The following is a 50,102-nucleotide window of genomic DNA, read 5'->3' as shown; positions in this document are numbered from 1 at the left end:
TCTATCCGTCGCCCTTGCAATTCTATCCGTCGCCCTTGCAATTCTATCCGTCGCCCTTGCAATTCTATCCGTCGCCTCAGCTTCTTTCCGTCGTCCTTGCAGTTCTATCCGTCGCTTTGGCGGTTCTATCCACGATTTTGGCTGTTCTATCCACGTCTTTGCAGTTCTATCCGTCGCTTTGGCCGTTCTATCCACGACCTTGACGAAGCTATCCGTCACTTCGACCGTTCTCTCCGTCGCCCCTGCAGCTCTTTCTGCCGCTTCAACCGCTCTAGCTATCTAAGACACAAAAAACCCCCGGCACATTGTCGTGCCGGGGGCTGGAAAGATTTTTATTACATTTTTTCTGGTGCAGATACGCCGATTATGCGTAGTGCGTTGGCAATTGTTGTACGCACAGCAGTAATAAGGGCTAAACGAGCTTCTGTTAGCTCTTTATTTGAAGCATCTAACACTTTTTCAGCGTTATAGAAGCTGTGGAATGCGGCTGCTGTTTCTTGAATATAGTTGGCGATACGGTGTGGTGTACGGTGCTTCGCAGCATCTGCTACCATTTTCGGGAAGTCGCCCACTTTTTTCAGTAAATCAATTTCTTTTTCAGCAACTAACAAGCTTAAATTGTCTGTTGTTGCAGCAAAGCCTTGCTCATTTGCTGAACGTAAAATAGATGAAATACGTGCATGTGCATATTGTGCATAATACACTGGGTTTTCATTTGATTGAGATACGGCAAGGTCAAGGTCAAAGTCCATATGAGAATCGCCTGCAGTTTTCACGAAGAAATAACGTACTGCGTCTAAGCCAACCTCTTCTACAAGCTCACGCATTGTAACAGCGTTCCCTGTACGTTTAGACATTTTGAATTTTTCACCGTTTTTATAAAGCTGAACCATTTGGATAATCTCTACTTCAAGCGTATCACGGTCATAGCCAAGCGCCTGAATAGCAGCTTTCATACGTGGAATATAGCCGTGGTGGTCAGCGCCCCAAATATTAATTAATTTATCGAAGCCACGTACAATTTTATCCTCATGGTATGCGATATCCGGAGTTAAATATGTGAAAGAGCCATCATTTTTAATTAACACGCGGTCTTTATCGTCACCAAATGTTGTCGAACGGAACCAAGTAGCACCGTCTTCTTCAAATACATGACCATTCGCTTTTAGTTTATCTAATGCAACTTCAATTTTGCCGTTTTCATATAGTGAAGTTTCAGAATACCATACATTAAAGTTTACGCGGAAGTTAGCAAGGTCTGTTTTTAACTTGTCTAATTCTAACGCTAAACCATGCTGACGGAAGAATGCAAAACGTTCTTCATCAGTTTTAGATAAAATTGCATCGCCATGCTCGCTAGCTAGTTTTCCAGCGATTTCAATAATATCTGGACCGTGGTAGCCATCCTCTGGCATTTCAGCTTCTAATCCTAAAGCTTGCTTATAACGCGCTTCTAGTGAATAAGCTAAGTTATTAATTTGGTTACCCGCATCGTTAATATAGTACTCACGAGATACATTGTAGCCTGCCATATCTAACACATTACATAAAGAATCCCCTACAGAAGCTCCACGTGCATGACCTAAATGTAGATCGCCAGTTGGATTTGCAGATACGAATTCAACTTGAACTTTTTCTCCTGCACCAGCATTAGAACGACCATAATCAGCACCTTGCTCAAGTACTGCTTTTACTACGTCTGTTAAGAAATCTTTACGTACAGTAATATTCATAAAGCCAGGACCAGCAATATCGATTTTCTCAATAACTGTACCTGCTGTTTCAAGATTTTCTAAAATGGCTTCAGCAATGGCACGAGGTGGTTTTTTTGCTAATTTCGTTAATTGCATAGCGATATTTGTCGCATAGTCTCCATTTGCTTTATCCTTCGGTGTTTCAAGGTGAATATTTAACTCTGTGCCAGCCTCTACTAAGCCAGCTTTTTCAACAGCCTGCGCAATTGCATCTTTAATGGCTTGTTGTACTTGTTCTACTGCGTTCATCATTGTACCTCCGTAAATGTAATGTCTAATGTATAGTTGCCAACGGATTGCCCACCCATTAGTAAATCATACTGTACATGGAAATCTCCGCTTATTGCCTGTTTTGTAAACGTCATTTTTTTCGTGTCTATGACAAGTGGCATTGAACCAAACTCACTTTCATAATGACCCATTTGTTGTTCAATTATGTTAAGTGGTAGTCGCATTTTTACTGCTCCATTACGCATAATTAATGCCTGTTCATTGCCTAGCTTCATAGTTGTGCGGATGGTTTTATCCTCCTGCACCTCTTCATATTTCAAATACATGCTTCCTGCTTTTTCAAGTAGCTGCCCTGTCAGCAACATTTCATAACTTTCGGACTCCCCATCGATCGGACGAATCGTAGAAATGAGCTTAATGTTCACCTGCGATCTTGCTTCGTTGGCCATTATGGACGCTCCCTTTTATTGTTTTTACTATAACCTTTTTATTATATATTAGGAATGACGCAAAATACAACATGCATGTGTTAGGAAGTCCGTTAAATCAGCGTTTGAGATATTATTTTCTGTTGTCTATTCCGCGCAAGTCAATGCATTAACAAGTATGTTTTTGGGGCTAAATGTACAGGAATGTATGAGTACGTTATGTTTCAATCTTTTTTGTTTAAATATATATAACGACAACTAAATATTGAAATGAAAAGTCTGTATCTTTAATTACCAAGTAATTGTCGATACAGGCTCTGTTTTATTGGCTCAGTTCGCAAAGATTGTTGTTAACAGAACCTTTCTTTTATACAAATATGAACATTAGCACTTTGTAGGGATTAATAAAGAAAATATAAAACAAGTTACTCTAATATGTTATTGCTTCTTTTTGTTTAGTTCTTTAATTCCATTCTTATCTTTTTCAACGCTAATTCAGCTGCCATTTTCCCGTTATATTGCCCGTGTTCTTTAACCCAATCTAATTTTTCCCTAGCAGGCACGTATCTATGGAAACCTAGAATTTCAGCAGCTCTCTCTTGTATCCACATATCCGAGTCTTCCAATAAGGGAATTATTTCATGCAATTGCGTGTAAGGAGTTAAAGACATAATTGAAAACAAATATTGAGTTCTTTTTTCATCATCTAATTCAGGGTTTTTAAGAAGGTTCGTCAATTCTTTAATGGCTTGTACATCTTGCTTTAGTTGCAGTTCATCAGTATGCTCTTTGGACCGAGGGTAATATTTTGGAAGTTCATACCAATCACTTTCAGGATTTTCTAATAGGATTTTTATTAACGTTTGTACATTAGGATATACTGGAGACAAGTCTATTTCCTCATGGTTTATAAAGCAAACTCTGCCTGTTAGTGACCCGAACATGTAAACACCCACATAATTGGAATTATCATCTGTCCATAATGGAAAAACCTCTGAAATATTAACTTCTTCATTTAGGTATGAATACACTTCTGTTGCTTCTTCAAAAGATAATAAACGTATTAAAAAATCATTCTTGTGCTTCAAATAGATTGAATTGTCGAAAGCATTCATTATTTCTTGAGGTAATGATATGTTTAAAAAAGTTGAAATTTGATTAAATAAATTGTCCATTATGTATCCTCCATTCATCGTATTTACAACTAACTCGAAATTTGAGCCTCTTCATATAATCTGTTTGAATCAACAGAGGCTTTAATGGTATGACTCCAAAACAAATCATTTTATCTTCATAAATAACAACGAATGTTTCTTTAAATTCTTTTTCGTCATCAATAATTCCATATACCATTTTGAAATAATCTGCAGGTCTATAAAGTGGATTATAATTATTAGTGTTACTGGCAGTTGCTAGATTGTTAGAAGCCTCTACCACTTCTTAAAACACTCCCTAATACACATATAATAAGTATAATATACAAATATTAACTTTTGAAGTTTCGATTAAATGAACCTACGTCAAATGGATGAAAATTCAGGAACGCTTAGCCACCTCAACCACTTTGAATTTCTGCTTCATAAGCAGTTGCAACAAGTTTGCAAGGCTATCTCCTTAAGAATTAGTCCCAATTTCAACCCCAACTACATTTAAGCTTTGACTCAAAACTATCAACCATTCTTGCTCCATCTCGACAATAAACCGTGTGGACCATCTGAGGCGTTTTACCCCGTCTTTCAGCAAATATTTTTTCAAGGTTGAAGTAAGTATTCTATAGTGTTGCGGCCATAATCCAGTCATTTTATTCATTGACACAAATTGCCTGTAAATCTACAGTTATATTATAACGCCAGAATTTTCAATTATTTTACTAAAGTGAGGGTTGCTGTATGTTAACACTTGAACAAATCTTTACTGCTAAACAAAGAATTTCTTCTTATGTATATGAAACACCTATTATTCGGTTAAATGGTCTCGATGAACTTTTAGGATGTCATGTCTACATAAAAGCCGAGAATATGCAAAAAACAAACTCTTTCAAACTGCGTGGGGCTCTTAATAAAATGCTATCCATGCCTTTAGAACAATTGCGAAAAGGCGTAGTTACCGCTTCCTCGGGTAATCATGGCAAAGGCGTTGCCTACGCGGCCAAGCTCTTAAATGTTAAGGCAACCATTGTCCTACCGGATTCAGCTCCTACAGTTAAGGTAGAAGGAATACGTACTTTGGGAGCGGAGGTTGTACAATGTAAGCTTGCAGAACGACATGTTGTAACAGAAAAGCTCAGTCGTGACCATGGTTATTGCATTATACATCCTTATGATGATTACGATATCATGGCAGGACAAGGAACAGCAGGTTTAGAAATATTTGCACAGCTTCCTGATGTTAATACCATAGTTGTTCCTATTGGTGGCGGTGGATTAATTAGTGGAATTGCTACTGCTGTAAAATCTCTGGCCCCTCCTATCAAAATAATTGGCGTGGAGCCTGCCGTTGTTTCGCGTTATGCCAAAAGCTTAGAAGCTGCCGAAAGATTGCTTTTAGAGGAACAAAAATCTTTGGCAGATGCCCTATTAACTTTACAGCCGGGAGAACGAAACTTTCCAATTGTTCAGCAGCTTGTCGATGAGGTTGTAAGTGTGGATGAAGCATCGATCCAACGTGGAATGAAAACCTTACTCACCGAGGGTAAATTTATCGCAGAACCTTCCTCCTCAATCGGTATTGGAGCTGCCCTTCAAGGACTTTTACCTATTCATCAAAATGAAAAAGTATGTTTCCTCATTTCAGGAGGTAATGTTGGATTAGAGGCTTTGACTTAAGGAAACTAGCAAAAAAAGCATCGACTCAAATAAATGAGTAGATGCTTTTTTTGACATGTCGTGTTTAAACGTAACTTTCAGTATTCCCTAATTTTGTAACATCATTCTTAGGAAATAAAGCTCTCCAGAAATAAATTGCGAGACCAATTAACACTAGACCATGAAAGATATAAAGAGAAGTAGCAAGAACTGTTGGCTCACTTTGATCAGTCAAGAAAGCAATAAAATCGTGCGAAGCGTGCCAGACAATCGGGAAAATAATACTTTTTGTCTTTAGAACAATTTCTGCACAAACTAACCCAAAGAGGCATGCAAAAGCTACTTGTAGTAATGTCAATAAAAAATCATGACCGGCAAGTAAATTTTCAAGATGTCCAATTCCAAACAAAATAGAGGAGCCGATAATAGCCGTTTTAAGCCCTTTCTCTGATAAATATTTAAAAATTAGGCCACGGAAAATAAACTCTTCATAAAGACCAACTGCAATAACAAATAAAAACAAAATAAATACATACTGCGCAGAAAAACCCTCTTTATATGTAATACCATTAAAGAAAGCAATCAGCTCAGAAATAACGATCACAGCCATCCACGCCTCGGCTTTAAACCTTCTAAATCCAAAATCCTGTAAAGAGAATTTACTTTTTTTCATGATCCAAAGAGTAAATATTACTCCAACTGCAAAGGCAATAAATTGAATCAAAGTTATAGAGCTTAAGCTACTTATATTTTTGACAGCTATAATTGCACCAGCTATGAAAGGAAAAACAAGTGCAAACAAAGTAAATAGTATCGATAAAAGAATAGGTGAATTTTTCATTTTCATTTATTTCCTCCATCCAATAATTTTAGTTTAACGCCTTCAAAAACATCTTTTAAAATACCCTCAATTTCCGAGCTGTCTAAATCGCAAGTATTCGTCGCACACATTGTCGCAATACCGTGCGTAGTTAACCATATATCGATAAATAGAGATTTAGCAGAGGTTTGAGTTAATCCTGTGTTTTTTGAAATAAGTGCTATAATACCTTGATTCTCTATATCATTTATTAATTCCGAAAAACTTGAAATCTTATATTTATTGGATAGAAATAATAGCTCAAAAAACTTTTTTTCTTCTCGAGCAAAGTTAATATAAGCTAACCCCATTCCTAAAAAAGAACTTTCTTGCAAGCCCTGAAACATTCTTTCATTATAAAGATTGCTAGCCCGTTCATATATTGCGTACTTTAAATCGTCCATACTCGTGAATAATCGAAATATAGGTTTTGTCGAACAACCTAACTCTTTTGCTAAATCTCGTGCATTGACACTATCAATCCCACTCTTTCTAGCCATTTCAAAAGCACAATCCAATAAAATTTCCTCTGTAAACTGCTCTTTCGGTGCCAAATAATTTTCCTCCTTCCGATAGGTAACATCCGTTACCTATAATGTAGCAATATTTTCCTTGCTATGTCAATAAGTTATTTGATTCTAATCAAAAGATCCCCCAAGAAATGAAAAAAAGCTCACTTTGTAAATGAGCTTTTTTCCCCAAGAAAGTCCGTTAATTCCAAATATCTATTGATGCCTGGAATGATTATGTAAGTCAAATTTCAAAAGCAGGCGGGGCTAAAAGTAATCTCATTATACCTTCCCACTTTTAGCCCCACATTATAAAATAAATTATTTTACCTTGCCCAGTACCATTTCTCTTAGTGTTATCCGAGAAATATCACCAATCCATATTTTTCTTTATTCCAAATTTAGCAAATCAGCAATTATTTCTGCACTTCCTGGTGAAAACATAAATATTGAGAATGAAATACATAATAATCCTACAAACACAATACCAATTTTCTTAATGAACAAAGATTGCTTTTTCATATATAGTCCTTTAAATATCAAAAACAACCCTACAAATAGGATTAAGAAATACCAAACTCCCATTAGTTCACCCCTTTTACAAAGTAGACGTTCAAAGTTAAGGAAAGTTCACCCATCTTAATAAATTTATGTATATGAAAAAGGTTGAATTAATATCGTTAAATAATGTACCCATCTATTAGCTCTTTTAAAGTTGTCTAAAAACATCACTGACAATTTAAATCATCCAATGACCTCGTTATGGCTTTCTTGTTTAATTTGATCGATTCTATTTTTTCCCCATTCGTACATCATCTCAACGATTGGTAATAATGTCATCCCTAGTTCTGTCATTGAATATTCGACTTTCGGAGGAACTTCTGGAAACACTTCTCTATGAACAATTCCATCATCCATCAGTTCACGTAATTGGTTTGTTAATATCTTATGAGATATTTTCGGAAAAAGTCTTTGAAGTTCACTGAAGCGATGTGGTCCTTCTACACCTAAATGCCACAAAATAACAACCTTCCATTTCCCACTAATAATTGATAAGGTAAGTTCTTTTTCGCAATGATAATCATTATTTAATATTCTCTCTTTGATCTCTTCTCTTAATTTATCCGACATAGAGCTAACTCCCTTTCATATACATAAGTAACCTTTTGGTAACCTCCGCACAAAAAAGTGCACTCTTCACAATATAGAAAATCATAGTAGAATGAGGTTAGTCTTAAAGACAAATCTTAATCTTTTTTTTCGTCTAAATAAAACGATCTTATCTAAAGGAGAGAAAAACATGCAAGCAATCGCAGGTAAAGTGGCGTTAATTACAGGAGCAGGACGTGGAATTGGACGCGCAACAGCAGTAGCTTTTGCGCAAGAAGGTATTCACGTAGGTCTTGTTGGACGTACGCTTGAAAATTTACAAAAAGTAGCAGAGGAACTTAAACAGTATGATGTGAAGGTAGCCATCGCTGCGGCAAATGTAGCGGATTTAGACTCTATTACTAAAGCCGTTGAATCTATTCGCGGTGAGCTTGGCGCCATCGATATTTTAGTAAACAATGCTGGCATTTCAAAATTCGGTGGCTTCATGGACTTAACACCTGAAGAATGGACAAATATTATCGATGTCAACGTAAAAGGTGTGTACTACACAACACGCGCTGTATTACCGGAGATGATCGAGCGCAACACAGGAGACATCATTAATATTTCCTCAACAGCTGGTCAAAAAGGTGCACCAATTACAAGTGCATACTCGGCTTCAAAAGCTGCAGTTATCGGACTAAGTGAGTCATTAATGCTTGAAGTACGTAAGAAAAATATTCGCGTTACAACATTAACGCCAAGTACAGTTGCTACAGATATGGCTGTTGAGCTAGACCTAACAGACGGCAATCCAGAAAAAGTGATGCAAGCAGAGGATCTAGCAGATTTAATGGTTGCACAACTAAAACTTCACCCACGTGTTGTCTTAAAACATGCTGGACTTTGGTCAACGAACCCTTAGTAGAACTCTTTGAAATATCAAGGCGCTATCCGATGTATTTGGGATGGCGTCTTCCTTTTTTTTAGAATCAAGCGCTAACGGGGTACTACCAACCCGTCTATCACATGAACAACATCACTCTAAAAGCTTGATAAGACCTTTTATCATCTTCTCTAAGCAAAAAAGTGGGGCTAGCTCATAGCTAAACCCCACTCCAACCGCTTCATATTAACATTTTGAAGTCTCTTACCCAACCCAAAATCATTTCTCTTAGCAATTTAGAAGCTGTGTTTTCGACTGACGTTTCACTTTCGTCGCAGAATGCACTAGTTAATGTTTCTAGCTTTATTTTACCCAGCCTAATATGGGATGGTTGCATACTATATCTAACAAAAACCTATAAGTATTGATATACCAATACACAAATGTATTTCATGAAATTTTAAACTACGCAAGATAAGGCATAAAACAACTTTAATTTGGGGCTAGTTGGGGCTAATGTGGGGCTGAATGGGACTAATAAAATGGTGAGCGTGTGTACAGGAATGTGTGAGTAAAAAAAGATTGGGGCTAACCGCTTCAATCTTTTTTATTTTTAGTTCTTCCATTCGATTTTCTATATAAGCTTTTACGCTATCATTTGCTATCGATCGTGCAGAGTTAGCTCGAGAACCCCTTTCGTTATAACCAGCTTTAATATAAGCTTCAGTAGCATTCCCTAACTCAATGTAATAGTCAGCAAAAGCTTGCTGTTTCGGTGTTAATTTCTTTACTTTCCCAATGGCATCATCTCATTATGCTAGTTGATTTGTAAAATAAAAAAGACTCCCTTTTTAGGAATTCTCATTAATTTCATTATTCACTATTTTACTTAATTCTGGACCATCAATAATTTTTTCTAGTATTAAGTAATCTGTATCAAACCACCAAGTACACTCAACAAACCAGAAAAAGAAATTAGATCGTCTAGTATGATAGTTATACTCATTAGCACATAAATTCAAATACTCTTGATCTAAGTGAAGACCGTGAAAATCTTTTGCTACTTCATTATAATCAGATTTATAGAAAGACTTAAAATGCTGCTCATCACTAAAATCATTTATACTAAATATCTTCACATCATCTTTTACTGTATATAAATAACCTTGATAAACATGAATATATGGTTTATATACTTTTTTTTGAAGCCAATCACTTCCATACTCTTCGTTATAAGATGAAGTCCAAAATCCACCTATCCTGTCGCCACCGAGAACAGGTTCTTCATAATATTTTTTTACTTTACTAAAATCTACAGTGTCACCATCAAGTCTGACATGTAATTGTTTTTGCATTATTTCACCCCCCTATCCATCATAGAATAAAGGCGTATACAAAACTTCAATAATTTTTTGACCTCAAAAGCAAGTACCGACGAATCGAAGGGGGAAACTCTGCTCGATCCTCGCTTTTTATAGCAAAATAAAAACACCCCGAAGGATGTTGAGTCAATTATTGAATTTTTGGGCTATTTCAATTAATACCTGTTTTAATTCTTTTTGGACGTGCATTAATTTTAATACCATAAAATTCACTACATTACCATCAGCAGAAATATCACCTTGTTTAATCACGGATAACCACTTTCTGAGAACGGTAATTAACAACTTGTGTTCATTCTTAATTACAATAGGTGGATTAATTGCTTCGATTGAAACTAAAGCAGTTTCATACCTTTGTAATTTATCGTTAATTGGTTCTTTATTTGTGGGTTCTATACCATAACTTACATCAACTATTAAATCACGAATCGGTTCTAATAGTTTTGCATAATTAGAATATTCATAATTCATTTTCTCACCTCTACATAATAATAATGCAGAAAATGAAATTAAGTAATACATATTTTTATATGCTCTCAAAACCACACCAAGCTCTGCCCTCTCATTACAAAGTGTTTTAGCTGTTTGATACAGTTTCAACCATAATAAAAAGCCTTACCGTGCTAGGTGTAAGGCTCGTCTACTGCGGTGAAATATTTAATTGTCGATAGCTCTTTTTATGATTAAACATAGAGATTAATATTTAGACATATACTTAAGGTATGTGGTAAACTGCTGTTTGTGCATTAATGGGCATGAATCAATTCGGCTGTAGCGTCTGCCAACGCTACGGCTTTTTCTTTTCCTTCGAAACTTCTTTCAATCACCTTGCCAATAATCTTCACCTGATGTTTTCGCACTACCCGGATATGTTCACCCAAAAGCATAATTTGATTCCCAAAGCGGGTAAAGGTACTAACAAAACACACCCCAGCCGCTTCAAATACTGCTAAATCCTTTCCGTTGCTTCGAGGCTGTTCAACTGTTGAAACTAGCACCTCGTCACCCTCTAATAGCCCTAAATAATTATTGTCATTCGATATTTCTAATTTGAATTCGCTCATTACACATACTCCCCCCTTTTTCTAGTGTTTTCTTTCCTAATAAAATTCCTTCTATATCATTGATGGTACCCAACGAGCCATTATCATAGGCAACTTCTTCATAAACTTCTATTAATGCATTGTGTGCTTCCCGATATGCTATCACTTTGCTAATTTCCTCTTCTAACCCATTATTAACTAATACTTCGGTTATAGCGTTATAAGCTGCTGCTTTTTGTTTTATCAACTCAGTAACTTCGATTAAGCCTTTTCTTCTATAGTCTATTTCAAAAAGATTAGCTGCATATTTCACCGTGTATACCAGAACACCGTCCTCTTCAAACATAAAGCGTTTATAGGCCTCTAAAGATATAGTAGCTTCACGTTCACTCTTAACTTTTTCTTTCCATTCATGTAGTACAATATCTCCCGTTTTGTATATAAGTTGCAAAGTTAAAATACCTGCTATGTAATCACTACAAATCAAGTAACTATCACTATAATATTTACTTTTCACGCCTCTCACCCAATCTCTGTATTTGTTTTCAAAGCAACCTTTTCGAAAGCTCAAATTTACTAAAGTTAAAATCTATCTTTTCCACCATTATGACCAAAAAACTAAGAATCTATTACATGAGATTAAAATATATTTCTTATATATGCCTCCCTTTATTTTCATAGATGACTTCTTTTTGAGGTCCGAAATAACAAGCCATTCTTTTCCATCCAATTTTACTTTCTAACGCGCTTTTTATACGCAATCTGTTATTACAGTAATCCGCTGGTCATACAGATAAACCTCAATTGCATTGATAGCCGCTACTAACGCATTCAACTCTGTCAGCAATCACTATCCTTCGTTTCTTTCCATTCAGCTCCAGCTGCATAGAATTGTTCTTTAAGATAATCGAGTGTGTTTTGTAAACGCATATCGCTTCTCCTCTCCTCTTAGTCACTTATTAATTCGGTGTGTGAGCAACTTCATATAGCCTTTTAGCATGGCTCGTGTTATTTTCTGGCTTTCTTGCGTTGTTAGTACCTTCATACATTCACCTACCTTTATGTTGCATGTCGGCTATTTCTAGTCCATTCACCGACTGGCTGTTGATAGCCCTTCAAAACACAAACTAAAAGTTCAACTTCACGAACTTATAATACATATTATCAAACCAACAGTCAACACATTAATGAATTAAAAGTTTATTTTTATGAACTTTTAATATATAATAGTAAATGAATGGAGGTGCTTTCTATGTCATTTGATTACAAACCATTTTTTAAAACACTTATTGACAAAGAAGTGTCAAGGGAACAAATAAAAAAAGATTTACAGCTTTCCCCTGCTACTATGGCTAAACTTGCTAAAGGTGAAAACATATCTATGTCCGTATTAGATAAACTATGCGAATATTTAGATTGCGAAATAGAGGATATTATTTCGCATGTGAAGGTATCTGAATAACAACACAAAAAGCATCTACTTTCCTGAAGTGGATGCTTTTGTATGTATACGGTTATAAGTTATCACTTTATCTCAGAAATCGATGAAAGTTATATTTGATTTATTTTTCTGTTGCAACCGATGCAATATATGGTAAGTTACGATATTTTTCAGCAAAGTCAATACCATAGCCAACGATAAATTCATCTGGAATTTGGAAGCCAACGTATTCAGCTTTTAAGTCAACTTTACGGCGCTCTGGTTTATCAAGTAATGTACAGAGTTTCAGTGCTTTTGGCTTATGCATTAAGAAGTGGTCTTTTAAGAAGTGAAGTGTTAAGCCGGAATCAATAATGTCTTCTACGACAATTACGTTTTTGTCTGTAATATTGACATCGATATCTTTTAATAACTTCACTTTTCCTGTTGTTTCCGTTTGGTTGCCGTAACTAGACGCAGAGATAAAGTCGATTGTTACTTCATTTTTTATGTGACGAATTAAATCAGCAGCAAAAACGAAAGAACCTTTTAATACCGCAATTATTACGATTTCTTCGCTTTCAAAGTCGCGTTCAATTTGTAGTGCTAGTTCTTTTACTTTTGCTTGTAAAGATTCTGCAGAGATTAAAGTTTCTTTTATTATAATGTTCATTATAATCCTCCAATGTTGAAAATTTGTGAACATTTCGACTGTAAAGGGTTAAGAGAGAAAAGTCAAAAAGGATGGCAGTTTACAGTTCTCGCAATCATCTGAATTATCAAACATTTTACAAAGGAAATCACCATTTAAAAGCCGTATTTGTAGGGCTAATAGTAAGACTGATGGGCGTTTAAATAAGAAATCAACTAAATTCATCATCTGTGGAGGACAAAGTACGGTGAGAGCGTCCTGTGCCTTTCTATAACTAGCTTAATGACCGTGATAGTCTTCCGCAATCTATAAATAGTAAACCAGGTAATTTAGTAAATTGACCGGAATGATAATCGCTATGAACTATAGGAGATGTTTAAAGGGGGAGAATCACATTTATATTCATAGCGATTCCCCCTTTACAAATTTTAGTGTTTACTTAATTTGTTTAATTTAAACAATAAATAATTTTAAAAGTAGATATGTAAATAACTCGAGATACAAAATAATAATCCAAAAAATGTGCAGTATAGTATTAGCTTGATTGTTTCAAAAAATCTTAGGAAGGAGGAATCGCTACTTTACTATCTAACAAATTGGCAGATGTCATGAGGCGTCCAACAATATATTGACTCTTTGTTGTATCCGCGAGATGTCCTTTAAAACTATACCAAAACGTATTTTTGCAGTTACTGTTCTTTTTGATGCCCAATTCGGTTCGGTGGGCCTTTTTGCCTCAGTGTATCGAGTTTGTCCTTGATTTCTTTTTCATAAGTTGACTGATTGGCTTTGCTTTCTTCCTGTTTCATGAGCCAAGAGTCTCGTTCTTCTTTTGATTTTCGTCCACGTTTTTTGGTGGTGCAGGCTCTTTTTCCCCGAAGGTTTCGCTGCATCGCGTGATTCGAAATGTGTGGCATCTTTAGCAAGATGTTTATCATCTAACTTGTATCAATGTATTTTGCTCACAACAAGTAGAGCCTATAAAAAGGTACTTATTTGATTCTGAATGAATCAAATAAGTACCTTTTTTTGTAAATCACAATAGATTCGTTTGCATAAATGTTTAGCTTATTTCCCCAGTTTTTCATCCTTAATTGGCCAGTCGTTTTGTAAGATATCTTGAAGGACGATTTTCAGCTGCATATACTGCTGCTCTGTAATATTCGATAACTTCATTACTTGACGTGACACTTCAGGTAGCTTTTGGCGTACTTCAATTCCTGCTTTTGTTAAATAGATTTGCATTTGTCGCTCGTCTTCCTTGGAACGCTCACGACAGACGTAGCCTTTTACCTCTAACTTTTTTAGTACTGGTGTTAATGTACCAGAGTCTAAAAATAAACGTTGCCCCAATCCCTTCACCGTAATTTGCTCATCGTCCTGTAGAGCTAGTATGGCGATATAACCGGTATAAGTTAAATCGTATGGCTTTAATAGCATCGTATATTGTCGAATGATTTCCTTTGAAGTCGCATACAATAAAAAGCAAAGTTGATTATCTAAATGATTCGGCATAGTAATCCCCTCTTTAAGTACTTTTGATACTTTTTATATTAAAAATAAAGTTTCTACTTGTCAAACACAATTAAATTGTGTACAATCAATTTTGCAAAATTAAATTGTATGCAACCTAATTGATTGGTGCCGCAGAAAAGGAGTTTTATCTAATGAAAGAATTATATACAACAACAATGATTAATGACGGTGGCCGTAATGGTAAATCGTATTCAGAGGATCAATCGCTATCATTAAATATTGCACCACCTGGCTCGAAATTAGCGGATGTTACAAACCCAGAACAACTATTTGCGGCAGGTTATAGCGCTTGCTTTAATAGCGCGTTAGATTTGATTAAACGCCAAAAGAAAATCCAAGGGGCATCAACAATTAAAGTAACAGTTAAATTAATGGCGCAAGCTGCATTTGACTACGTGCTTGCTGTTGACATTGAAGGACATATTGAAGGCTTATCAATTGAAGAAGCACAACAATTATTAGAGTTTACACATACCGTTTGTCCATATTCAAAAGCGACAATGGGCAATATCAACGTAACAATTAAAGCAGTTTAATTAATATATAGTAAAAGAGGGAAATAATATGACAACAACTACACCAGTAAAACAAATTATGCACGAGCGTAAATCTGTTCGTAAATACAATGCTAACACAACGATTTCTCGTGAAACGATTATGCAACTGTTACAAGATGCAACTTCATCTCCATCTTCAAGTAATTTGCAACCATGGCGCTTTATCGTCATCGATGATAAAGAAATCCAAAAAAACATTAATATTTTTTCATTTAATCAAGAACAAATCGAAACAGCATCTGCCATTATCGCTGTCATTGGAGATACAGAAATGTATCTAAATGCAGAGGAAATTTATGCAAAAAATGTTGAGCTAGGCTATATGCCTGAAGAAATTGCAAGGAAGCTTGCACAGGACTCTCTAGCAATGTATAGTGCGATTCCAAAAGAGGCACTACTAAATATCGTTCACTTTGACGCAGGTTTAATTTCAATGCAAATTATGCTATTAGCGAAGGAAATGGGCTATGATACAGTCGCAATGGGTGGCTTCGACAAATCAAAATTTGTTGAATATATGGAGTTACCACCGAACGAAGTGCCTATTTTATTACTAGCGATTGGCGAGGCAGCTGGCCCAGCTTATGGCTCTTCACGTCTTCCAATTGAGCGCCTTGTACGCTTCAATAAATAATTCACCGGTTGTACGAGCGGTTTTGGCAATGTCCTAGAATGCATTTGGGGGACATTGCTTTTTTATAATAGAACAGAGCAGTGAGACAAACATCCAGCAAGAAATGGTAACTAAAATATTCAAGCAGACGATTTAGCAGAATTAAAGCAGATAATAGAAGCTCGATAAAAGGAATTTCAAGGTGAATAAACACAAAAAGACTAGGAAATCATTAATTAAGTGAGTCCTGGTCTTTTGCTTTCCACCTAAAAATTGACCAATTCCAGATGCCTCCCCAAATAAAAACAGGTTAAAAATATTTTTGCTTTTTTGAGACTTTCCAAACAAAGCATCGTCTGTTTCATTTAATAAATTCCCCAAGCAGTTAAAACAACCCCAAAAATAATAGAAAAATTTACTAAACCTTACATGTTAAATAATCTCTTTATTCGTCATTTTCATCAAAAATAAAAACTTCTTCTATACGATTGGTTAATAATCGATGCAATTTTATTGGCAAGTAATAAAGAAGGATTAAACTTCCTAAAAACTATCAAATAAAATGAATTATTTTTTATCCACTCGAATACTTCATCTCGTGGATACTTTCCAGCTAAAGTTGTAAGTTTCGGAAAATCCTTTCTTAATACGAGTCTGTTAATTGTTGCTGTTGAAGATTGGAAGATTTTCATTAAATCCTTCTTAGTTAACACTGGCTCGTAATTGTACTTCGTTTGTCCATCTTGTACACCTTTTAGATATGCTTTTTCAATAACTAATTCTAATTTTTGTTGAAATAACTCAAATTCTAAAGAATCAATTCTTTGTATTTGTTCTTTAATATTCATCTTAAATGGCATTCCTTTCCTGATTTCGATTGTAAGCTTTCTGACTTAATTGAATATACACCTGAAATGAATTAACAAAAAGCATCTACTCTCTACGAGCGGATGCTTTTTGTATAAAGCGGTCATTAAATTATTTATACCTCATTCGGAGCCACTAACGACTTCGAAATTTTCGAAGCGGTAAAACATAGCTGTGAGAAAGTTCAGCCGTCTGACTTTTTTCATCCCTATGCGGAATTTGTTTCAGTGGGAAATTGAAATTCATATTTATTTCTACTTCACAAAAAATCCAATAATCACTGCAATAATTAAGATAATTCCACCCAAAAATTGTCCTACTCCTGAAGCTTCTCCCATTAACAGTAAATTGAATACGTTTTTGCTTTTTTGATTTTTTCCAAATAAGCCATCATCTGTTCTCATACGATAAATTCCCCAAACTACTAAACCTACCCCCAAAATTAGTCCTATAATATACATCATTTAAATTCCTCCGTTGTTTATTTTATATGTGCATCTCTATGAAATGTGTTATTTGTCATCCTCATCAAAAATAAAAGTTTCTTCAATTGATAAATTAAAAACTGAAGCTATCTTATATGCAAGTAGTACAGATGGATTATACTTCTGATTCTCAAGTGAAATAATCGTTCTTGAAGATACACTTACACGATCAGCCAATTCTTGTTGAGTTAAATTATGCTGTTTTCTTAAATCTCGTACTCTATTTTCCATATTCATCCTCCTTTAGAATTAAAGGACTCGTTCATAGAAAAACTTAGTTACAGTATTGAGGATGAAAAGAGCGACTAATAATAGTAAAAGAACCACTTTTACAGATAATACAATAAAATTACTCAAAAACATCAAAACTATTATTAATGCAGTTATACCTTGCATAGTTATATTTGAAGTTTGTCCTTCAATAAGAGCATCTCTTTCATCATATTCTTTGGATAAATCATCCTCTTTTTCTGATTTTCTCAAATAGATTGTAATCGATACAATCAAAATAATACTACCAGCAATGAAAAGATAAATTGCTGAAATTTTATCTGTTGGATCCATCAAAAGACTAATAACACCTAATATTATTGCAAGGAACGATATTAATAATCTTTGAAATAAATTTCGTTTCAATACAATACTCCTCTCCAAAACATGAAGTTTATTTCACATGAAGTTTATTTCATATTACATACTTCTTAAAACGTAGTCAAGTTAAATATTTGATAAACAATAAAAATTATTTTAAATACACAAAAAAACTTACTAAATCGGCTGTGCATCATGTTTAACATTTAACGTCATAAGGAGAAGATGATGCTGATCTTTCTGTCGTTTTTGAATGAAAATTAGAGTAAGTACATAAACAAAAAAATACCAAGTACTCAAATAAACCGAGTACCTGGTCATTTGTTTACTTACTACGTTTTCGCTGAATCGTAATATACAACCCAATTAAACCGTCAGTTGTCTCTATTCTGTAAATCCTTCAAATGTGAAGCTTGAATAATACCGTCCTTAACTGCCTGTGCAATAAAGTTTTCTGTTGCATACTTATGAATAACAGTATTCCTGTCAAAGCGATTGCCGAACGATTAGGAAATACTCCTGAAATGATCCATACAGTTTATGCCCACATTCTTCAGGAAATGGAGGCGCAAACGGTAACAGTATTTAGCGAGAGTTTAAAGGCAATTGGGGCTAAAAGTGGGGCTAGCTCATAGCTAAACCCCACTCAAACCGCTTCATATCAACATTTACAAAGCCCTTATTATTTTACCCAGCCCAAAATCATTTCTCTTAACAATTTACTCGCTGTGTTCGCTGTCATTTCTGATGTGTCGTAGATTGGTGCAACTTCAACTAGGTCAAAGCCAACTACATTAACATTACTTGCTGCGATTGCATGGATTGATGCTAGTAATTCTTTTGATGTAATTCCTCCGCAATCTACTGTTCCTGTGCCTGGTGCATGTGCAGGATCGAGTACATCAATATCAATCGTTACGTAAACATTACGTCCCGCTAAAGATGGTAATACCTCTTTTAATGGTTCTAGCACTTCAAATTTTGAAATGTGCATGCCATTTTCCTTCGCCCATTCGAATTCTTCCTTCATACCTGAACGAATACCAAATGAATACACATTTTTTGGTCCGATATGTTCAGCAATTTTACGAATAGGAGTTGAGTGAGAAAGTGGCTCCCCTTCATATTCAACACGTAAGTCTGTATGTGCATCGAAGTGGATAATTGCTAGGTCATCATACTTTGCTGATACAGCCTTCATGACAGGCCAAGATACTAAATGTTCGCCACCCATGCCAACTGGAATCTTGCCATCCGCTAAAAGCTTCTCGATATACTTTTCAATTTCATCTAAAGAACGTTGTGCATTCCCGAATGGTAACGGTATATCTCCTGCATCAAAATATTTCACTTCTTCTAGCTCACGGTCTAAATATGGGCTGTATTCTTCTAGACCAATCGATACTTCACGAATACGTTGCGGACCAAATCGTGAGCCCGGACGATAACTAACTGTCCAATCCATTGGCATACCGTAAATGACTGCCTGAGCATCCTCATATGTTGGATGACTTTTTATAAAAACATTTCCTGAATAAGCTTCATCAAATCTCATTGCTCGACCTCCACTTTTATTAGGAATTAATCCTATTTAATTTCATTATTACCATTACTCTAGTAAGGACTTACAGGATTGTAATGAAACCTCTATCCTTGAATCCTCGTATACATTATTGGAATGTCTAGCAAAATTCGATTAAAATTTACAAAGTGTCTTTCTTTTGTCGAACACTAGCATTTCAAACAGTACAAAAAAAGTATAGATGTTTTTGAATAAAGTGCAATAGTTTTTACCTAGAATTTCGATTAAAGATGAATGTTCAGACACATACTATATGCAAGTGTGAGAAAACGAGGTGAAGTCGGATGAAGAGAAAAAGCTATCAACGTAAGCAAAAACGTACAAAGCGGACACGCAAAGCACTTACCCTTTTTGTCGCCTTTGCATCTGCTATTATAGTAGCGTTTATAGCTCTACGCGTCTATGTTCAAGTGGCTGGTGCCCCGCCTCTAACCGTACCTAAAGCCTCTATTTTCTTAGATGAAAATGAGAACCAGATTGGGGATCACTTTACGAATGAACGACGCTATTGGGTTAGTCTTGATGAGATGTCCCCCTATTTAAAAACAGCAGTGGTCGCTGTTGAGGATAAAGATTTTTATAAGCATAAAGGATTTGATTTTTCACGTATCGCTGGTGCATTATTAGTCGACCTTAAGGCTGGAAGTAAGGTTCAAGGAGCAAGTACTATTACACAACAATATGCTCGAAATCTATATCTTTCACATGAAAAGTCTTGGACACGAAAATTAAATGAAGCACTGTATGCTTATAGAATAGAAGTTTTTTATGATAAGGATGAAATACTGGAAGGCTACTTAAATACTGTTTACTACGGACATGGTATGTACGGTGTAGAAGCAGCTAGTCGATTTTACTTCGGAAAATCTGCCAGTGATTTAACGCTTGCGGAATCAGCAATGTTAACTGGAATTCCAAAAGGACCAAGTATTTACTCCCCTATCGCCAATCTAGATAAGGCAACTGATCGCCAGCACGTTATTTTAAAGCTGATGGCCGATCAAAGTGTCATTACGCAAGATGAAAAAACACGTGCAGAAAGTGAAAAGCTTGTTTTAAAGAATGATAGTTGGGTAGCAACAAAATCTGTCGCACCATACTTCCTGGACGTAGCATGGCAAGAGGCTAGTGACATTTTGAAGTCAAAAAATCTCGACATTAGTGAAGGTGGCTGGACTATCCAAACAACCCTTAATCAAGGACACCAAAAGGCAGCAGAAGAAGCTGTAGCCAAAAATATGCCTGCTAACGATCTCCAAGCCGCGTTTGTTAGTATGGATTCCAAAACAGGTGCCGTTACAGCACTAGTCGGAGGCCGTGACTATGCTACAAGTTCATTTAACAGGGTTACACAGGCAAAACGTCAGCCAGGTTCAACCATTAAACCTATTTTATATGCCGCAGCTTTAGAGAATGGTTATACGCCATTAACTTTTTTAGATGTAGGTGAGACAACTTTCACTTATGATAAAGGACGTTCAACATATTCTCCTAAAAATGTTAACGGTCAATTTGCAACGCATGATATGTCTATGGCACAAGCTATCGCTATTTCTGATAATATTTACGCAGTTAAAACTTTAGAGGAAATTGGATTTAAAGCATTTCACGAGATGGCTGATCGCTTCAATGTGAATATCGGTGATAAGGACAATTTATCGATCGCGCTAGGAACAGCTGAAACTACTTTATATGAAATGACGAATGCCTATAATATTTTAGCATCACAGGGTCAAGAAACCGCTCCTACTACTATTATTTCTATTAAAGATGCTAATGGTGATATCATTTACGAAAGTAAAGAAGCTACTAAAGAAGCTGAGACGGTTCTCTCAAAAGAAGATACGTTTATCTTAACAGAAATGATGACAGGTATTTTCGATCCTGTATTTAGCGATTATTCTCCAGCTACAGGGATTAGCATTCGCAATCGTATGACGCATACGTATGCAGCAAAATCTGGCTCTACAAATAGTGATCAATGGTTAATTGGATTTACACCTAGTTTAACTGCTGGCGTGTGGAACGGCTATGACCAAGGAAAAAATATAGAAGCAAAAGAAGATACTGCAGCGACAAAGAAAATATGGATCGACTATATGGAGGCTATCAATAAAGGAACAAAGAACGAGGATTTCACAAAGCCTAAAGGTGTAAAAGGTGTGGTCGTCGATGTGGAAACAGGTAAGCTCGCAACAGATGCCTGTCCTAAACAACGTCTGGTCTATGTAGACGAAAAGGATGTACCGACTGAAAAATGTTCAAAAAGCTTTGATATTCTCGATCGAGATACGTGGGGAGAAATTTGGAATATGCTCCCATTCTCAATTTTTAAAGATTAATTTATAATGTGGAACCTTTATTAGTTAATCACGTTCTAAATAACGAAGGCTCTCGACAAAGTAATAGACATATAAAAAAAGAAAGAAAAGCTTTCTCTTCCCCGGAGCCGTGTCCGTGGGAACAGAAAGCTTTTCTTATTTATGGTTCGCGAAGTAGATGAGCATCATGGGGCATTTGGCTTGGGTTTGGGTTGTTCAAATGCCACATAGTGCTCATCACATTCGCGAAAACCAAGTGTCCTAGCTTACTAAAATGTAAGCTCTGCCTCAAGTTTACTTTGTTTCAAACCCACTTTCAACCTTATATCGAAAGCGATTGCAAATTGTCACAGATTGTTCAATCATTGCAAGTCTATTCTGCAATTAAGTCTTGACGCAATTGGTCCTCACTACGTGCCCACAGCTCTGGATTGAGCTCCTCTAGAAAAGAAGCTAACACTTTTTTAGATGGTGCATCCATATGCTCTACCATAATATGACGCTTCATAGATTTATCCATTTTATTAACATGATCAGCTAAAATTTTATAGCCTCGACGTTTTTCTCGATTGACTACCATTTCACACGCAGTTACACCTGCATAATAAGGTCCATCCTCTTTATGGTCAATCGTCACCCATACTAACCAATACGATTTTCCACCCTCTGAATCAGCACGATCTGTCGTAAATTTAATACCACGTTCCACATCACTACGAGCATGCATAGCACCGATTTCAACTGATGCCGTCCCCTCTTCTGTATCGATAATAACTGGCGATACGTTTTCAAGTGAAAGCGAACCAATCCCAAATCCCTTATGTCCATCTGTCGGGTCATTTTTAATAATAGTAAAGCCCATTTTTTGTTTTGATTTTTCTTCATTTGCCATACTTTAATTACCTCCATTCTGCTATTATAAAGTAAAGCATAGTTAGCGCATTAGTGCCGTAACGAAAGCGACACTAGCATTGCGCAAATGCCTAAATACGAGTAAGAAGTTTATATACTTTCTTATCAATTTCGCCTTGGCGTAATTGCGTCCAGATTTTGAATTGTGCTCAGGCCTGCACGCTGCAGGTCAGTTAGCCGTTTTCGCAGGATGCGAAGGTTTTAGGCTAACATCCTTTATTCATTCCTTTCAAAATCCGTGACATCCGCCGGAGGCTTTATCTTCATTCAGTAGGTGTTTGGACATTCTTGGAAAAAGAACCACACCTGCATTCATCTTACCACCTTCAGAGGTTGAAGTCTTCTACTGAATGGAGATAAACTTACTATACAACATTATTCAATAAAGGAGACAATATTATGCCATACGTAACAGTGAAAATGCTTGAAGGTCGTACAGACGAACAAAAACGCGCACTAGTAAAAGAAGTAACAGAAGCCGTTTCTCGTACAGTTAACGCACCAGCAGAAAATGTAACAGTTTTCATCGAAGAAATGCCTAAAAACCATTACGGCGTTGCAGGCGTGCTCCACAGCGATAAATAATGAGTTAATGGGTAGAGCAGCATAAAGCTCTACTCTTTTTACGTATGGTGAGTTATTGACGATACATACCGTTTTCCGAAGGCTGGATATGATTGCCGATTTTTTTAGTTTTAGCGGCGGAGTTTGATCTGTTAGCGGCGGTATTCGACTCTTTTGCGGCGATGTTTTTACTTTTACCGGCGGAAATCGAACCTTTACCGGCGATGTTTTCACCTTTACCGGCGGAACTCAACACTTTAGCGGCGATGTTTTCACTTTTACCGGCGGAACTCAAACTGTTACCGGCGATGTTTTCACCTTTACCAGCGATTCGTAATTTCAATACTAGGATGTGATTTATGAAATGAAAAAACTTAAACTAACACTACTCATTTGTATGCTCATCATTGGCCTCTTACTTATTTTTATTAATCCTATTCAAAATGCCATTATCACTCATTTAAGTAAGCAATTAAATACAACTGATTACAGTGCAGAGGATATTGAAAAGAACAATAATGCGGATGCCGATTTTGAATTTGAAGCAGTGCAATCACTATCTATTGCAGAAGTTTTAAAAGCTCAAACAACAGCTAATAAAATGCCTGTCATTGGTAGTATCGCTGTTCCTAGTGTTGATATGCAACTTCCTATCGTCAAAGGAGTTGGTAATGCCTCTCTAGCCGTTGGAGCGGGCACCATGAAGCCTAATCAAAAACTGGGACAAGGAAACTACGCATTAGCGGGTCATTACTTTGAAGAAACAGATGTTTTATTTAGCCCCTTATACAAAGCAAATATAGGAGATACGATTTATGTAACAGACTTAACGAATATTTATGAGTACAAATTAACGACTAAGGAAATCATCGCTGCCACGGATGTTTATGTTATTGATGATATCCCTGATAAAACCGTTTTGACCCTCGTTACATGCGCTGATAAAGGGACGAAAAGACTTGCCATTCAAGCAGATTTTGTTGCGCAATATCCGTTTGACAAAGCACCTGCAAAGCTATCAGAAACTTTTTAGTATACGAAAAACCCCAAGATTTTTATGATCTTGGGGTTTTCTTATTGAAAATTATTTCACTTCTGTTTTGCGACGACGCAATAAGAACAATGCTCCTAGAACGAGAGCTACACCAACTAGTGTAAGAGCTGTTTGATTTGCTCCATTTGTTTGTGGCAGTTTGCCTTCTGCCTTTAATTGAGCTTCCATTTTTTCAGCATCTGCTTTGATTTTGTCAATATCAAGAGATCTTGCTACTTCTGCCTGTTCCTTTTTAGATAAATTATCGTATTTATTAAGGAAATCCTTATACGAATCTAGTGTGTCTTTATTCGCTGTAGAAGGATTGTATGGCGGTAAGTTTTTACCTTGATCAATGACATCTGTTACAGATGGTTTTCCAGGGTTTGATGGATTTTTTGTATCTGTTGCTGAGTTACCTGGATTTTTAGGATCAACTGGCTTCTCTGACTCTGTTGTTGGTTTTTCTGGATCAACTGGCTTCTCTGACTCTGTTGTTGGTTTTTCTGGATCAACTGGCTTCTCCGGATCTGGATTTGGTTTGTTTGGATCAACTGGTTTCTCCGGATCTGGGTTCGGTTTGTTTGGATCAACCGGTTTCCCTGGATCTGGGTTCGGTTTGTTTGGATCAACTGGTTTCCCTGGATCTGGGTTCGGTTTGTTTGGATCAACTGGTTTCCCTGGATCTGGATTTGGCTTGTTTGGATCAACTGGTTTTTCTGGGTCAGGAGTCCAGCCACCGCCGCCTCCACCTGTTGATGAAGGTTTTACGATAGCAGAACATGTATCTTTTACTGTGAATGAGCCGATTAAACGACTTCCTTCATACACATAGTACGTACCTTGCTTAATAGCTTTGTCTGGTAAAACAATTGTTCCCATAACACTTGTTGTTAGAATTTCATTACCATCCGCACCTTTAATTACATTACCTTTTGCATCTTTCACTGTTATTTTAGCATTTGCAAGAGGCGTTCCAAACTCAGTTTGTACAGTTAATGTAAACGCAGGACATGCAGGCGCTACTGATATTTCTGCTTCACATTTAACTGAATATTGAACCGTTATTTGACCAATGTATAGATCACCTTGATATACATCGTACACACCTGAAGGAATGTTTTCAGATGGAATAGTAATCTGACCTAATTCATTTGTTGTTTTGTTTGTAGCAATAATTGCGCCTGTTTTATCTTTGATAGTGATGTTGTCAACATTAGGGCGCACTTTGCCATTTTCATCTTTTACCGTTAGTGTAAATTGTGGACATGCTGGGATTGGTTGAACTGTTGCTTCACAGTCTGTATTTACTGTAAACTTCCCAATTTCATTTGCTCCATCATAAACCACATATTTTCCTGGTTCTAGATTTTTAATTTTTACTTTCCCTTCACTATCAGTTGGGGCGATTGTTTGTTTAATAATTTCATTTGTATCTTCATTTTTGATTGTAACGGTTACACCTTCACGTGGTTTTCCATCAACATCTTTTACAGTTAATGTAAACGAAGGGCAAGAAGGTGCTTGTTGTACTTCAATTTCACAGCCTTTTTTATAACTTATATTCACTTCACTTAGGAATTGTTTTCCTTCGTAAAGATCATACTTACCTGCTGGAGGGTTTGAAGGAACAATCAACTTACCATTCTCATCAGTTTTTGACGAGATAATTACTTTGCCATCCTTATCCTTTAATGTTACTGCAACATGAGGACGTGGATTATTATCTTTGTCTTTTAACGTGATTGTAAATTGCTTACACGCTATAGGCGGCTGCAATTCAGCATGACATTCACCTTTACTGTATTTTACAGTCACAGTTCCAAGTTCTTCAGCACCCTCGAATACTTTATACGATCCTGCTTTAACTGCCTCAGAACCTTCTCGTGGGATGATTACTTTTCCCTCGTTATTTGTTGTACCTGTAAATTTAATGTTGCCCTTATCATCTTGTAATGTAATTTTTTTATTTACAACAAGCTCACCATCAATATCTTTAATTGTTAGTGTGAAGTTAGGACACATAGCTCCAGAAGTAATCTTTTTCACATTTTCCACTTCAGTTACTTTTTCAGGTACTACATTGGAGTCAGTAGTTGCATCTAGTTTTAATAATTGATCATCCATTTTAGCATAATCGTCCGGCGCCTTAACCTCTCTCACATAGTATGTGCCGTAGTTAATGGCGTTAAATTCAAAGTAACCTTTATCACTAGAAGTTGCTTTAGCAATTACATATACATTGCTTCCAATTTTTTTGATTAATTCAAACTCTACGCCAGCAAGTGCCTGTTTGTCACCTGTTGCTGGATTAACGCCAATTTTCTTTAGCTTAAGGTTTCCTTTTGTTAATTGGAAATCCGTATCTGAGCTACTGAAATTAAACTTCCTATCTACTTGTGATCCAGTACCCTGGTTTGCAGCAGAAGAATCATCAAAAGTCATTGTCGCCTTATTGCTAAATTCTTCTTCTGGATTACCTGAACCTGTATTCTGTTTACCTAATCCAAGTGTTTCATATCGCACTTGGTAGCCTTTCTTAGTTAAATCACCAAAGTTTAAAGTAAAGCCACCTGATGCTTTATCGTACTCTACAGTTACGCCGAATTTTGCTGGACTCTCCCATGAACCCTCAGCGGAGATTCCTGTTTCGTTCACCACATATGGTCGTATCTGAATAGAATCTGGTATTAGCATTAAATAACCTGATGGAAAATCTGATACTTTGACATTTTTTAATGTTGAATGCGATTTATTAACGTCTAGTGTCCATATGATTGTTTGTTTACCACTATTTTGTTGAACACTTTTTGATAATAAATTATTCGCTTCATCCACCGTAACTTTCGCTTCTAAAGTATATGTCTTCGTGTCATTTAAAGTTTTAAATGTTGCCGTGTTTGTATATGTGTCACCTTTATCGCTAGCTTTATCTGATTCGATTCCTAAAACATGATTAGAATCTTTTGATTTATACTCGACAAGGTACACTTGATTATTTGTTTTATTATCTAAATCCTTGAACTTTAACGTATAACTTTTATTATCAGGAGCAATCGTTAAGTCATACTTACTAGAGTCTAAAGGATTTCCTTTAATACCTTTATTATCATCGTCTGTTGTAAGCGTATATTGATAAACTGTAAAGGAATCTTCTACGATTTTATGCCCATCACCCAAATTGTCTGTTAATAGTGCTCCATTAATATCTTTTTTATTAATGTTGACTTTAACATTCCATGTAAATTCTTGCGTTAAATGATTAAAGCCCCCTGATTTACTACCATTATTGACAGTCGTAGTTGCTGGTGTATAGTCTGCTGTTTTAGTTACAGTATAGGTTTTACCACTACTCATCCAATTGGCTGTTGCTGTATTACCGTATCCATTATGAATAACAGAACCATCATCTGCAATTTCATAAGACGTTTTATACGTGATAGTTGCTGTTTCACCTTTTTTAACAGTACCACCTGTTATTTTAAAGCCTTTGCTTAAGTCATTTTCATCTATAAGTGATATCGAATGACCTGTCATTTTGTCTACAGTAATACCATCTTTTCCGCCAACAAGCGTATGTTTACCATTCTTACTACTTGTTTCAAAATTATCGACAATTTCTAAGCCAGTTATATCTTTACCATTTGTAGTATTATTGTCAGCTGACACTGTAATTGTCCAAGTAATTTCTTTTGTATCAAAGTTTACTGAACGAGATTTTGTTAAAATATTTTCGCTAATTGTGTGTGAAGCTGGTCTTTTATACGTGCCCGCTTCTACGATATTTGTTAATGTTGTAGTAGAACCTGTGTAGAAATCTTGATCATAGTTTGCATCATAAGTGATCTTATAAGCTTTTGTTACTGGCTTATCGAATGTAAGCTTGAAGCCATCTGTAATTGCTTCAGAATGGAAACCAGAAGTAATTTTATTAGAACTAATTTCGTTTCCGTTTTCATCCACAGTTACTTCAAATACTTGAATTGAATTTGTGTCAATTTTATGTGCACCTGGAAGTGTATCTGTAATAACAGGGTTATCAACCTTCACTTCATTATAGTTGTACTTTATTTCCCATGAAGATTTGTAGTTATCCCCTGAAGTAAATTTCTTCGCTAGAGCATCACCATACTTAATCGGCTGTGTAGCAACATCAGATGTTTCAGTATCACTACCATTTGTTAAAGTAACGGTATTATTGAAATTTTTTAGTCCTTCTGGATTAGCTTCAGTTACTTTCGTTTGATAGTTCACTTTATAAGCATATCTTCCATTAAATGAAATATCACTGAAGTTCCCATCTATTAGGTAGTCAGGGTCTGCTGTCTCATCTTTATAACCATGCAATCCCATTTCATATTTAGTGACTTGGACAGAACCAGGTACAACTTCATGACTTGCACTATTGTTAACAGTCGTAACATCTGTTAGCGTGGCATCTTTTAAGTTCTTCCCAGCTTTATTAACCCATACTTCCCAATCAATAATGCGTTCACCGTTTTTCGAAGTAGCGCCTTTATTTTCTTTTGAAATCTTTGCATTGCTTGTTGATGGCAAGAAGTTCAATGTAATTGTTTCCTGCCCTGCTAAACCCTGTGGAATAACAAGATCTTGTTCCAAACTGTCGCCTTGCAAATTAAACCCTGATTCAAAAGAAGCAATAAGCTTTGCTTCGCTACCCAATAAGTTTGGATCAGTAACCGTTTCATCTAATTTAACTGTAACTGTTTGACCACTAGTTGAATAAGAATAAGCAGGATTATTTAGACCCGCTTTCTTACTTCCATTAAAGTTATTTTCGAAGTCAATAATGGATGCTGGTAAATCGAATGTAAAGAAATCTCCAGCATTATGCGCTTCTTCTAAATTAACTGTAAATGTGAATGTAATATTTGATTTTTGATTTGGTTGGAGTTCCTTATTATAAGAAGATGTAACTTTTTCTCCATTAATCAACATTTCAAAATCTACTGCTGACAAAGGGATTTCTTTTGGATCACGCACAAGCGTTTTTGGATCTTCCGTATTAGGTGGTAACACTTTGTCTTTGTCAGTATCATCTGTTGCTGCTTTATCACCTTCTGTTGATGACTTCTCTCCTTCTGTTGCCCCATCACCATTTTCATTTTTCTCAGTCGAAGTTGAATCATCTGGTTGAACTGGAGTTTGTTCATCCTTTGGAGTTTCTTCTACTGTCCCACCACTATTATCAGTTTCAGTTGGAGGTGTTACAGTATCTTTTACTTCTTCAGTCTTTACTGGTGGTTCAGGTGTTCCAGTATCTGTTGCTGGTTCTTCAGGACTTGTTGTACCAGTGGTTTCAGGCGTTTCAGTTACACCAGTATTAGGAACCACTTCACTCGCAAACACTGAAATCGGTGATAGTACGGTTTGGAATACGAGTAGCAATAAGATCATTGCTATGTTTAATTGTTTAAGTTTTTTCATGTTTCTCTCCTTTTCTAAGTTCAGAGAGATACCTGTTGGTGTTTGCTGACGACGTTGCATCCTTTCGTAACGTTGGAAAGGTATGCCACAAACAATAGGTTGCTCCCTCTTTCCTTCAATTCACTTGTCGCCATAACTGAATACATTCTTATAAGTACTTCACGGCATAGGTAATCATGATGACTTATGAATGTGTGATATACAAATTTATATGTATCCATGCTACTTTTGTGACGCCTTTAATAATCGGCCTCACCCCCTTTAGGGTTTTAGCCTCATTATAATAAAGACCACTGAACAAATTCTAAACAATTCTGGACTTTTTATTTACATAATTCAAAAAGTTTCTATATATTTTCCATTCCATTTATCTTTATACAGCAAAAAAACAGTAAAAGATTACTCTCATTGAGTACTTTTACTGTTTTTTCATTATCAATATGTTGTTATCCTATTAAATTGCTCTCATGCAACATACATGATTTATACATTAAAAACTTTTTAATTTTTTCTCTGTTCTCGTAGTAAAGTTAATATTTGTGCTTTCACAGCGGAATGGGTACTGTTGTCCTCTAAGAAATCAAGCGGGAAATATATTTTATGATCTCGCTTCATGCGGCCAGAAATGGAATCCACAATAATAGATTCACGAGATAGTTCTCGCAGCTCTCCATTTTTCATTTCTAAGAAAATAGGAACGCGTACTTCTTCCTCTCCTGGTCGATAAAAATCATAAGGTAAATCTGCCGTCGTATCATGAACAAGATAATATTCTGGATTTAAATCAGCTTGTTTGAAGAGCTCTTGTAGTTTTTGATATTTAACTAGCTCGACACCTGGATCTAAATCGATGTACTGAAATAGCTTTCGATTAACAAAGCGGCGACTTAAGTCACTTAATATAGCATCTTCCTCTTGCATCCACAGTTGAAAATATGTAAAAAGAATACTTTCATCCAATGCAAGATAGTCCTCAAGCTCTATGGAGTTGCGGAAAAATGCTAAAAAATGTGTAGGCTCGTGCTTAAACTTGTAGCCTGCCATGCTTAATTGCTTAGCGCGTTTTAAAATATTATTTAAAACAACCTCTGCACTGCGAGACACTGGGTGGAAATAAATTTGTAAGTACATTTGATAGCGGCTCATAATGTAATCCTCTACCGCATGCATGCCTGTCGCTTTAATAACGACCTGATTTTTTCGTGGACGCATCACTCTTAAGATCCGTTCCATATCAAAATGACCGTAGCTTACACCAGTGAAATAAGCATCGCGCTGTAGGTAATCCATACGATCAGCATCGATTTGGCTCGATATTAAACTGACGACCTGCTTATTCGGATATGTTTTTTCAATTACCTGCGATACTTTCTCAGGAAAATCAGCTGATACTTTTTTTAATACTGCATTCACTTCTGTATCGCCGAGCAAAATTTGTCTCGTATAATATTCATGATCAAGTTCAAAGACATTTTCAAAAGCATGTGAAAATGGTCCGTGCCCTAAATCGTGTAAAAGGGCTGCACAAAGCACAAGCAGTCGTTCATCTTCATCCCATTCAGGACGCCCTTCAAAAATATCATCTACTATGCGACGTACAATTTCGTAAACGCCAAGTGAGTGACTAAAGCGGCTATGCTCTGCTCCATGGAATACTAAGAACGTTGTACCTAGTTGGCGAATTCGACGTAATCGCTGAAATTCTTTCGTACCAACTAAATCCCAAATTACTTGATCCCGTACATGCACATAACGATGCACTGGGTCCTTGAATACTTTTTCCTCTTGCAATTTAGCTTTTGCATAATGTGTCAATTGTACAGCACCCCCGTTTCCTATTTATACTATTATATGCGATAAATATAGGACTAGCATACATATTTCACTTTAATTATAGAGACTATCAACCTAACTCACTGTATTCTCGTCTTAATTTAGGTTTCTATTGACCTAATTTCCAAGTTCCACCTCAAAATGTGGGGGTTTTCCGTTCCGACTGGGCGCTTATCAGGTGTACGATGAGCCACTTCGCTTGTGCTGCAGGGTCTCATCTGTGACGCTAATCCCCTAGCTTTCACTGAAATCAACTTCCATGGTATACGTTTTAATAAATATCGTTTCTACTTTTGGCGATGAGCAAGGTTCAACATCAAATATCGGAGCGAGGCGCAACGTGAACCTTCCCGCCACTTTGTTGGCTATCCGTCGTTTTGGCTCTTCTTTCCGTCACTCGGCTTCTTTCATCCGTCGTTTCGTTGGCTCTATCCGTCGTTCGGACTCTTCTTTCCGTCGCCTCTTTGGCTATCCGTCGCTCGGTTTCTTTCATCCGTCGTTTCGTTGGCTCTATCCGTCGCTTCGGCTCTTCTTTCCGTCACCTCTTTGGCTATCCGTCGTTTTGGCTCTTCTTTCCGTCGCTCGGCTTCTTTCATCCGTCGTTTCGATGGTTTTATCCGTCGCTTCGGCTCTTCTTTCCGTCACCTCTTTGGCTATCCGTCGTTTTGGCTCTTCTTTCCGTCGCTCGGCTTCTTTCATCCGTCGTTTCGTTGGTTTTATCCGTCGCTTCGGCTCTTCTTTCCGTCACCTCTTTGGCTATCCGTCGTTTTGGCTCTTCTTTCCGTCGCTCGGCTTCTTTCATCCGTCACTTCGATGGGTTTATCCGTCGCTTCGGCTCTTCTTTCCGTCACCTCGATGGTTTTATCCGTCGCTTCGGCTCTTCTTTCCGTCACCTCGATGGCTATCCGTCGTTTTGCCTCTTCTTTCCGTCGCTCGGTTTCTTCTATCCGTCACTTCGATGGGTTTATCCGTCGCTTTGACTCTTCTTTCCGTCACTTCGCAAAATATCCGTCGCTTTGGCCCTTCTTTCCGTCACTTCAATGGTTTTATCCGTCGCTCTGAGTCTTCTATCCATCGCTCCAATGGTTTTTTCCGTCGCTTTGCCTTTTCTATCCATCACTTCAAATCTTCTTTACATCAATATTAAAGATTCATAAGAAAACAAAAACTATCTTCAACTAGTGAAGATAGTGCTTGTTTTACTTGTTTTACTTATTTTACTTATTTTTTTAACTTTGCTAAAACCTTTTCCATTAGTTCTTCTTCCGTTAATGCAGCAACAGGGCGACTATTTACGAAGGTAAATGTTTTTTTACGTCCTGGGCCACAGTAAGAATGACAGCCAATTTCGATGGTTGCATCAGGATCGATTTCCTTTAATTTTGGAATTAACGTTTTTAAGTTAACGGCCTGACATTCATCGCAAACTTTAAATTCGTTTGCCATTTTGTCAACAACCCTTTCTATATAGTATTTTTGTAACTTCTTTTAGCATCCGCTGAAAGAAGTTACAACCTCCGGCGGATGTCACGGAATCAGAATGGAGTTCTTAGGGGATGTTAGCCTAAAATCATCTCATCCATGCGATAACGGCTAACTGACCTGCATCGTGCAGGCCTAAGCACAAAGCCGATTCCGGACGCAATTATGCCGAGGCCATAATTGATTCAAAAAACCGCTTCTATTGAACGTATGAGCTTCACATATTTAAGTATGTAGCATACGTACAAACCTACATCGGGTATTGTATCGCACTTTTCACCTTGTATTCAAGCATAATTCCTTCCACATGGATGAATAAAAGGTTAAAAGATTGGTCATGCTAGTTGTAAATAAAAAGTTCCAAATAAAGGTGGGAGGATTTTAACATGAGTAAAGTAAGACAAGATGCTTGGTTAGATGAAAATGATGAATTATTAGCAGAGGCGGTTATTCGCCATGTAACGGAAGGAAGTACACAGTTAAATGCCTTTGAAGAAGCTGGCGATGCTTTGAATCGTACTGCTGCTGCATGTGGTTTCCGTTGGAATGCTGTTGTTCGTAAGGAGTATGAGGAGCAACTAGCAGAAGCGAAAAAGGAAAGAAAAGAGAGAATGCGAGTGTTGGGTGCTCCAGCAAGACGCCGTGCTTCTAGTATGTTTACAGTCAATAGTAGTGCCGCAGAGGGTAAATCAATTCCTCTATCTGCATTATCTCTTGATATTGTCATAGCCTATTTACTACGTTTACAGCACTCTGGTGAAATAGGTAATGAGTCTTCAAAATGGAGACAGCTAGTGCATGTAACATCTGAGAAAAATAAAAAGCTAGAGAAGACAATTACACAGCTAGAAGAGGAAAACAGAGCTATTCGAAAAGATTACGAGCAATTTGTTCAAATTATGAACCGTGCTAGACGACTAGTAACACTAGATGAAGAGGAAGAACGAATTGCACCTGTTTTTAAAATGGAGAAAAACGGAAATCTTGTTGTAAGTAGCCCTTACCCTCAAGAAAATGGCGATGCGCTTAGTTAGCAGCATCGCTTTTTCTTTTGTCGTTGCCATCTATCACTTTGGTTCGAGCATTTTCTTATTACGTTCTAAAACACGTTGTAAATAGAATGCATATAACGTCAGTTCTTCATCACCAAAAGACTCAAAACGAATTTCTTCGGCCAGATTGTGAAGAAGTTGCTGTAAACGAATAACAACACCTTCCACTGTTAATGATGCATCAATAAGTTCGGATAGTGACGCCATCACATCAGGGACAATGTTAGGGTATGTGAATTTGGTTTCCTCTCCTCTTAGACTTTCTTCATAAAAGTCGCGAATGAGTGCAGCTCGTTCTGAACCGCTTCCTTCAATACATAAATATATTTGCACTGCTACTCCTTGGCGTAAGCGTCTCTGAGAAATACCAGCAAATTTCTTTCCTTCAATACTCAAATCATAGGAGCCCGGACAATAGGAACCTACAATTTCATAGGCTTCAATTTGATCCGCTACTTCAGGGAATAATCCTTTTACTAGGGCTACCATTACATCATAGCCATCATTAATGCTTAGCGTTTCCGTTTGTTCAGATAAAACAACGGAAATATTCAGTACCCCTTCATCAAGGACAACTGCTAATCCGCCTGAATTGCGTACTATAGGATGATAACCACGTGTCTTAAGCAAGTCCATACCGTGCTGCACATATGGTAAACGGTGATCCTGAATACCGAGCACAACAGATGCATCATGTACCCATGTACGAATAGTTGGCGGAGAGGCTAATTGCCCAACTAGCTGACATAAAGTATCGTCTGTTGCAAAGGATTCAAGTGGCGATCTTTGCTTTGCGCTAATGGATTGATCGTAAAAACGCCAAATCGGCTGTTGTAATATACTTTTCATGATTGGTGCTCCTCTATTTACATCTCTTCTCTTTAGAATACATTATCTATGGAAGGTGTCAAATTCGTGAAATGCAATCATGAACTTAGGGATTTTGTACAAACTATGATAAACTAAAATTCGAATAGTATTCACTTATAAAGGAGTGTTTTAAATAATGAATGAAGCAGCAATTACTTTAGATGGTTGGTACGCTTTGCATGATTTCCGCTCAATCGACTGGGCTTCATGGAAACTAGTTTCTGCTGAAGAACGTCAAGCAGCAGTAGAAGAATTCATTGCTTATTTAGAAAAATTAAACGAGGCTGATATCGCTAAAACTGGTGCTCATGCATTTTATGCAATCGTTGGTCAAAAAGCTGACTTTATGATTATGACATTACGTGAAACAATGGATGAGCTACAAGAGCTTGAAGCTGACTTCAATAAATTAGCGATTGCTGATTTTACAATTCCTACATATTCATATGTATCTGTTGTAGAGCTTTCTAACTATTTAGCAGGCGATTCAGACGAAGATCCATACCAAAATCCACATGTGCGTGCTCGTCTATATCCTGAACTTCCACGTGCTAAGCATGTTTGCTTCTATCCAATGGATAAGCGTCGTCAAGGCAATGATAACTGGTATATGCTTTCAATGGATGACCGCAAATCTCTAATGCGTTCTCACGGTATGATTGGTCGTGGCTATGCTGGTAAAGTTAAACAAATTATTACTGGTTCTGTTGGCTTCGACGATCACGAATGGGGCGTAACATTATTTGCTGATGACGTATTACAATTCAAAAAATTAGTATATGAAATGCGTTTCGATGAAGTTTCAGCTCGCTACGGTGAGTTTGGTGCATTCTTCGTTGGTAACCTTCTTGATAATGAAAAACTAGCGAAATTCTTAACTGTCTAATCGAAAACGGTTTTAAATATAAAAAATGCGAGTCCATATTAACGGGCTCGCATTTTTTAAAATTCATTTTCTTCGCTGTTCTCTGATTCCAATATTAAAATAATTGTATGAATAAAAAAACCAGTTAGAATCATAAGAAAAACTAAATACCAATTGTATGGTTGCTGATAGTATTCTGCAATACCAACAGCCATAAATGCACTTATGATAATTGCTACAAACGTACCAAAAATATGCATTGTAACACTCCTTTATGAAAACAAAAAATAATTTTCCACATTAGTATGTCACAATTTAATTTCAATATACTTGTAAAACACAATATTTTAGCTATCCAATCACAAAATTTTAACAAAAAAAAAGCGCCACCCACTACGATGACACTTTCTTATAGATTGACTTGTACTTTAAGACTTTTCATCCTTAACTTTCAAAATTAATATAACGGTATTGATGAAAAAACCCACTACGATTATTAATATAAAGAGATACCAATGGAGTGGCTGTCCATAAAAATCCCCTACCAAAAATGCCAGCACAGCGCTCAACAAAATACCTATCCAAACACCAATCTCCATCCCCTATCACCTCACACGTATAACCTGGCCTCTACAGACTACTCGTCATTATTAATATATGCTAAGCAATTTTAAAAGGTGAATTTCTTCGTCAGAGACTTTAGGCCACCGTGATGTTGGTCACTCAGTCGTGTGTTGTTGTTGTTGTTGTTGTTGCTGTCGCTTCGCTTTCGCACAGATAAAACCGTGTTGCTGTCGCTTCGCTTTCGCACAGATAAATTGCCATAGGACGTGGCGTTGTTAGACTGAGTTCCTCTATTTCAGCAGGTGTTTGGACAAAAGGTAACTTAAACCCGCATTCATCTCACCACCTATAGAAGTGGGAGACTTCTGTAGCTGACGCTTTGCTTTCGCTACAAAAGACATCTGCACCTGTCGCTTCGCTTTCGGTCAAAAGACATCTGTAGCTGACGCTTCGCTTTCGCTACCAAAGACATCTGCTGAAAAAAGTTAAAATTGAACATGTCTACAATACCATCATGCATATACTGTCTGCGAGGAGGAATAAAAATCGCCGTTATAAAGACGAATGATGCACAAACAGCCCTGCTCGCGAAGCTTATGCGCGCTTAGGCAGAAGGCGATGAAGACTTAAGTATGCTGAAGGTCGGCACTGTTGGTGTCAATCGTGTACGAGTAGATTTTTTAGAGTCTGGTGATGATTAAATGGTTTATCAGCGTCAAAGGAGGCTTTGAAGCGACAACAAAAGGTTACTTTTATCAACGAGAACGTGATCAAGACATTAGATTAGCAGAGTTATTCAAGGCGAAAGATTTCACTCAGCGACTCATTCGCTATGTTTTTTCAGAACTTAGGGAGATTGTCCTGCACAATGGTAGGGTCATTGGAACTCAGGCAGATACAAATCGCATTTTTTCTCCCCTAGCGAAGAAGATTGTCTTCAAATCTAAAAGAAAGTAGGTTGATAACTTATGATGCCTTATTATTGGACACCGACAACGCAACAACAAATGACTCCCCCTCCTCCAGCAGCAAATCCAAGCACACTACCTGTACGTGAGCAATCTTATATTGAAAACATTTTACGGTTGAATCGCGGAAAACCCGGTACTTTCCATTTTTCTTTCGAGCACGCCATTGAACAAGGCCAAAACACAAAAATTGTGCGAGGTGTTGTAGAAGCTGCAGGTCGGGATCATGTTATTTTACGTGAACTCAAATCGAATCATCGTTTCCTATTCCCAATGATTTACTTTGATTATGCTGAATATGATGAGGAAATGGCTTATTTTAATCAAAATCCATAGAATCTAAAGTTCACTAAACAAAAATTCATATCGCTTCGCTTTCCGCGAACAAGGAAAAAATCGGCATGTTAGGATAACTCCTAGCATGCCGATTTTTACGTATACTATTGATTTTCTTGTAAATACTGTAATGTTGCTTTCCCTAATGTTTTGGCAGCAATTAACATTGCGCGTTCGTCAAAGTCAAAGCGTGCATGATGATGTGGATATGCCACTTCCCACTCAGGCTTTTTGGCACCAGTGAAGAAAAATGTACCTGGTACATTCTCTAAATAATACGCAAAGTCCTCACCTATCATAAATGGTGAACACGTTATAACATTTTCTACTCCTGGTACATCTGCTGCAAGCTGTGCAATAAATTCTGTTTCTTTCACATGATTATAAACAGGTGGATAGCCTCTAGTATAACGATATTCATAGCTTGCGCCAAAAGCTAGACAAGTGGCATTTAATACTGCCTCAAGCTCTTGCTCCATCTGTTTACGCACCTGCTCCTCAAAAGTACGGACTGTCCCTGATAGTATTACTCGTTCAGCAATTACATTGAAAGGATTAATCGCCTCAAAATGACCAATTGTTAAAACGGCTGATTTTAATGGATCTATGCGTCGAGATACAAGCTGCTGAGCATTGACAACAAACTGTGACGCAAGGGCAACAGCATCAATAGAATGATGTGGCTCCGCACCATGACCACCTTTGCCTTGGATCGTAATTTCCACTTTATCCGCAGCAGCCATAATTGCTCCATCTCTCACCAATATATTTCCAAGTGGCGTTGGTGCCCATAAATGTGTACCGAAAATAACGTCTACCCCTTCTAGACAGCCATCTTCAATCATAGGCTTCGCTCCACCTGGTGCAACTTCTTCCGCATGTTGATGAATAAATACTACATTACCCACAATATCATCCTTCATTGCATTGAGTGCCTTAGCAAGCCCAAGTAATGTTGCCGTATGACCATCATGTCCACATGCATGCATTTTGCCATCTATTTTTGATTTATAAGGAACATCATTTTCTTCCTGTATCGCTAACGCATCAAAATCAGCTCGCAAGGCTACTGTTTTTCCTGGCTTCCCACCACGTAATGTTGCGACAATACCACGTTCACCTACATGCTCCCGAACCTCATGTCCTAACGCTCGATGAAAAGCAGCTATATACGCAGGTGTTTTCACTTCCTCAAAGGACAACTCTGGATATTCATGTAGATGACGACGAATCGCTACCATTTCTTCATAGTTATTATCTAGTAAAGTAAAAAGCTTTTCCATGTCACAAAACCTCCCTTTCTCTTTGCCGAACTCATTTGGTAATAATAGTGTACTATAAATCCTTACAAAAAAAATAGGAATTAAAACTATAAACTTTTGAAATTATATTGTCGATAAGGAGGATAAATTCTCTGAGTGATTTGTAAAAAACAAAAACTCCCTTACACATAATGTAAAGGAGTAACTCTGTAGGAACACTATTTTTTATCGAGCATGTTTCAGGGCAGAAACTATAATTAGAATCCATCCAACTAAAAATAGTACTCCACCAATTGGTGTGATTGCACCTAGAATTTTAATGCCGCTGATTGCCAGTACATACAAGCTTCCTGAAAAGAAGACAATACCTAGGTTAAAAAAGATTCCAGCTAAATTTAACTGCTTGACTTCACCTAGTAGTTTGGAGCTCATCAATATACCAATGATAAGTATAGCAGTGGCTTGAAACATCTGGTACTGCACTGCTGTTTCCCAAATCCCGCGACCATAATCGTCTAGAACATCTTTTAAAGCATGTGCACCGAATGCACCTAATGCCACTGCTAAAAAGCCATGGAGTGCACCTGTCACAATAAATTTTTTCATGTCATTTTCCCTACCTTTTATCAATTTCGCCTTGGCGTAATTGTTGCTGTCGCTTCGCTTTCGCACAGAAAACATTTGCAGCTGTCGCTTCGCTTTCGCCACAGATAAACAATGCGTCCGGAGGCTTTATCTTCATTCAGTAGGCGTTGGGACACCTACTGAAAAGGAACCACATCCGCATTCATCCAGCCACCTTCAGAGATGGGAGCCTTTGCTGAATGAAGATCATTAAAAGTCAAAAATTGAATCGCCATTTGCTCCGTCTTCTTCTTCAATTTTTGCAGTATATAAATTTGATTGCTTCGGCTCTGACACCAGCATTTGTGGCAAGTGTTTCGACTGCGCTTTAGAAATGCCTTCAGGTGAGTCTAATACCACATCACATAATGCTCGGATTGCTGTTAATGCTTCACGAATTTGCTGTTCGTTTCCAACATTTTTGACACCAGATAGTTGTTTTTCAAGTTGTTGAATAACGGCTTGATAAGGAATCATTGCATTCTCCCACTTTCTGCTTTTGGCACAAATTTTAGACAGTCCGTGCCCGAGGATTGTTTAACAACAACGGATGGTATTTGCTTTGTTTTAAAGCCATATGCTACACAGGCCCGTGGAGTTTGTGGGTCCCATGTTACTTTAAAATATTGACATTTGAAACAATTTACCTTCATTGTTGCCCCTCACTTTCTTCTATTATTAACTGTAACATGAATCCTTAAGTGTATAAAGTAAACGATTTGTGCCAATCTAAGCTAGACACCAATCAATTGGCTGCTCTCCCCACTCCACTAACTGTGCATTGATTTTCGAATACGGCTTACTGCCAAAAAATCCTCGATAAGCACTAAGTGGACTCGGATGAGGTGCTTCTATAATGAAATGTGGCGTTGAGTATTTACGAATTAATTGTTTTTTTCGTTGTGCCGGTTTTCCCCAAAGCACAAAAATAATTGGTTGTTCTCTTGATGCTAGTTTATCGATTACTGCATCCGTAAATTGCTCCCATCCTTGATTTTTATGAGAATTCGCCTGACCTGCTCGAACAGTTAATACAGTGTTCAATAACATTACACCTTGCTCCGCCCATTTTGTTAATGTACCGTTTTGAGGGATTGCATACCCAAGATCATCTTGTAATTCTTGTAGCATATTTCGCAAGCTTGGTGGATGTGGGATTCCTGGCATGACCGAAAAACTTAATCCATGTGCTTGGTTGGATCCATGATATGGGTCCTGACCTAAAATCACGACCTTTACATCATAATAAGCTGACGTAGAAAATGCATTCATTACATCATTCATTGGTGGATAAATTGTTTGTGTTGAATATTCATGTGCTAGAAATTGACTTAGCTTCGTATAGTATGTTTTTTCTAATTCATCTGCAAGTATTGCTTGCCAATCATTCGGGAATACTTCTTTCATCTAATATAAGCCCCTTTCTCTTCTTACAACGGTACAAAAAAAAAATGTTGAATTCAAGCATCAGATCAATTATACCTCGACATAAAAGCGTCCGGAATCTGCTTTGTGCTTGTACAAAGAACTCCTTTACCGGAATGTTTTTTGTGCGAAAGCGTAGCGGCAACTACAACAGGGTTTTGTCTGTGTGAAAGCGTAGCGGCAGCAACAACATGGTTTTGTCTGTGCGAAAGCGTAGCGGCAGCAGCAACAGGAGTTTGTCTGTGCGAAAGCGTAGCGGCAGCAGCAACAACATGATGTTGATCACTCAGTCATTGCCACAGGACATGGCGTTCTTAATTGAGCTTCTCTATTTCAACAGATGTTTGAACACTGGCTGAAAGATGTTAAAACTGACCTTACAAAAATATCTCATTCTGACTATTTTGATAGAATCAGAATAAGACTATACTAGATGGTAATTTTAACGAATTCATTTATAAAGGGGATCTTTCACATGGCTCTTAAAAAAACTTTAACGATTGCTGGTTCAGATACTTCAGGCGGCGCAGGTATGCAAGCCGATCTTAAAACATTCCAAGAACATGGAACATACGGCATGGTGGCATTAACGGTTGTCGTAACAATGGATCCAAACGGTTGGGCACATAATGTAACTCCATTGCCAACCGAGCTTTTACAAAAGCAAATCGATACGGCTCTTTCAACAGGCATTGACGCAATAAAAACTGGTATGCTGTCAACTGAAGAAATCATTCGTATCGCTGGTGATGCTATCTCAAAATCTGGTACACCAAATGTTGTTATTGACCCTGTAATGGTATGTAAAGGGGACGATGAAGTATTAAACCCTGGTAACACAGATGCGATGATTCAACATCTTTTACCATTGGCTACAGTGACAACACCAAACCTGTTTGAGGCTGGACAATTAGCAGGAACTGGAACTCCAAAAACAATCGAAGAGATGAAAATAGCAGCTCGTAAAATTCATGAGCTAGGTGCTAAAGCTGTTGTCATTAAAGGCGGAAAAGCGTTAGCTACTGAAAAAGCAACCGACTTATTCTTCGACGGTGAAAAATTCTACTTATTAGAATCTGAAAAAATCGAATCTACTTATAACCATGGGGCTGGCTGTACATTTGCTGCTTCTGTGACAGCAAACCTTGCAAACGGTCTTTCAGTGCCAGAGGCTGTTATCGAAGCAAAAGAATTTGTATCAGCTGCAATTGCTCACGGTTGGGCATTAAATGACTATGTCGGTCCAGTTATGCACGGTGCAAAATCTCGATTTGGCGCACCACAAGTAACAGTGACAGAAATTTAAACATAAAAGGCATCTGATTAGAAGGCGTTTTGCTAACCAGATGCCTCTTTTACATAGAATAGTTCTCCATCATTTCGAGCCGGTAATATCCCATGGATCGTTCATCGAAATGAATTGAGCCAATGCCTTACTTTCTTTTTTACGCTCTGCACGCGCCTTTGCTCGTTCAGATGCAGTTTCATGTAGCTTTGTCTCCTCTACTGTTTCAGGGATGACGCGTGGAACTGGGGCTGGTTTATTATTTTCATCTAATGCGACAAAGGTTAAAAATGCTGTTGCTGCTACCTTTCGTTCTCCTGTTTTCAAATTTTCAGCAATGACCTTTACGAAAACCTCCATTGAAGACGTTCCTGTCCATGTTACATAAGATTCGAAGTATACAGAATCAGTTGGTCGAATTGGATGTAGGAAATCGACAGAATCCGTTGAGGCTGTCACGGAATCTCTACGACTATGCTTAGCAGCTGAAATTGAAGCTACCTGATCGATATCACTCATTAATCGACCGCCAAACAGTGTATTATGATTGTTAACATCATTCGGAAAAACTCGACTTGTACGCATAACTCTTGATTCTCTACAATATTTAGAGCCTTTATTCACATCCATTCCCCCTAAAAACTACTGTTTTATTTCGGTTCATCACCAAAAGTTGTGAATGACACTTGTAAAGACGTATACCTTGTCTATAAGTTGATTGCGCGAGCTCATAGAGGAACGAAGTCTAAAAACATCACGCCCTGTGATAACGCCTTCGTGACCAACATCCCCTTTGGCCCAAGCGGTAGTTGGAACGGAAATCAACCTTACGCCTTTATTTCTACTATAATGCTCTAATTCCCCATAATTATCAATTTTATTATTAGAAAATTACAAAATTTTAACTTAACAGTGAATGATTAGTACTTCAAATGCAAAAAGCACAGGACAAGATACGCTACCATTTCTTATGCCATATATTAGCTGTATATGGGAGGCGTAAAAATGAAAAAGCAAAAATATGAAAAATTAATTGAAGAACCCGATTTACTCTCAGGAGAATTAACCTCTTCTAAAGTAGAAGTAATTTCTTCCATTGTTTTAACGTTAGGTTACGCATTATCAACCCTCGCCACGATATTAGCCTTGCAGGAGGAAGAGGAATTGGCACACGAAAAAAAGGCAAAAACACAGGATCAAAATCTACAATTTAAACAAATGTGTAAACAACTACAAAGTGTCAACAATCGCCTAGATTCTATAGAACGCAAGCTTAACCGATTTTAATAAATACATACTCCTGAAATCTACTAAAAACAAATGCACTGGGGAGTCCGAAGTAAAAGTAAGCGCTCCACCACTTTTGTCCGAGGAATCAAAGCTATCTCGAGGATGTAGCACTTTAGCCCAGACGAAAACTTTGCCTTTGGATTAAAAATCTATAGTTTTTTTAACAATTATTAAAAGCCGCGATTCTCCGTCATAAAAGAGAATTGCGGCTTTTTTACTATACTATGATAATGAGTTTCCGTCTTCTTCCCTTATCACAGCTACACATATCAATGTTGAAGGAACGTCATCTATTGTACCAAGATAGAATTAGTTATTACGTAGTTTATAATTCCCTTCAACATTACACGCTGCCTAACTGTCGGTTTAGGAAGAAATCATGGTCGCAGTATCTTTTTATTTGTGAAACCGTATACAATACAAAACACCACATTTTGTACAAAATTGCTTTCACATTCATTATATTGATACATTACAAAAATTTTTTCAAGAATATTGCTCTAAAAGTAGTAATTCGATTAATTATGCCTCGGCATAATTACGTTCGGAGGCTTTGTGTTTCTTGCCTTATATATTCCCATACAAACATTAGAAAAAGGCATTAACGATAAGGATTTATACTTTCTCGTTAATGCCTTTTATTTTCATTATGGCTTAAATCGATTTTTTATAAGCATTCATTGTTGAAGTATATTGGAATAATTTAGGGTTGACTAGTCCCTCACGTAAATCCATCATTCCCAATTGTCCCATTCTATTTAATAAAGGAACTAACCAACTACCACTTGGAGCACCTTGTAACGTTTTAATTTGATTGGATGATAACTTTGAAACTTTACTAGCATCAATTGGTTCTTTTGCATTTTCTATCGTTTCTTTAAAAGCTTTCGTATCAACTTTGTACATATTTTCTCCAACTTGCTCAGTAAAACCTTTGTATCCGTAAGCTCCTCGAAGGATTAATAACCTTATACTCATATCTTCCATAGAAACCATTTAATTTACACCCCCAACATTTTACATCATTTGTAATACATATCAATCATCGTCCAAGAAATGACATTTTTAACACCTCTTTGGGTCATCACCAAAAGTTGTGGATGACATTTGTTAAAACATATGCCATGTATTAATTGATCTTCGTTCCGACTGGGCGACTCCTTAGGGATTAGCGTTACAGATGAGACCCTGCGGCGTGCATGTAGAGGAACGAAGACTAAGAGCATCACATCAGGGATTTATCGAAACAAAATCGCTCTTTATCGAAACTATTTGAGCTTTTATCGAAACAAAATCTCATTTTATCGAAACTTTTTGGGCTTTTATCGAAAAACAAGCTCTTTCTAGCAAAGAAATCAACCACACGTTATGGTGAAGAGCCATCCCTTTTCAATTTAGTAAAAAATAAACCAATCTATAATCGACTTCTCACTTTATTAACTTATATCAATTATCGTGAATATGTATTATTACTGTCTCTTTTCAACAAATAACAAAATTAGTGTTGCCAATGGACCTAATAAAAGAGAAAGTAAAAACCAATTTAACCCCGTTCTATTCTTCCCTTGTGCAAGTGCAGCATTTATCAACGCCAATGTACCCCAACCTACAAAAAATTGATTATCCATTATCTCCCTCCCTATTTCATTTAACCATTCTTTACAGTTAGTGTACGTTTCTTCACAAATTTGTTCATAACACCTCGTTAGAAGAATTGTTTATATTTTTATCTTTCTAATACTATACAATATTGTTCTTTATATTTTTCATGGTTCCAATTGTACATTTGTACCAGATGGTTTAGAGATAATTCTTCATAGTGACATCTAATATACGGTATATTTATTTCATTATCGTCATGACCAACCCATACTCTCCATAGCTCTAATATCTGTCCTTCTCTAATATTTTCTTTTAGGTACTCCAGTAATTGCTTTGCCCTCAATTCCGAATAGATAAAATTCACTTCATAAATGAATGGATAACTTGTATATCCACTTACATCATAGTAAGCGTCCTTTTTAATGACCAATTCATTTAAGTCATCTTCATTTCCAACAAATAATATTTTGGCATTAGGGTCCATCTTCTCCCAAGGTACCAACTCATGTGGTTTTATTTCTAATCCAATAGCTTCCTTAACAGTAATATACTTTGCTTTTGTTTTTAATTCTGGCATTTCATAATTTGTTGCTATAAATGAACAAAAACTCATTTATCCACCTCCTAAATTTAATCCTTATTAAATTATCCTACTTACGTTAGTTGAATAAGAATCCGTTCTGCAACTCTTAAGAATTCGAATTTCTATTTTGAAATCCCCTTCCATATTTATTACAGTCTAACAATATAACATTATAAACCATACGCTACTCATTGCGACTTGACATAACAACAGAATTAGCCAGTGACGATAAAGGATAAACCCTTGTCGTTACTGCCTTTTCGTTTGAATCACTAGTTATTGTTTATACAGGATTTTATACACAATTGGTTTGACAGCGTTTCTGGACTCTCTTACTACCTGTAGCATTTATAAAATCTTGCATAACGATTATGGAGGTTTTATCCTAAAGAACTTTTTAAAAAATCCAATACGATCCTTAAAACAAATTCATTAAAGATTCTACATGAACAAGCATTCGAAATTTCTTTAGGAAATCCGAGTTATTATAAAGAGGCATTCAATTTCCCTTTGTGAATTTTTTTTACTATACTTAAAGGAGAAATAATCGAGAGGAGTGTTAAGGTGCAAGAAGTACAAGTAAAAACGTTGCAGGAATTATTAAATTCTTTCGCCAACAAAGACGTTTATATTCATCTTGAGACGACAAACGGTTCTTATGCAGCACACTTTGATGAGAAATTTTTTAATGCAGGTGCTTTTATTCGCAATGCCAAGATCAACTATGAGCTTGCTAAAGTGGTAGATGATTCACCCCATCGTGTCGGATTAAAAATGGCGCATGGCTGGGTTTATGCTCAAGGCATCACACATTTTGAATTAGATGATTTAGGCCGTTTATTAATGGCTGGGCTTGACTACTCTGGTAAATTGGCGATAGCACTAGAAATTAGCGAAACGCCATTTACTTATTAAGGGGGACGACTTTTTGAATTTACAACCACAACGTCATATTTTAATTGTTTACCCTCACCCGGATGATGAAGCATTTTCAGTATCTGGAACAATTGCCTACTATACAAAGAAAATGAATACTCCTGTTACATATGCCTGTTTAACTTTAGGGGAAATGGGTCGTAATTTAGGAAATCCACCTTTTGCTACACGTGAATCCTTGCCAGAAATTCGACGCAAGGAGCTGATCGCGGCAGCAGAGGCTATGGGAATACAAGATTTACGTATGCTTGGTTTCCGTGATAAAACGATTGAATTTGAAGACGATGAAAAAATGGTGAAGCTGGTTGAAGGTTTAATAGAGGAATTAATGCCTTCTCTTATCATTACATTCTTACCTGGTTTTGCAGTTCACCCTGACCATGAGGCAACAGCACGTGCCGTAGTAGAAGCTGTGCGTCGTATGCCAAAAGCTGCACGTCCACAAGTGTTAGGATGTGCCTTTGCAAATGATACCATTGAAAAAAATGGGGAGCCCCATGTTGTCTACGATATTCGTGAAATGAAGACGGATAAAATTAAAGCATTACAAGCACATGCGTCCCAAACTGCTTGGATGATGCAAGAAACTGAAAAACGCGTTGATGACGGTGAGCCAATGAGCGAAAGCTGGTTGAATGTTGAAAAGTTCTATATCGTGAACCCTGACCACTATGCAAAATAAAAATAAAAAAGGTTCTGTCCTCTTTCTTTAAAGAGAACAGAACCCTTTTTAATTAAGCGACTTTTAATTTCTTTAAAATATGAACAAGGAAAGTTAGAGAAAATACAATAATGAGAACGACAAAGAACATATAGTGTGGAACTTCAACACCAATGATACTAACTAGCATTTTCAGCGCAATAATGCCGATAATAATAAATGCCGCCGTCTCTAGTTCTGGTATTTTTTCAATTATGATTAAAAATAGGCCTGCAATGGTTCTCATCATTAATATTCCTAGCATCCCCCCGATTAGTAATATCCAAATTTGATTAGAAATCGCAAATGCGGCAAAAATCGCATCAATTGAAAAGGCAATATCCATTAACTCTACTGAAATAACAGTCGCCCAAAACGTTCCAAAGATACGAACCATCAACCCTGATTTTTTGACTTCCTTGACACTATCCTCTGTCCCCATCTGTAAAAAATGGGCGACACAAAGCCAACCTAGATACAAAGCTCCTAGCAATTTAATAAACCAAAAATCTACTAAATAAACGCCTATTCCGATAAACAAGAATCGGAAAAAGTAAGCACCTAACATACCATACATTAATGCGCGTTTACGTTGCTTGTTTGGTAAATGTTTGACCAGCACAGCCAAGACAAGTGCATTATCTGCTGAAAGTAAACCTTCAATAATGATGAGTGTTGATATTAACCCCCAAGAAACGGGGTCTGTTAAAACTTCTTTCCACATTTCCCAATCGAAAAATTGAATGTATGTAGATAGAATTCCTTGAATGATTTCCAATTACATACCCTCCTACTTGTCCTAAAGTATTCTAGTATATGCTGGACCATTTTCGTTATGAAGAAAAAAGCGTATCCTTTATTTCTATAAAAAATTTCGGTTACCCGTTGAAAGAAGTTAAAATAGACACCGAAAATTTAGAATTTACTAAAAATTAATGACAAAAAGCTGATAAAGTGTGCTATCATAGATAAATGTTTTAAACGGATAACGGAGGATGAATACTATGGAAGCTACTGACGCTAGAACCGTGCAAGTAGAAAATATCTTGATTGCACATCATTTCTTAAAAGACGTAGTGGTGCACACACCGCTACAAAAAAATGAATATTTATCCGAGAAATACGGAGCTAATATTTATTTTAAACGTGAAGATTTACAGCATGTGCGCTCATTTAAACTTCGAGGTGCCTATTATAAGATTAAAAAAATTGAAGAAGATGCTCGCCAAGCTGGTGTTGTTTGTGCAAGTGCGGGCAATCATGCCCAAGGTGTTGCTTACGCCTGTGCACAACTGAAAATTCAGGCAAGCATTTTTATGCCTCAAACTACACCTAAGCAAAAAATTGATCAAGTGCGTATGTTTGGTCGTGATTATGTAGAAATTATTTTAGCGGGCGATACGTTTGATGATTCTGCAGAAAGTGCATTAGCTTACTGTGAACAACACGATAAAATCTTTATCCATCCATTTGACGATTTTGATGTCATCGCAGGCCAAGGAACGGTTGCCGTTGAAATTATGAATGACATGGAGGAACCGATCGACTACATATTTGGTAGTATCGGTGGTGGTGGCTTAATGTCAGGTGTTTCTGCCTACGTGAAAAACCTTTCCCCTACTAGCAAAATTATCGGTGTAGAGCCTGCTGGGGCGGGCAGTATGAAGGCTGCATTTGCAGAAGGCGGTGCAGTGGCACTTGATTGGATTGACAAGTTCGTAGATGGTGCTGCAGTAAAATGCGTCGGCAATCACACTTATGATGTTTGTCGCCGCTATTTAGACGACATCGTACTAGTACCAGAAGGAAAAGTATGTACAACAATCTTAGATCTTTATAATAAACACGCCATTATCGCAGAGCCTGCTGGAGCATTATCAGTTGCAGCACTCGACTATTATAAGGAAGAAATTAAAGGCAAATCTGTCGTTATCATCATTAGTGGCGGTAATAATGACATCGGACGTATGCAGGAGATTAAAGAAAAATCTTTAATTCACGAAGGATTACTCTACTACTTCATCGTAAGCTTCCCACAGCGAGCAGGCGCACTTCGCCAATTCTTAACAAGTGTTGTAGGACCCAATGACGACATTACAACTTTCGAGTATACAAAGAAAAACAACAAAGAAAGTGGCCCTGCCTTAGTCGGTATCGAGCTTGGTAATCGTGATGACTACGAGGGATTACTAGCACGCATGGATGAGTTTGGCTTCAAATACAAAGAAGTTAACAACGACATTCAACTATTCGGCTTACTAGTCTAAAATAAAGAGTCACACTTCTCTGTATGTAAGTGTGGCTTTTTTTTGTGGGGATGAGAGGTTTATCGGGGCACTTTTGAGATTTATCGAGAACTTTTGATTGTTTATCGAGACTTTTTTGAAGTTTATCGAAACTTTTTTGAGGTTTATCGAAACTTTTCTCTTGTTTATCGAAACTTTTCAGCATTTTATCGACATCTACCTTACAAGCGACACTATCTGACCGCACCGATAGTTTGCGTCGCTTACATTTAATCTAACAATTTGGCAGGAATTATATATTTTCTATTTTTATTTTCACCTATCGCTTCAAATTTTAACTTTTTCAATAAATAATAAACTGCCTTCTCTGAGTCAATATCAAAAAAATTACGAAATTGAGCATTTGTAATATTGTTGCTTATCGAGTCACACTTCTATGTAAGTGTGGCTTTTTTTTGTGGGGATGAGAGGTTTATCGGGGCACTTTTGAGATTTATCGAGAACTTTTGATTGTTTATCGAGACTTTTTTGAAGTTTATCGAAACTTTTTTGAGATTTATCGAAACTTTTCTCTTGTTTATCGAAACTTTTCAGCATTTTATCGACATCT

General features: G+C 37.0%; 58 protein-coding genes and 1 pseudogene. 20 read left to right on the top strand and 39 right to left on the bottom strand.

Features of this window, described 5'->3' with window-relative positions:
- Window positions 1–283: hypothetical protein (locus tag QRN68_RS21145; protein ID WP_285398989.1), on the top strand; the 283-nt coding region annotated here is incomplete at its 5' end.
- A gap of 52 nt (window positions 284–335) precedes the next feature.
- On the opposite strand, the gene argS is transcribed toward QRN68_RS21145, so the two are convergent.
- From argS to QRN68_RS21125, 4 genes are all read right to left on the bottom strand, one after another.
- On the bottom strand, window positions 336–2,003 hold the full coding sequence (gene argS, locus QRN68_RS21140) for an arginine--tRNA ligase (RefSeq protein ID WP_285398988.1): 1,668 nt from the start codon (window positions 2,001–2,003) through the stop codon (window positions 336–338).
- Window positions 2,003–2,434, bottom strand: a complete 432-nt coding sequence (locus tag QRN68_RS21135) for a YwiB family protein (RefSeq protein WP_285398987.1) — start codon at window positions 2,432–2,434, stop codon at window positions 2,003–2,005. The genes argS and QRN68_RS21135 overlap by 1 nt, the downstream gene beginning before the upstream one ends.
- A 434-nt stretch (window positions 2,435–2,868) precedes the next feature.
- Window positions 2,869–3,588: a hypothetical protein gene (locus QRN68_RS21130; RefSeq protein WP_285398985.1), complete on the bottom strand. Its 720-nt coding sequence runs from the start codon at window positions 3,586–3,588 to the stop codon at window positions 2,869–2,871.
- On the bottom strand, window positions 3,572–3,850 hold the full coding sequence (locus tag QRN68_RS21125; RefSeq protein WP_285398983.1) for a hypothetical protein: 279 nt from the start codon (window positions 3,848–3,850) through the stop codon (window positions 3,572–3,574). The genes QRN68_RS21130 and QRN68_RS21125 overlap by 17 nt, the downstream gene beginning before the upstream one ends.
- Window positions 3,851–4,302: 452 nt before the next feature.
- Here QRN68_RS21125 and QRN68_RS21120 point away from each other — a divergent pair, with 452 nt between their 5' ends.
- Complete coding sequence (locus QRN68_RS21120) at window positions 4,303–5,238, top strand: threonine ammonia-lyase (RefSeq protein WP_285398982.1); 936 nt, start codon at window positions 4,303–4,305, stop codon at window positions 5,236–5,238.
- 64 nt (window positions 5,239–5,302) lie between these two features.
- Here the strand turns inward: QRN68_RS21120 and QRN68_RS21115 are convergent, their stop codons facing one another.
- The 4 genes from QRN68_RS21115 to QRN68_RS21100 all read right to left on the bottom strand — a co-directional run bounded on the left by QRN68_RS21115 (window position 5,303) and on the right by QRN68_RS21100 (window position 7,716).
- Complete coding sequence (locus tag QRN68_RS21115; protein WP_285398981.1) at window positions 5,303–6,064, bottom strand: CPBP family intramembrane glutamic endopeptidase; 762 nt, start codon at window positions 6,062–6,064, stop codon at window positions 5,303–5,305.
- A complete protein-coding gene (locus tag QRN68_RS21110; protein ID WP_285398980.1) occupies window positions 6,061–6,630 on the bottom strand; it encodes a TetR/AcrR family transcriptional regulator in 570 nt (189 codons plus the stop codon). The genes QRN68_RS21115 and QRN68_RS21110 overlap by 4 nt, the downstream gene beginning before the upstream one ends.
- 345 nt (window positions 6,631–6,975) lie before the next feature.
- On the bottom strand, window positions 6,976–7,170 hold the full coding sequence (locus QRN68_RS21105) for a hypothetical protein (protein ID WP_285398979.1): 195 nt from the start codon (window positions 7,168–7,170) through the stop codon (window positions 6,976–6,978).
- Between the two features lie 159 nt (window positions 7,171–7,329).
- Entirely contained in the window at window positions 7,330–7,716 is a 387-nt protein-coding gene (locus QRN68_RS21100; RefSeq protein WP_285398978.1) for a winged helix-turn-helix transcriptional regulator, read from the bottom strand.
- Between the two features lie 169 nt (window positions 7,717–7,885).
- Here QRN68_RS21100 and QRN68_RS21095 point away from each other — a divergent pair, with 169 nt between their 5' ends.
- A complete protein-coding gene (locus QRN68_RS21095) occupies window positions 7,886–8,602 on the top strand; it encodes a 3-ketoacyl-ACP reductase (RefSeq protein ID WP_285398977.1) in 717 nt (238 codons plus the stop codon).
- 464 nt (window positions 8,603–9,066) lie between these two features.
- On the opposite strand, the gene QRN68_RS21090 is transcribed toward QRN68_RS21095, so the two are convergent.
- From QRN68_RS21090 to QRN68_RS21070, 5 genes are all read right to left on the bottom strand, one after another.
- The gene (locus tag QRN68_RS21090) at window positions 9,067–9,363 is read right to left on the bottom strand and encodes a terminase small subunit (protein ID WP_285398992.1); all 297 of its coding nucleotides are present in this window, start codon (window positions 9,361–9,363) and stop codon (window positions 9,067–9,069) included.
- 51 nt (window positions 9,364–9,414) lie between these two features.
- Window positions 9,415–9,918: a hypothetical protein gene (locus QRN68_RS21085; RefSeq protein ID WP_285398976.1), complete on the bottom strand. Its 504-nt coding sequence runs from the start codon at window positions 9,916–9,918 to the stop codon at window positions 9,415–9,417.
- A gap of 153 nt (window positions 9,919–10,071) precedes the next feature.
- Entirely contained in the window at window positions 10,072–10,545 is a 474-nt protein-coding gene (locus QRN68_RS21080) for a hypothetical protein (RefSeq protein ID WP_285398974.1), read from the bottom strand.
- A 146-nt stretch (window positions 10,546–10,691) separates the two neighbouring features.
- Window positions 10,692–11,009, bottom strand: coding sequence for a S24/S26 family peptidase (locus tag QRN68_RS21075; RefSeq protein ID WP_285398972.1), 318 nt, complete (start codon window positions 11,007–11,009; stop codon window positions 10,692–10,694).
- On the bottom strand, window positions 10,978–11,505 hold the full coding sequence (locus tag QRN68_RS21070; protein WP_285398971.1) for a hypothetical protein: 528 nt from the start codon (window positions 11,503–11,505) through the stop codon (window positions 10,978–10,980). The genes QRN68_RS21075 and QRN68_RS21070 overlap by 32 nt, the downstream gene beginning before the upstream one ends.
- A 735-nt stretch (window positions 11,506–12,240) precedes the next feature.
- On the opposite strand from QRN68_RS21070, the gene QRN68_RS21065 reads away from it, so the two are divergent.
- Complete coding sequence (locus QRN68_RS21065; RefSeq protein WP_285398970.1) at window positions 12,241–12,450, top strand: helix-turn-helix domain-containing protein; 210 nt, start codon at window positions 12,241–12,243, stop codon at window positions 12,448–12,450.
- Window positions 12,451–12,550: 100 nt separating this feature from the next.
- Here QRN68_RS21065 and hpt read toward each other — a convergent pair whose 3' ends face one another.
- Together hpt and QRN68_RS21055 are read right to left on the bottom strand one after the other, a co-directional pair.
- Window positions 12,551–13,081: a hypoxanthine phosphoribosyltransferase gene (hpt, locus tag QRN68_RS21060; protein ID WP_285398968.1), complete on the bottom strand. Its 531-nt coding sequence runs from the start codon at window positions 13,079–13,081 to the stop codon at window positions 12,551–12,553.
- A gap of 1,047 nt (window positions 13,082–14,128) precedes the next feature.
- Entirely contained in the window at window positions 14,129–14,575 is a 447-nt protein-coding gene (locus QRN68_RS21055; RefSeq protein ID WP_285398966.1) for a MarR family winged helix-turn-helix transcriptional regulator, read from the bottom strand.
- A 152-nt stretch (window positions 14,576–14,727) separates the two neighbouring features.
- Here QRN68_RS21055 and QRN68_RS21050 point away from each other — a divergent pair, with 152 nt between their 5' ends.
- Window positions 14,728–15,132, top strand: coding sequence for an Ohr family peroxiredoxin (locus QRN68_RS21050; RefSeq protein ID WP_285398965.1), 405 nt, complete (start codon window positions 14,728–14,730; stop codon window positions 15,130–15,132).
- 28 nt (window positions 15,133–15,160) lie between these two features.
- Complete coding sequence (locus QRN68_RS21045; RefSeq protein WP_285398964.1) at window positions 15,161–15,787, top strand: nitroreductase family protein; 627 nt, start codon at window positions 15,161–15,163, stop codon at window positions 15,785–15,787.
- 440 nt (window positions 15,788–16,227) lie between these two features.
- Here QRN68_RS21045 and QRN68_RS21040 read toward each other — a convergent pair whose 3' ends face one another.
- The 5 genes from QRN68_RS21040 to speB all read right to left on the bottom strand — a co-directional run bounded on the left by QRN68_RS21040 (window position 16,228) and on the right by speB (window position 19,264).
- Window positions 16,228–16,626: a helix-turn-helix transcriptional regulator gene (locus tag QRN68_RS21040; protein ID WP_285398962.1), complete on the bottom strand. Its 399-nt coding sequence runs from the start codon at window positions 16,624–16,626 to the stop codon at window positions 16,228–16,230.
- Between the two features lie 261 nt (window positions 16,627–16,887).
- On the bottom strand, window positions 16,888–17,097 hold the full coding sequence (locus tag QRN68_RS21035; protein ID WP_285398960.1) for a hypothetical protein: 210 nt from the start codon (window positions 17,095–17,097) through the stop codon (window positions 16,888–16,890).
- Between the two features lie 48 nt (window positions 17,098–17,145).
- Window positions 17,146–17,349, bottom strand: coding sequence for a helix-turn-helix transcriptional regulator (locus tag QRN68_RS21030; RefSeq protein WP_285398959.1), 204 nt, complete (start codon window positions 17,347–17,349; stop codon window positions 17,146–17,148).
- 18 nt (window positions 17,350–17,367) lie between these two features.
- Window positions 17,368–17,754, bottom strand: a complete 387-nt coding sequence (locus tag QRN68_RS21025; protein WP_285398957.1) for a DUF2178 domain-containing protein — start codon at window positions 17,752–17,754, stop codon at window positions 17,368–17,370.
- Between the two features lie 637 nt (window positions 17,755–18,391).
- Window positions 18,392–19,264 carry an agmatinase gene (speB, locus tag QRN68_RS21020; RefSeq protein ID WP_285398956.1) on the bottom strand — a complete coding sequence of 291 codons (873 nt, stop codon included), beginning with the start codon at window positions 19,262–19,264 and terminating at the stop codon, window positions 18,392–18,394.
- A 311-nt stretch (window positions 19,265–19,575) separates the two neighbouring features.
- Here speB and QRN68_RS21015 point away from each other — a divergent pair, with 311 nt between their 5' ends.
- Complete coding sequence (locus tag QRN68_RS21015) at window positions 19,576–21,633, top strand: transglycosylase domain-containing protein (protein ID WP_285398955.1); 2,058 nt, start codon at window positions 19,576–19,578, stop codon at window positions 21,631–21,633.
- Window positions 21,634–21,985: 352 nt separating this feature from the next.
- Here QRN68_RS21015 and QRN68_RS21010 read toward each other — a convergent pair whose 3' ends face one another.
- The gene (locus tag QRN68_RS21010) at window positions 21,986–22,504 is read right to left on the bottom strand and encodes a YwhD family protein (protein ID WP_285398954.1); all 519 of its coding nucleotides are present in this window, start codon (window positions 22,502–22,504) and stop codon (window positions 21,986–21,988) included.
- Window positions 22,505–22,923: 419 nt separating this feature from the next.
- Here QRN68_RS21010 and QRN68_RS21005 point away from each other — a divergent pair, with 419 nt between their 5' ends.
- A complete protein-coding gene (locus QRN68_RS21005; RefSeq protein ID WP_068985249.1) occupies window positions 22,924–23,109 on the top strand; it encodes a 2-hydroxymuconate tautomerase in 186 nt (61 codons plus the stop codon).
- Window positions 23,110–23,161: 52 nt separating this feature from the next.
- Here the strand turns inward: QRN68_RS21005 and QRN68_RS21000 are convergent, their stop codons facing one another.
- The gene (locus tag QRN68_RS21000) at window positions 23,162–23,431 is read right to left on the bottom strand and encodes a hypothetical protein (RefSeq protein WP_285398952.1); all 270 of its coding nucleotides are present in this window, start codon (window positions 23,429–23,431) and stop codon (window positions 23,162–23,164) included.
- A 21-nt stretch (window positions 23,432–23,452) separates the two neighbouring features.
- Here QRN68_RS21000 and QRN68_RS20995 point away from each other — a divergent pair, with 21 nt between their 5' ends.
- Window positions 23,453–24,121, top strand: coding sequence for a class A sortase (locus tag QRN68_RS20995; RefSeq protein WP_285398951.1), 669 nt, complete (start codon window positions 23,453–23,455; stop codon window positions 24,119–24,121).
- A 51-nt stretch (window positions 24,122–24,172) separates the two neighbouring features.
- Here QRN68_RS20995 and QRN68_RS20990 read toward each other — a convergent pair whose 3' ends face one another.
- Together QRN68_RS20990 and QRN68_RS20985 are read right to left on the bottom strand one after the other, a co-directional pair.
- On the bottom strand, window positions 24,173–29,569 hold the full coding sequence (locus QRN68_RS20990) for a collagen binding domain-containing protein (RefSeq protein WP_285398950.1): 5,397 nt from the start codon (window positions 29,567–29,569) through the stop codon (window positions 24,173–24,175).
- Window positions 29,570–30,070: 501 nt separating this feature from the next.
- Window positions 30,071–31,384, bottom strand: a complete 1,314-nt coding sequence (locus QRN68_RS20985; RefSeq protein WP_285398949.1) for an HD domain-containing protein — start codon at window positions 31,382–31,384, stop codon at window positions 30,071–30,073.
- Between the two features lie 277 nt (window positions 31,385–31,661).
- On the opposite strand from QRN68_RS20985, the gene QRN68_RS20980 reads away from it, so the two are divergent.
- Window positions 31,662–32,549: a hypothetical protein gene (locus QRN68_RS20980; RefSeq protein ID WP_285398948.1), complete on the top strand. Its 888-nt coding sequence runs from the start codon at window positions 31,662–31,664 to the stop codon at window positions 32,547–32,549.
- A 74-nt stretch (window positions 32,550–32,623) separates the two neighbouring features.
- Here the strand turns inward: QRN68_RS20980 and QRN68_RS20975 are convergent, their stop codons facing one another.
- Complete coding sequence (locus tag QRN68_RS20975; protein WP_049667962.1) at window positions 32,624–32,848, bottom strand: YuzB family protein; 225 nt, start codon at window positions 32,846–32,848, stop codon at window positions 32,624–32,626.
- A 422-nt stretch (window positions 32,849–33,270) separates the two neighbouring features.
- Between QRN68_RS20975 and QRN68_RS20970 the strand changes: the two genes are divergently transcribed.
- Entirely contained in the window at window positions 33,271–33,918 is a 648-nt protein-coding gene (locus QRN68_RS20970; protein WP_285398947.1) for an RsfA family transcriptional regulator, read from the top strand.
- Window positions 33,919–33,951: 33 nt separating this feature from the next.
- On the opposite strand, the gene lipL is transcribed toward QRN68_RS20970, so the two are convergent.
- Window positions 33,952–34,785 carry an octanoyl-[GcvH]:protein N-octanoyltransferase gene (gene lipL, locus QRN68_RS20965; RefSeq protein WP_285398946.1) on the bottom strand — a complete coding sequence of 278 codons (834 nt, stop codon included), beginning with the start codon at window positions 34,783–34,785 and terminating at the stop codon, window positions 33,952–33,954.
- Window positions 34,786–34,942: 157 nt separating this feature from the next.
- On the opposite strand from lipL, the gene hemQ reads away from it, so the two are divergent.
- Window positions 34,943–35,692, top strand: a complete 750-nt coding sequence (gene hemQ, locus QRN68_RS20960; protein ID WP_285398945.1) for a hydrogen peroxide-dependent heme synthase — start codon at window positions 34,943–34,945, stop codon at window positions 35,690–35,692.
- Window positions 35,693–35,748: 56 nt separating this feature from the next.
- Here the strand turns inward: hemQ and QRN68_RS20955 are convergent, their stop codons facing one another.
- Window positions 35,749–35,931, bottom strand: coding sequence for a hypothetical protein (locus tag QRN68_RS20955; protein WP_285398944.1), 183 nt, complete (start codon window positions 35,929–35,931; stop codon window positions 35,749–35,751).
- A 936-nt stretch (window positions 35,932–36,867) separates the two neighbouring features.
- On the opposite strand from QRN68_RS20955, the pseudogene QRN68_RS20950 reads away from it, so the two are divergent.
- Together QRN68_RS20950 and gerQ are read left to right on the top strand one after the other, a co-directional pair.
- A pseudogene (locus QRN68_RS20950) lies at window positions 36,868–37,182 on the top strand (cell wall hydrolase).
- Between the two features lie 21 nt (window positions 37,183–37,203).
- Entirely contained in the window at window positions 37,204–37,539 is a 336-nt protein-coding gene (gene gerQ, locus QRN68_RS20945) for a spore coat protein GerQ (RefSeq protein WP_285398943.1), read from the top strand.
- Between the two features lie 104 nt (window positions 37,540–37,643).
- On the opposite strand, the gene QRN68_RS20940 is transcribed toward gerQ, so the two are convergent.
- The 6 genes from QRN68_RS20940 to QRN68_RS20915 form a co-directional block, all read right to left on the bottom strand.
- Window positions 37,644–38,822 carry a M20 family metallopeptidase gene (locus tag QRN68_RS20940; protein WP_285398942.1) on the bottom strand — a complete coding sequence of 393 codons (1,179 nt, stop codon included), beginning with the start codon at window positions 38,820–38,822 and terminating at the stop codon, window positions 37,644–37,646.
- Between the two features lie 204 nt (window positions 38,823–39,026).
- On the bottom strand, window positions 39,027–39,407 hold the full coding sequence (locus tag QRN68_RS20935) for a DUF423 domain-containing protein (RefSeq protein ID WP_285398990.1): 381 nt from the start codon (window positions 39,405–39,407) through the stop codon (window positions 39,027–39,029).
- Between the two features lie 10 nt (window positions 39,408–39,417).
- Entirely contained in the window at window positions 39,418–39,543 is a 126-nt protein-coding gene (locus QRN68_RS20930) for a hypothetical protein (RefSeq protein WP_285398941.1), read from the bottom strand.
- Window positions 39,544–39,635: 92 nt separating this feature from the next.
- The gene (locus QRN68_RS20925; protein WP_285398940.1) at window positions 39,636–39,902 is read right to left on the bottom strand and encodes a YwdI family protein; all 267 of its coding nucleotides are present in this window, start codon (window positions 39,900–39,902) and stop codon (window positions 39,636–39,638) included.
- Window positions 39,899–40,078, bottom strand: a complete 180-nt coding sequence (locus QRN68_RS20920) for a uracil-DNA glycosylase (RefSeq protein WP_068985233.1) — start codon at window positions 40,076–40,078, stop codon at window positions 39,899–39,901. Before QRN68_RS20920 ends, QRN68_RS20925 begins: the two co-directional genes overlap by 4 nt.
- A gap of 76 nt (window positions 40,079–40,154) precedes the next feature.
- Entirely contained in the window at window positions 40,155–40,832 is a 678-nt protein-coding gene (locus QRN68_RS20915) for a uracil-DNA glycosylase (protein ID WP_285398939.1), read from the bottom strand.
- 105 nt (window positions 40,833–40,937) lie between these two features.
- Here QRN68_RS20915 and QRN68_RS20910 point away from each other — a divergent pair, with 105 nt between their 5' ends.
- The gene (locus QRN68_RS20910; RefSeq protein ID WP_285398938.1) at window positions 40,938–41,126 is read left to right on the top strand and encodes a hypothetical protein; all 189 of its coding nucleotides are present in this window, start codon (window positions 40,938–40,940) and stop codon (window positions 41,124–41,126) included.
- Between the two features lie 199 nt (window positions 41,127–41,325).
- Window positions 41,326–42,156, top strand: a complete 831-nt coding sequence (gene thiD, locus QRN68_RS20905; protein ID WP_285398937.1) for a bifunctional hydroxymethylpyrimidine kinase/phosphomethylpyrimidine kinase — start codon at window positions 41,326–41,328, stop codon at window positions 42,154–42,156.
- Window positions 42,157–42,225: 69 nt separating this feature from the next.
- Here thiD and QRN68_RS20900 read toward each other — a convergent pair whose 3' ends face one another.
- Window positions 42,226–42,720, bottom strand: a complete 495-nt coding sequence (locus tag QRN68_RS20900) for an acyl-CoA thioesterase (protein ID WP_481817478.1) — start codon at window positions 42,718–42,720, stop codon at window positions 42,226–42,228.
- A 420-nt stretch (window positions 42,721–43,140) separates the two neighbouring features.
- Between QRN68_RS20900 and QRN68_RS20895 the strand changes: the two genes are divergently transcribed.
- On the top strand, window positions 43,141–43,422 hold the full coding sequence (locus tag QRN68_RS20895) for a hypothetical protein (protein ID WP_285398935.1): 282 nt from the start codon (window positions 43,141–43,143) through the stop codon (window positions 43,420–43,422).
- A 657-nt stretch (window positions 43,423–44,079) separates the two neighbouring features.
- On the opposite strand, the gene QRN68_RS20890 is transcribed toward QRN68_RS20895, so the two are convergent.
- The 3 genes from QRN68_RS20890 to QRN68_RS20880 all read right to left on the bottom strand — a co-directional run bounded on the left by QRN68_RS20890 (window position 44,080) and on the right by QRN68_RS20880 (window position 45,640).
- Window positions 44,080–44,421: a hypothetical protein gene (locus QRN68_RS20890; protein WP_285398934.1), complete on the bottom strand. Its 342-nt coding sequence runs from the start codon at window positions 44,419–44,421 to the stop codon at window positions 44,080–44,082.
- A 473-nt stretch (window positions 44,422–44,894) separates the two neighbouring features.
- Complete coding sequence (locus QRN68_RS20885; RefSeq protein WP_285398933.1) at window positions 44,895–45,053, bottom strand: hypothetical protein; 159 nt, start codon at window positions 45,051–45,053, stop codon at window positions 44,895–44,897.
- Window positions 45,054–45,151: 98 nt separating this feature from the next.
- Complete coding sequence (locus QRN68_RS20880) at window positions 45,152–45,640, bottom strand: magnesium transporter (RefSeq protein ID WP_285398932.1); 489 nt, start codon at window positions 45,638–45,640, stop codon at window positions 45,152–45,154.
- A gap of 534 nt (window positions 45,641–46,174) precedes the next feature.
- Between QRN68_RS20880 and QRN68_RS20875 the strand changes: the two genes are divergently transcribed.
- Together QRN68_RS20875 and bshB2 are read left to right on the top strand one after the other, a co-directional pair.
- Window positions 46,175–46,525, top strand: coding sequence for a YojF family protein (locus tag QRN68_RS20875; RefSeq protein ID WP_053484519.1), 351 nt, complete (start codon window positions 46,175–46,177; stop codon window positions 46,523–46,525).
- 13 nt (window positions 46,526–46,538) lie between these two features.
- On the top strand, window positions 46,539–47,228 hold the full coding sequence (gene bshB2, locus QRN68_RS20870) for a bacillithiol biosynthesis deacetylase BshB2 (RefSeq protein ID WP_285398931.1): 690 nt from the start codon (window positions 46,539–46,541) through the stop codon (window positions 47,226–47,228).
- Between the two features lie 52 nt (window positions 47,229–47,280).
- Here the strand turns inward: bshB2 and QRN68_RS20865 are convergent, their stop codons facing one another.
- On the bottom strand, window positions 47,281–48,024 hold the full coding sequence (locus tag QRN68_RS20865; protein WP_285398930.1) for a TerC family protein: 744 nt from the start codon (window positions 48,022–48,024) through the stop codon (window positions 47,281–47,283).
- Between the two features lie 226 nt (window positions 48,025–48,250).
- Between QRN68_RS20865 and ilvA the strand changes: the two genes are divergently transcribed.
- Entirely contained in the window at window positions 48,251–49,513 is a 1,263-nt protein-coding gene (gene ilvA, locus QRN68_RS20860) for a threonine ammonia-lyase IlvA (RefSeq protein ID WP_285398929.1), read from the top strand.
- 405 nt (window positions 49,514–49,918) lie between these two features.
- Here the strand turns inward: ilvA and QRN68_RS20855 are convergent.
- Window positions 49,919–50,102 (bottom strand): hypothetical protein (locus QRN68_RS20855; RefSeq protein WP_285398927.1); only part of this gene is annotated, 184 nt, incomplete at its 5' end.

It is taken from the genome of Lysinibacillus sp. fls2-241-R2A-57 (genome assembly GCF_030209535.1).
GTDB lineage: Bacteria > Bacillota > Bacilli > Bacillales_A > Planococcaceae > Lysinibacillus.
The sequence above is the reverse complement of the archived record's forward strand: the minus strand, read 5'-3'. Positions and strand labels throughout refer to the sequence as shown.

Bases quoted from the DNA above. Each gene is read 5' to 3' on its own strand.
- argS (WP_285398988.1), bottom strand. From the start codon at position 2,003: ATGAACGCAGTAGAACAAGTACAACAAGCCATTAAAGATGCAATTGCG.
- QRN68_RS21135 (WP_285398987.1), bottom strand. From the start codon at position 2,434: ATGGCCAACGAAGCAAGATCGCAGGTGAACATTAAGCTCATTTCTACG.
- QRN68_RS21130 (WP_285398985.1), bottom strand. From the start codon at position 3,588: ATGGACAATTTATTTAATCAAATTTCAACTTTTTTAAACATATCATTA.
- QRN68_RS21120 (WP_285398982.1), top strand. From the start codon at position 4,303: ATGTTAACACTTGAACAAATCTTTACTGCTAAACAAAGAATTTCTTCT.
- QRN68_RS21115 (WP_285398981.1), bottom strand. From the start codon at position 6,064: ATGAAAATGAAAAATTCACCTATTCTTTTATCGATACTATTTACTTTG.
- QRN68_RS21105 (WP_285398979.1), bottom strand. From the start codon at position 7,170: ATGGGAGTTTGGTATTTCTTAATCCTATTTGTAGGGTTGTTTTTGATA.
- QRN68_RS21100 (WP_285398978.1), bottom strand. From the start codon at position 7,716: ATGTCGGATAAATTAAGAGAAGAGATCAAAGAGAGAATATTAAATAAT.
- QRN68_RS21095 (WP_285398977.1), top strand. From the start codon at position 7,886: ATGCAAGCAATCGCAGGTAAAGTGGCGTTAATTACAGGAGCAGGACGT.
- QRN68_RS21085 (WP_285398976.1), bottom strand. From the start codon at position 9,918: ATGCAAAAACAATTACATGTCAGACTTGATGGTGACACTGTAGATTTT.
- QRN68_RS21075 (WP_285398972.1), bottom strand. From the start codon at position 11,009: ATGAGCGAATTCAAATTAGAAATATCGAATGACAATAATTATTTAGGG.
- QRN68_RS21065 (WP_285398970.1), top strand. From the start codon at position 12,241: ATGTCATTTGATTACAAACCATTTTTTAAAACACTTATTGACAAAGAA.
- hpt (WP_285398968.1), bottom strand. From the start codon at position 13,081: ATGAACATTATAATAAAAGAAACTTTAATCTCTGCAGAATCTTTACAA.
- QRN68_RS21055 (WP_285398966.1), bottom strand. From the start codon at position 14,575: ATGCCGAATCATTTAGATAATCAACTTTGCTTTTTATTGTATGCGACT.
- QRN68_RS21050 (WP_285398965.1), top strand. From the start codon at position 14,728: ATGAAAGAATTATATACAACAACAATGATTAATGACGGTGGCCGTAAT.
- QRN68_RS21045 (WP_285398964.1), top strand. From the start codon at position 15,161: ATGACAACAACTACACCAGTAAAACAAATTATGCACGAGCGTAAATCT.
- QRN68_RS21040 (WP_285398962.1), bottom strand. From the start codon at position 16,626: ATGCCATTTAAGATGAATATTAAAGAACAAATACAAAGAATTGATTCT.
- QRN68_RS21035 (WP_285398960.1), bottom strand. From the start codon at position 17,097: ATGATGTATATTATAGGACTAATTTTGGGGGTAGGTTTAGTAGTTTGG.
- QRN68_RS21030 (WP_285398959.1), bottom strand. From the start codon at position 17,349: ATGGAAAATAGAGTACGAGATTTAAGAAAACAGCATAATTTAACTCAA.
- speB (WP_285398956.1), bottom strand. From the start codon at position 19,264: ATGAGATTTGATGAAGCTTATTCAGGAAATGTTTTTATAAAAAGTCAT.
- QRN68_RS21015 (WP_285398955.1), top strand. From the start codon at position 19,576: ATGAAGAGAAAAAGCTATCAACGTAAGCAAAAACGTACAAAGCGGACA.
- QRN68_RS21010 (WP_285398954.1), bottom strand. From the start codon at position 22,504: ATGGCAAATGAAGAAAAATCAAAACAAAAAATGGGCTTTACTATTATT.
- QRN68_RS21005 (WP_068985249.1), top strand. From the start codon at position 22,924: ATGCCATACGTAACAGTGAAAATGCTTGAAGGTCGTACAGACGAACAA.
- QRN68_RS20995 (WP_285398951.1), top strand. From the start codon at position 23,453: ATGAAAAAACTTAAACTAACACTACTCATTTGTATGCTCATCATTGGC.
- QRN68_RS20990 (WP_285398950.1), bottom strand. From the start codon at position 29,569: ATGAAAAAACTTAAACAATTAAACATAGCAATGATCTTATTGCTACTC.
- QRN68_RS20980 (WP_285398948.1), top strand. From the start codon at position 31,662: ATGGTATACGTTTTAATAAATATCGTTTCTACTTTTGGCGATGAGCAA.
- QRN68_RS20975 (WP_049667962.1), bottom strand. From the start codon at position 32,848: ATGGCAAACGAATTTAAAGTTTGCGATGAATGTCAGGCCGTTAACTTA.
- QRN68_RS20970 (WP_285398947.1), top strand. From the start codon at position 33,271: ATGAGTAAAGTAAGACAAGATGCTTGGTTAGATGAAAATGATGAATTA.
- lipL (WP_285398946.1), bottom strand. From the start codon at position 34,785: ATGAAAAGTATATTACAACAGCCGATTTGGCGTTTTTACGATCAATCC.
- hemQ (WP_285398945.1), top strand. From the start codon at position 34,943: ATGAATGAAGCAGCAATTACTTTAGATGGTTGGTACGCTTTGCATGAT.
- QRN68_RS20955 (WP_285398944.1), bottom strand. From the start codon at position 35,931: ATGCATATTTTTGGTACGTTTGTAGCAATTATCATAAGTGCATTTATG.
- gerQ (WP_285398943.1), top strand. From the start codon at position 37,204: ATGATGCCTTATTATTGGACACCGACAACGCAACAACAAATGACTCCC.
- QRN68_RS20940 (WP_285398942.1), bottom strand. From the start codon at position 38,822: ATGGAAAAGCTTTTTACTTTACTAGATAATAACTATGAAGAAATGGTA.
- QRN68_RS20935 (WP_285398990.1), bottom strand. From the start codon at position 39,407: ATGAAAAAATTTATTGTGACAGGTGCACTCCATGGCTTTTTAGCAGTG.
- QRN68_RS20930 (WP_285398941.1), bottom strand. From the start codon at position 39,543: ATGAAGATAAAGCCTCCGGACGCATTGTTTATCTGTGGCGAAAGCGAA.
- QRN68_RS20925 (WP_285398940.1), bottom strand. From the start codon at position 39,902: ATGATTCCTTATCAAGCCGTTATTCAACAACTTGAAAAACAACTATCT.
- QRN68_RS20920 (WP_068985233.1), bottom strand. From the start codon at position 40,078: ATGAAGGTAAATTGTTTCAAATGTCAATATTTTAAAGTAACATGGGAC.
- QRN68_RS20915 (WP_285398939.1), bottom strand. From the start codon at position 40,832: ATGAAAGAAGTATTCCCGAATGATTGGCAAGCAATACTTGCAGATGAA.
- thiD (WP_285398937.1), top strand. From the start codon at position 41,326: ATGGCTCTTAAAAAAACTTTAACGATTGCTGGTTCAGATACTTCAGGC.
- QRN68_RS20900 (WP_481817478.1), bottom strand. From the start codon at position 42,720: ATGCGTACAAGTCGAGTTTTTCCGAATGATGTTAACAATCATAATACA.
- QRN68_RS20895 (WP_285398935.1), top strand. From the start codon at position 43,141: ATGAAAAAGCAAAAATATGAAAAATTAATTGAAGAACCCGATTTACTC.
- QRN68_RS20890 (WP_285398934.1), bottom strand. From the start codon at position 44,421: ATGGTTTCTATGGAAGATATGAGTATAAGGTTATTAATCCTTCGAGGA.
- QRN68_RS20885 (WP_285398933.1), bottom strand. From the start codon at position 45,053: ATGGATAATCAATTTTTTGTAGGTTGGGGTACATTGGCGTTGATAAAT.
- QRN68_RS20880 (WP_285398932.1), bottom strand. From the start codon at position 45,640: ATGAGTTTTTGTTCATTTATAGCAACAAATTATGAAATGCCAGAATTA.
- ilvA (WP_285398929.1), top strand. From the start codon at position 48,251: ATGGAAGCTACTGACGCTAGAACCGTGCAAGTAGAAAATATCTTGATT.